This is a genomic window from Nostoc sp., assembly GCF_036917555.1.
Classification (GTDB): domain Bacteria; phylum Cyanobacteriota; class Cyanobacteriia; order Cyanobacteriales; family Nostocaceae; genus Nostoc.
The window spans coordinates 230,188-287,858 of the sequence record NZ_JBALDD010000015.1; the positions used below are offsets into that span (position 1 = coordinate 230,188).

The following is a 57,671-nucleotide window of genomic DNA, read 5'->3' on the forward strand; positions in this document are numbered from 1 at the left end:
TCAAAAAACACTGGAGCATGAGGATTTACTGCAAGCAATGCTTGAAATAATGCTTCAGCAATCTCTTCGTCATTAGCAAACAGTGGCCCAATCCGAAAACCTGTATAAGCAGACCGGATAACTCCGTAACCAACAAGATATCCATTTTTGAGAAACCCGAAAGCAGTACTTTCAGGCTGTTCAATCCAATGTCGCAGAAATACTGAACGCTTAGAAGGAAAAAGTTGGCAATCGTAAGCGACCAATTCTTCAAAAGGCACTGTTTTGAGTTCGACAATACCAGCAGGCACAACACCGCCACCCACCCCTTGATAACGAATATGGTTATAAGCGATTTGGAAGCCAGACTTTTTGTAGTTATCTTGTTGAGCTAGTACACCATCCAAACCGATGTTACGGTCAGCACCTAGATAGTCAATTGCTGTCTTCCAAATTTTCATACCCAACCCCCGCCCACGAAATTGGGGTTTCACAATGTAAAAACCTAGAATACTAAAGTGTTGATCGTAAGCAACAGCAGAAATGCACCCCATCGGCTCACCATTCAACTCGCCTAAGAAAAAACCGTTCTTGTCAGTTTGATAAAAAGATTCAGCATCATACCTTCCTGGATTCCAACCTTCGCTTGCTGCCCAAGTAATCGCCAAATCAATTTCCGACCTGTTCATTTTGCGGACGATGAAGTTGTCAGGGATCATAATATCTTCTTACTATCAGGCTGTTAACTATTTAACTTCGCCTTCGCAAACCCAGCGATAACTCTTAATATTTTTATACTCATCTTTCGTACAATTACATTCCTTCAGATATAAAATCACTCAAAGACTACTGTTCTATTCCCATATACTAATACACGATTTTGTAAGTGCGATCGCACCGCTCTTGCTAATACAACTCTCTCCAAATCTTTGCCTTTTCTCACCAAATCATCGACTTCATCACGGTGACTAACTCGCACTACATCCTGTTCAATAATTGGGCCTGCATCTAAATCAGCAGTGGCATAATGCGCCGTTGCACCAATAATTTTCACACCACGTTCAAAAGCTCGGTGATATGGATTTGCACCGATAAAAGCTGGTAAAAATGAATGATGAATATTAATAATTTGCGGAAATTGACTGATAAAATTTGCACTAACAATCTGCATATATTTCGCTAATACAACTAAATCTATTTTGTACTGGCGGAGTAATTCTAGTTGTTGGGCTTCTTGTTCTGATTTATTATCTTTATTGATAGGAATATGGTGGAAGTCGATATTAAATTGCTCTGCCACTACCTTTAAATTAGAATGGTTACTAATAATTAAAGGAATTTCAGCAATAAATTCTTTAGCGCGTTGTCGCCAAATTAAGTCAAATAGACAATGGTCTTGCCGACTTACCCAAATAGCAATGCATGGTACTGTATCAGAAAAACGTATTTCCCACTTAGCGCTTAAAGGTTGAGCAATTGCATTAAATGCAGGCGCAATAAACTCTCGCGGTAAATTGAATCCCTCCAACTGCCATTCAATGCGGGTAAGGAATAACCCAGCAGCAAAATCTGTGTGCTGATCTGCATGGATAATATTACCACCGTTAGAATAAATGAAATTGGCAAATTTCGCCACCAGTCCTCGTTGATCGGGGCAGGAAATCAGCAATGTTGCTGTAGGATTTGTCATGGTAATAGCGCCAGATTTGGAATTAATTATTTGCTGTTTGTCGGAGTTGGCTTAGGGATGGTGAGCGGAGGTAGTTTCTGACTATTATCTACAGGTTGCTTCCACTCTGATAGTTCCCGATTTACAGCATTTGCAAAATCTGTAGATACCAACAGCACATTTATATTACCATCAGGTTTCGCAGCAGGGTCAGCTTGAGCATATAATAAACGACCATTAAAGTTAGATTTACCCAAAATAAACTGATGGCTTTGTCGGTTTTTCAGGGTAATATTAATAGTTGCTTGGGGTGGATCTAAGGCAAATTCTCTAAGCTGTTTTACTGGAGTTGATAAAGTGCGCTCGCTATTACCTTTGACTAACAAATCCATTAAATAAGAAACAATAGCGTCATTTGCTGGTCCCGATATTGGAGATTTTATTAACCACTTGGGTTTACTAGAAGATTCAGGGTTACGTTTCAGATTAAGAGTGATTTTGTTTGTATTGACTGTTAAAGACTGCACATCATCTTCTCTAAAAGAGAAAATTTTCTGCTTTTGCTCCTTGATTTCTTCGCGCTGAGTTGCACCCCGAATTTCATAGAAGTAAACAAAACCACCTAAACCCAGCGTTAGCAGTATCAAAATTAAAGTCGTTCTCGGCAATTTCATTTTTTAATCATTGGGCATGGGGCATTGGGCATTGGGCATGGGGAATTAGTGAAGAGTTAATATTTATAACTCCTAACTCCTAACTCACTTCTTACCGTCGTTTCCACCAAATAATAATTGCGATCGCAAACCCAATTAAGGGTAAAAGCAACAGAGATGACAATATTAAAAGATTGGCTTGTGTGGTTGTCAGGGTTATCCGACGGTTTTTCGGTTCTTTGGGACGAATGGAAAGGGGTTGCTGATCCTGTTGACTCAGCCAAGTAACTGAGTTGAGGAATACATCTCCATTTAGTTGCTGTTGAAACAAACCATCAGTGGCGAAATCGGAATTTCCTAAAACTACTAAACGGGACTCGGTGGCTGTTTGAGATGAGGGAGTGGGCGAAGCTTTCCCTTGACTGGTTGGTGATGGTAGGGGTAACGCTTGCAGAGTCTTGGGGGAAGGGGAAGGAGTAGGGCTAGTCTTACTTTGAGTAGTTGGTGATGGTAGAGGTAACGCTTGCGGAGTGTTGGGAGAGGGGAAAGGAGTGGGGCTAGTCTTGCTTTGAGTGGTTGGTGATGGCAGGGGTGAAGGTGTCGGTGCAGCTTGGGGAGTGGAAATAGATTTGGGTGTTTGTTTTCTTGTTAAGGCAACACCCAAGGTTAAAGGCCCTTTCAGGTCTTTATCTGCATTAAACTCCAATTTTTCGCTTTGGAGGTCGCTTTCTGCCCAACTGTTGGGGTAGGGTTTGGTTCGTAGCAGTGGAGTAGCTTGAACACTAGGCACAGAGGTAATTTCCAGTGGTCGGGCAATTGGATAAAAAGAATTACCGTTACCGAAATCTTTGGTAATCGGATGTTGTCCATATTCTGTAACTAAGGGTGCGGCAGGGCCAAGTCCCACGACGCTTTCCCCAGAAATATCTACTGCTAAACGATTATCCAGACGAACACCCCACTCTTGTAGCAAGCTGTTAAGTTTGGGATCGGTATTAGGATCAATCATCAGCAGTAAGTTACCACCGCGATTAAGATATTCTTGCAAAGCTTTGACTTCACCCTCAAACAGTCCTCGTTTGGGACCAGCTACTATTACGACAGCCGCATCTTGAGGAACTTTGGAAGTTTCTCCTAAATTCAACGGTGATGTTGTAAAGTTTTTATCACCTAATCCCTGAACTGCTTGTGATATTGCACCTTTACCAGCCGAAAGTTGGCGTTCACCATGACCTTGGAGTAAGTAAACTTTGGCTGTGGTTGAATTTGTTAGTTGTTGCAGGCGACTAGTTAATCTGATTTCTGACAGGCGCTCATTTTCATTTACTGTCTGTACTAATTGCCGTTTATCACCAGATTCTAGGTAAACTTCTCCATAATCTTTGACGCCAAACTTTTCTGCAAGTCCTGGTCTAGCTTGGGGATCGATATACTCATATTTAAATTTTGAGCTTTGGCGCTGATAATTTTCTAGCAGTTCTCGGTCTTGGGGATTTTGGTTAATATCAAACACCCACACTTTAACTGGCTGTGGTAAAACCCTTACTAATTCACGTGACTGGGGTGCAAGGGTAAATAATTGAGCCTCTGTTAAGTCTGTCCGCAAGTGATAGCGAGTTCCCAAAAAGTTAATGAATCCTAAAATTGCTAATACTGCTAAAGTCGCCACTAGGGCATTAGTCCCAGCTTGGGTAGAACGACGGTTCCACCAGTTACTCTGATAGCTTTGCCATATTATGCCCAATCCACTAATAACAATTCCTGTAATTATAAATGCTAATGGAATTAATCCCCACTGTTCAGAGACTAATCCAACTGTTAAGCCGACAGTAATTAGGAATGGGCCCAACCAAAACAGATATTTCCACAGTTTCTTTTTTGCAACTATCTTCATATTATTAGACTGAAGTGAGGAGTTAGGAGTTTGGAGTTTTAACAAAACACAATTCAGGAGTCAGGAGCCATAATTCAGAATTAATTTAATTACGTATGACTGGTGGATAGCGCAGCGTCTCTCTCATAGAGAGCATCTGAATAAACGGGTTTAAGTCTCCCACTTTCTTGTTCTGAATTCTGTATTCTGTATTCTGGATTCTTCTTCAACTCCTCACTCCTAACTTTTAAAGCCTCGACTCCGCTCGGCTTTAACCCTGAGCGAAGCCGAAGGGTTAACTCATAACTTATATAACTATTGCCTTTGAAAACGCAGTGCATCAATTGATTGAGCTGTGAGAAAGATGCCCAAAAAAATGTAACTGGCAAATAAAATTAAAGCGCTAGTATCCAAAATGCCTTGGATTAAAGTGTTGTAATGTTTCAGCAACGATAGATAACCTAAAGCTTCGCCTACAGGGCCAGGGACAATTTTGGCGATTAAATCAATCAATAACAATAATAAAATTACTGCAAAGGTAAAAACGGCAGACAAAATTGTGCTGTCTGTTAATGAAGAAATAAACATTCCTACAGATAAAATTGCCGCTGCTAGTAAAATTAATCCAAAATGACCGAGCAAGGGAATTGAGGGTGTCATTGGTGGATTTGAGCCGCTGATGGCGATCGCTTCCAACACTAGCATGGGTACAACCATCGTGGTAAAAAATGTGATCACACCTAATAATTTACCTACAGCTACCGCCCAATTGGTGATTGGTGAGGTGGCTAATAGTTCTAAAGTGCCCCGCTTCCGTTCTTCGGCATAGAGTCCCATTGAGAGTATTGGTAGGATAAACAACAATAGCCATCCCATACGATCCAAAAATGCTCGGACAAATTCGTAGGGGACATCTATCGGCGGTACTGGTACTCCTAGTTGTTGACCTTGTGCATCTATTGCCGCGACTCCAACCAAAATGCCATCTGGCCCTAGCAAAATCATCACGAAGAATAACCCGGCGATGAACCAAAATATGCCTGCGATCGCATAAGCTAAAGGTGATACAAAATAACTCTGTAACTCTCGGCGATAAATGGCAATAATATTACTCAGCACTATACCCATTTACGCTGCCTCTCCTTCGTTATCTGCTGCTAAGTCTACCTCAGGATCGAAATTCTTTTCTTCTGTGGTCAGTTGCAAGAATACATCTTCTAAGGTAGCGTTAACCCGCCGCAGTTCATGTAAACCGAATCCTGCACGCACTAATGTTGTAGCAATATCGCGTCCTGGTTCTTTTCCGGGTTGCGATATCACCCGCAGATAAGCGCGATTTTCCTGGGGCTGATGACCTCCGGCTGTGGGAATTGATTCTATCAGACTCACACCCGCAACTTTTTGCAATACCTGTTTCGCTAGAGCGGCTTCTCCTTCTATTTCCAATTCATACCCGGAACCACCTGTCAACTGAGTCATCAGGTTTTCTGGTGTATTAGTTGCCACAACTTTGCCGCGATTGATGATGGCAACGCGGCTACAAGTCATACTCACTTCTGGCAGAATATGCGTGGAAAGAATAATTGTGTGAGTACCAGCGAGACTTTTAATTAAATTCCGCACCTCAATTATTTGCCGGGGATCAAGTCCAACGGTGGGTTCATCCAAAATGATCGCTGGTGGATCGTGAACGATCGCTTGAGCAATTCCTACCCTTTGGCGGTATCCTTTGGAGAGTTTGCGGATAATCACCCGCCGCTTCTCTTCTAAATTGCAGCGTTCGATGGCGGCTGTTACCTTGTTGGGGCGATCGCCTGCTGATACTCCCTTAATTCGGGCGACAAAATGCAAAAAGCTCTCCACCGTCATGTCTGGATACAACGGCGGTGTTTCCGGTAAATAACCAATCCGTTGGCGCACAGCCAGAGAATTTTCATGGACATCATAACCAGCAATCCGGGCATTACCATTGGTTGCTGGTAAATAACCAGCCAGAATCCGCATTGTTGTGGTTTTACCAGCGCCATTGGGACCCAACAACCCTAAAATTTCCCCAGGCTCGACGCTAAAGGTGACATCAGTAATCGCTGGGGTGGAGCCGTATATTTTACTCAGATGTTCAACTTCAATCATCCGTATAGTGGCGATCGCAATTTATAGAATACCCAACAATCTTAGATCACGATATTGGGTATGGGGGACTGGCACTAAGATTAGCCGACAACGGGTAAAGTTCCTGAAAATTGAGCTTCATCTCAGGAGAATAGAAATGTAATTCTTCTTGGAAGCTTCTGCTTCCGTGAGAATACTATGTTATTTGAGGGATCAACGCGAAAATATAGCGGTTCCCATTCAGATGCGGTACAACATTATATTGCAGGGTGTAGGGGCACGGCAGTGCTGTGCCCCTACGGTGTACCTCACGCAAACGAGAAGCGCTATGGGGTTAAAACTCAAAACGGAAATAGGCTATTTCGGGATGCGCGCAGCCCGCACTTCTCTACCAGACGCTGCCTTGCTTCCACGAAGTGGTACGACAAAGCTCAGTGACCACCGTAGGCATCGCACTTTGCACCAGAGGCAGGAATGCGATCGTTATTTGTATATAAAAATTTAATGCACTTGTAGCGTTTGCACTCTGTTGACCATTGTTACAAATGTGCTGACTTAGTTTAGTAGTTGCGTCAACAGGCAATTTAATAGAATATTGAAGGTAAAAATGCGCCTACTGGCTCGTTGTACAGTCCCATACTCATCAATGTCATTGGTCGAACTATGTGCAATCCTCTCTCTAAGCACCAGCGCAATAACTCAGTATTGCGCGTTGGCAAGAGAAATCCTGATTCGGAAATTGCTGTTGCAGCGCTCAGTAATGCTTTGAGGTCTTGATTACTGTATGCAACTGCGTGTCCATCCAAGCTAAGTACAGTTATATATCCTGTTATGCAACCGTTATGTTCAACTACTGTAAGCGTTTGCTGCTCAATTGCATCAAGTAATTCGATTTGGCGAACATGACCATGAACTTGAAAACAGAGTTGGTTGCAGATATCGATATCTGCTGCGGTTGCTTTACGAACCACATAGCCTAAAACTTCAAGTTGAAGTGCGGTACCTTTTAGGACTGCAAGCGGTTCTCGCACACGAAATCTGAGTTTAGTATATAAGGATAACGAACTACTATTATAAGCAGCTTGCACTAATCTGACACCTGCAAACTCTTGCTGCCGTGCGTAATCTAAGACGTATTGCATAAGATGCCTACCAATTGAACTTCCTTGTGTTATGGGGTTAACAGATAGTGGCCCAATTCCAGCAATTGCCCCATAATTCCAGAGGAAATTACTGCCCACAATATGTCCATCTAGCTCCGCTACAACCGAGTAAACATTTTGATGTTTAAGTAGAGATGAAAACCACTTAATTGTAGCTTCAGGAGAAGCCCAGCCTATGGGAAGATTATATTGGTCATGCAGGAGCTTAAACGCTTGGTAACAGATTAAACCGCACTCTTGAGCGTCTTCAACCTTTCCCTCTCGCAAAATGAAGTTTGTACTTTTCATAATAGGTAGACTAGCCGTTTCAAGATAGTAAACCACTAAAGGGAGATGCATTAAAAAAATCAGAGGCGCAATAGAAACGTAGTGCGAGATTTATTCAGATCCCGTGAAACAATGGCATTGTCAATCAAAACAATGGCATTGTCAGTCGAAACAATCACATTGTTGGCCGAAACAATCGCATTGTCAGCCGAAACAATCGCATTGTTAGCCAAAACAATCGCATTGTCAGCCGAAACAATGCCATTGCAACTCTAAAAGACTTGTGTGTACCTGACTTTTCACGTTATTTAGGAAAGCCCACGAAAAACCTAACCCCCTAACCCCCTTCCCGACGCGGGAAGGGGGAAAATTCAAAGTCTCTCTCCTTTTAGGAGAGAGATTTAGAGAGAGGTTTTTGAAATACCGTGAAAAGTCAGGTTAATAATAACTGCCAGATTTCCGATGTTCCAAAGCAGTGACACCATCATTTTCCAACACTTCACCGCCATCGATGACAGCATAAATTAACCATCTATCACCACATTCAAGTTGATTTTGCACCGTACATTCTAAATAGGCTAATGCCTCATTCAAAATCAAACAACCATTAAGAGCAGTTTTTGTGTCAAGATTTGCAAAGGGATTATCTCCTAAAGTGCTATGACGAGAAAAATAGCGTCGCACATTTCTTCCTTCTTTGAGGATATTCAGCACAAATTTATCACCAGGATGATGCATTAAATCTGCATTCTGCTCATTAGCGATCGCAATCATAATTCCTGGCGGGTTAAAAGTTGCCTGCGATACCCAAGAAGTTAACACCCCTTTGTGAGTTTCTTGATCACGAGTTGTCACAACACACAAAGAACCAATGATCCGCCCCATAGCTTGTTCAGTACGATCTACATGGGTTTCAGTCACAACCTGACGAGAAGAACGCAGTTTTTTAGTTTTCTTCAAGTTTTGGGCAAAGAAAGCACCTGCTTCTTGACACTGCTGAAGAATTTCAGGAGTTGGACTGAAACGCACCCGAATTGTTTCAAACCCTAGTTGATAATTAGCATCTTTAAGCTTGCTTTCTATTAAATCTATTGCCTCGCCACTCCAACCGTAAGAACCAAACACCCCTGCTAACTTAGTTTTAGCCGCCACCGAGAGAACTATTCCTAAAGCAGTTTGAATTTGAGTTGGTGCATGGCCCCCTAAAGTGGGTGAGCCGATAATTAAGCCATCGCAGGTTTCTACAATGCGATTAATCTCCGCAGAATCGGCTAGTTCACAGTTAATCGATTCTACATTAACTCCATTTTGGATCAAACCTTGAGCGATCGCATTCGCCAGAGTTGCTGTATTTCCATAAGCAGAAGCATAGAGCAAAGCAACGCTCAATTCTTGAGATTTTTGTCCTTGACACCATTGACGGTAATCATAAGTAAAACGACTAAGGCTGTAACGAACAACCGGGCCATGTGCTGGGGCATAACATCTGGCTCCCAAAACTGATAATTTATCTAAGGCTACTTCAACTTGTTTAGTTTGGGGCGCATGGAGACATTCAAAATAGTAACGACGTTCCGCATCTAATCCCTTCCAATCTTCATCAAACAAAATATCTTCGCAAATATGAGCGCCAAAAAGTTTGTCTGTGTAGAGAATTTTTGTAGCAGAATCATAAGTACAAAGTCCATCCGCCCACCGGGGAGTTGGTACGGTGATAAATGATAGATGATGTTCTTGTCCTAAATCTAGAGTATCCCCTGATCGCACCGCTTGAATACGTGACTCCAATTCTGGAAAGGCGGTTTTGAGAGCATTAGCGGCGGGGCGAGAACAAATTAGAGTAGCTTGAGGAACTTGAGAGAGCAATACTTGCAGAGTTGCGCTGCGGTTTGGGTTGACATGACCGAGAACAATGTAATCTAGCGTGGTGAAGTCTAAATGTTGTGCAAGTTGCTGAAGGTAAATTTCGGTAAAAGATTCGCCAGGAGGGTCAATTAAAGCCTTTTTATCAGCTTGAATCAGATAAGAATTCGCTGTAGTTCCCCGTTGGCGGGAATATTCCACCTCAAATTTTAGTCTGTCCCAAGTCCGCGATCGTAGAATCAGAGTATTTTTACCAATTTCAGCAACTTGTACATCTCTGTTATGGTTGGACGTTAATGTGGCAGTAGACATAATAACCTCTGTTAATTTGGGCATTGGGCATGGGGCATTGGGCATGGGTTATTCTCCTTTTCTTCTCTCTCCCTATTCCCCACTCCCCACTCCCTATTTTTAATGACCATTGGTTTGTGTTGATTCAGACTTGGCTCGGCTTCTATAGCGTTTAGATGCTTCTTGTTCCGGGTCGATACCTTCAAAGGTCGGGGGTAGCCAAACTCTGAGAAACAGTAGTATTCCCAGCACTAATAAAAAGGCACAAGTTGCTAAAACTTGACTCCAACTTGTTTCTAGAACACCTTTAACAATGACTTCTCGCAAGGCGGAAACAATGGAAACTTCAACAGCTACCCCAATAGATACTCGATGTTCCTGTAGGTAAATAATCAGCAGTCGGAATAACTCAACTAAGATGAGTAAAAAGAGAATATCGGCAGTAACAGCATGAAAATCTAGAGGCGGAAGTAAGGAGAGAAACATATCTCTCACCTGAAGCACCATGAAGCAAAATAAACCGATACACAAAGAAATTACAATTACATCTTGGATAAATTCCAAGGTTCGCACAACGCGCCCACGATTGATTTCGTACAAGGTAATTGGGGTATCTTCAGCAGATTTATACATAGTGGTTGGGAGTCGGGAGTGGGGAGTGAGGGGACAAGAAAAATAACTAATCACTAATGACTAATGACAAATGATTAATTAGTAATGATTGCCAATTTTGCGGTGATGGGCGGCGGTAAGTGCATCTAGCTTGGCAACTCTTCCAGTTTGGATTGTGCTATAAATTACCCAATGATCTCCACAATCCATGCGGCTAGTAATTTCACATTCCATGTAAGCTAGAGCTTCAGCTAAAACGGGCGATTCATTTTTAGCTGGATATGTTTTCACTCCAGCAAATCTATCTGCACCAGGAGCAAAACGCTTAATAAAGTGTTTCATTAATCCTTGATATTTGCCTTCTTCTAAAACATTTAAAACAAAGCGATCGCCAACGTGCATCAAAGATTCAATTGCCCGATCTTTGGATACTGCGATCGCTACTCCTAAAGGCTCAAGACTCGCTTGTGTCACCCAAGAAGCAAACATTGCACTCTGAATTTCTCCTTTTTTGGCGGTGATAATATACAATCCTGTGCTAATACGTCCTAAAGCTTTTTCTAGCTCAGTATTGATAGATTTAATTTGTTTTATGGTGCGATCGCGGGTTAACCATTGACCCATATCTGTTCCCGCTTCATCACAAAGTTGTTCCGTTGCTTGGGTAGGAATTTCTTTAACTAAGATAGGAGGAAAAGCTTCAGTTAATCCCAATTCTTGAAACTTATTACGTAATGGGTAAATTGGTTCATCTTCTCCACCTCCTGACTCTAATAAACCAATTGCCTGTTTCTTGTGAACAGCAGCTAAAATAGTGCTTAAAGCAGCTTGAATCATCACCGAAGATTGGGGTGGCATTGCAATTACTAAACCAGAAGCTTGTGCAATTAATTCTCGAACTTCTTGAGGCTCGGCACTATTGAGGTCTACTAATTCTACTGCTACACCTGTTTTCGCGCATCCATGTGCTATGGAACGAACTAAATGCTCGCTATGCCCGTAATCTTCAACATAAAATAGACCCACTAATGTCTCTGTTTTTGCTTGTTCTGAACTCCAGTTTTGATAGCGTCCGAGCCATTCCGAGATATAGTGTTGTAATAAAGGCCCATGTCCCGTAGCAACTGTTCCTATTTCTAACTTTTCAATTCGCTTTAAAGCTGCTAAGACAGATCGGGCATTGGGCCCCATGAGACAATTATAGTAATAGTGAAAATCTTCTTCTATTGAAGTAATATTTTCATCATAAGTGTGGTCATCACAGTAGTGCATCCCAAACACATCACAAGTGTAGAGAGTGCAAGTTTTGTGGTCATAAGTCAAGATTGTGTCAGGCCAGTGTAAGTTAGGTGCAGAGATAAATTCTAATTCGTGTCCGTTGCCTAAATCTAATCGCTGTCCACTTTTTACCTGCATTGATTTAAAAGGCTGGTGAACCATATTTTCTAAAAATTGAATAGCTACCTTTGCACCAACTACAGTAATGGAGGGAGCTAATTGCAAAATATTTTTTACTAATCCACTGTGGTCTGGTTCTGTGTGGCTGATAATTAAGTAATCTATTTCAGCAGGATCAATTAATCCCGCCACTACCTCAAGATATAATTCCTCAAACTTGCGGTGAGATGTATCAACTAAAGCTACTTTTTCTCCTTGAATTAAAAAAGAATTATAAGTTGTACCATTCCGTAAACCAAACTCGATATCAAAACGTTCTCTATCCCAGTCGAGACAACGTATAGCAATCGTTTGAGGAGCAATTTCAACAGTTTCAATTGTCAAACGTCCAGGATTGGAAATAACTTGAGTAAGCTGTGTGAGTGCAACCATTTCTTTTCTCCAAAAAGAATATTATCTGGAGCGAGTGTTATGTTTCTTATATTTACTTAAAATAGTCAATTAGTAAAATGTCAATTTCTAAAGGTAATCATCAGAAAGTTTTATTCGTCATTTAGCTTGATTTATCATTGAATTACTCAATGTTTATCATTACTTTTATCTTCAATAATGAACTTGAGAGAATGTAAATTCTAAGTTAGAATGTTTACGCATGTCGTTAATATTTTTTCCTCCTCCTATACAACAAATCAACAGCAAAATTGCCTGTCACGCTGGTGTCGATCTGTATGTGCTGCGCCTGGATCTCATGCACCCGTGGGTTAACGGCAACAAGTGGTTCAAGCTGAAATACAATCTTATCGAGGCCAAGGAGAAAAATTTCACCACACTGCTAACCTTTGGCGGCGCTTATTCCAATCACATCTATGCAACTGCGGCGGCTGGTAATCTTTTTGGTTTTCGCACCATTGGTGTAATTCGTGGCGAAGAGAGTTTACCGTTGAATCCTACGCTGAGTTTTGCTGTACAACAGGGTATGCAGCTTGTGTACCTGAACCGCAAGATGTATCGACAGCGCAACACACCAGCGTTAGAGGAATATCTGCGACAACGTTTCGGCGAGGTGTTTATCATTCCCGAAGGTGGGAGTAATTTAAATGGTGTGCGCGGCTGTACAGAGATAATTGATAATGCGATGCCTACAGCTGGCTACGCCTACGCATTTGATCGTGTCTGCGTAGCCTGCGGTACAGCCACTACACTCGCGGGGATTGCGCTTTCGTTAGATGAAGGACAAAGAGCGATCGCTTTTCCCGTATTGAAAAATGGCGCATTTCTTGCACAAGAAATCGAAAGTTTGTTGACAAATTACCTCACCTCTGATTTTCCTACACCATATAGTTTTCCCGCTTCCTGGGAATTGGTATGTGATTACCACTTCGGCGGCTATGCAAAGGTGAATGACAAGTTGCTAATGTTCAGCCAGCAGTTCACACAGGAACATGGCATACCCCTCGATTACGTATATACCGCCAAAATGTTTTACGGAGTGATGGATTTACTACAGCAGGGATTTTTTACTAAAGGTGATTCCTTGTTGCTGGTACACACAGGAGGCTTACAGGGCAATGTTGGAATGGAAGAAAGATTGCAGAGATTTTCTAAAATCTGAGTTGCTACTTAATTAAATATCAGTTAACTTTGTATGGAATTTTACTTATTTTAGTAAAGTTCACACCCCAATCTTGATATTTACTCAAAATTAGGTAAGGTTAATTCAATGTTTACATACGCTGATCGCATTAAACCAGATGGTCACAGTATTACTACCTATTTAGAAAATCTCCTAGCGAAAAGGTATCAAATTCCTACTTTTCAACGAGATGTGGTTTGGGAGAAAGAGAATGTTAAAAAACTCTGGGATAGTATTTATAAATTTTACCCTTTAGGAAGTATTTTAATTTGGAAAACCAGCACAAAATTAGAAAGTCATAGACAAATAGGAGGGATAAAATTTGCTGATGATTTTCACTCTAATGAATACCAATATATTTTAGATGGGCAACAAAGAACGACTGCTCTTTTAACATCAATATATGGAGGAAAGATTGAGAAAAAGGAGAACTTTGATCCAACGCTATATATAGACTTGACAGTTGACTTCACAGATACAACAGATGATATAAGTTACATAAAGCGATTTTTATTTTGGGATGAAATTGATGATAGCAATGGTCAGATTAAAGCTAATAGTGGCAGGAAAAGACGTTATGAAGAAAAGCTTATTATTAGTTTAATAGATATTATTAAAAAATCTGGAGAAATAGAAAGGAATCTTCATTAAAATAGATATGGTGACTTTGAAAATCCTTATATGCAACAATTGAGAAGGATTAGGGAAGCATTATATAATTATAAAATTTCTTTCATTGAGTTACGAGGTATTGAAGTTGCAGAAGTATGTCAAATATTTGAGCGGATTAATCAAGCTGGCAAACCTTTGGATATCTTTGATATCGTGGTAGCTAAAACTTTTCGGGTTGAGGACAAAAAAAATAATATTTCTGGGTTTTACCTTCGGGAATTAATTAATAATTTTAGAGAGTCTATTGCTAGCAGTCAATATGCGAAGGTTGATGATTGGACATTGCTCCAGATGCTAGCTGTAGTGGTAAAACTTGAATATCCCAAAGCTGGGATACAAAACATTACTAATAAATATCTTAATGAGCTAAAAACAGAGCATATTGAAGCTGTATGGTCTGATTTTAAAATAGCGATCGCTAAAACTTTTGATTTCTTTGATAATTGTTTGCATATTAAGGGTGGAAGATTAATTCCTTATCGATATTTATATCTGACTATCACAGCATACTTTTATCGTAATCATAAAGCAGATTATAGTTTTTTAGATAAGTATTTTTGGTATTATAGTTTTCATAACGCAGATTTATTAATAAACACTACTCATCTTTGGCAACATATAGAGTTTGTTAATCAACAAAAGGCTAATGGCACTTACTCATTTAATCAATTTGATATTGATAAAAATTCGATCAGAAAATCTTTCTACAGTTATAGAGGTCGCTTATCCAGAGCGATACTATCACTTTATGCAAACCATGAGCCAAAGGATTGGGCAAAACCCCATAAAGATGTTTTGTCTGATGTTTATTATCAGCTAACAGATAAGCCTAACTTGCACCATATATTTCCAGTTAATTTTATTAAACAGAGTGGTATTGCTAGTCAAATAGAATGTGACAGCTTGATGAATATTGCCTATCTGTCTCAAATAACTAATTTGAAAATTAGCGATAAAAACCCATTAGATTATCTAAAAGAATATAATGAGCCTGGTTTAGAGACGGTTCTACGCTCTCATCTTATCCCTACGCTCATTCTTGAATGGTCAAGAGCCAATGCACTTCCTGAACACGCCCTAAGCATTTTTATTGAAGAAAGAGTAAATCTTTTATTAGAGGCTTTGAGGTTGAAGTTAGACGGGATTGAATTTAATGTTTTTGATATGGGCAATCGCACAAATAATATCTCTTCCTAAATAAGCGATTGGCTTTCATGCTTACCGTTTATTTTGTAGACTTTGAATGGTAGCGATCGCATGTTTCGCTACAATATCAATTTCCTCTTCTGTATTAAACCTGCCAATACCAAACCGCACTGAGGCATAAGCTAGCTTTTCTGAATGTCCCAATGCTGTGAGAACATGGGAAGGTGCAGTAGTTGCCGATGAGCAAGCAGATCCAGAAGAAACTGCCATTACTGGCTGCAATCCTAGCAAAAGTGCGGCTCCATCCACTCCCTCAACACTGATATTCAAGTTTCCCGCCAATCGCTGTTGAGGATGTCCGTTGAAATGAATTCCTTCAACTTGCAAAAGCTGTTCCCACAATCTTTGTCTTAACTGGCAGAGGCGTTGGGTTTCTGTCTCTTGTTCAGCCAAAGCGATTTCTACAGCTTTGCCAAAGCCGACAATTTGCGGTGTATACAATGTACCAGAACGCATCCCCCGCTCGTGTCCGCCGCCATGCTGCTGAGGAGCTAGTTGCACTCTAGGATTGCGTCTGCGGACGTACAGCGCTCCAATACCTTTGGGGCCATATACTTTATGTGCTGTGAGCGATATTAAGTCAATTTTCATCGCCTGCACATCTAAAGGAATTTTACCAATAGCTTGGGCGGCGTCGGTGTGAAATAGGATTTGGTGTTCATGGCACATTTCCCCAATTTCTGCCAATGGCTGTAACACGCCAATTTCGTTATTTGCAGCCATCACCGATACTAAAATCGTCTCAGGACGGAAAGCTTTTTTTAACTCAATTAAATCAATCAATCCATCTTTTTGGACAGGGAGAATAGTAATTTCAAAACCGAGACTTTTTAAATAATTACAAGGATCAATAACTGCACTATGTTCAGTGGCAACAGTAATAATATGCTGACCTTTTTTAAAATAAGCTTCGGCAACACCTTTAATAGCTAGATTATTTGCTTCTGTTGCACCACTCGTAAACACAATTTCTTCTGGTGTAGCGTTGATTGCTGCTGCTAAAATTTCTCGCGTTTGCTTCACAGCAGCTTCTGCTTCCCAGCCGTAAACATGACTAATACTAGCTGGGTTGCCAAAGTGTTCTGTAAAATAAGGAACCATTGCTGCTAATACCCGTTCATCTACAGGTGTGGTAGCGTGACAATCAAGGTAGATAGGGCGAATAGACATAAATTAACTCAAAATTTGACTAAAATTTTTTAATATACTTAAAACCTGATAAAGTTCACTTTCTCGCTTTAAAAGTGTAAATTGGTCAGATATACCATACTTTGGCTGATTTTCTTTGGTCAGTTTCAAAAAAATAAAATCACTACCATTTGTTACTAATCCAAAACTAGGTTTGTCTTGGTTAGGATTAGCTAGCATATAAACAAGTGCTTGAGGTATGGCTTCTAAAAGAGAAAAGCTAGACCTTTTAGATTCAATTACTAACAACCAGAATTGTTCTTGAATAACTAAAATATCAATTCTACCTCTAATAATTTCTCCTTCATCTTCTGCTGAAAGTTCTATTGATTGCTCGCCTCTTATATAAAAAGGCTCATCATAAAATCCAGCTAAACCGAGTAAAGGAGATAAAACTACTAATTTTACCGTTTCTTCTGACAAAGGAGGATGCTTGACTAAACGGAGGAAATGAAGCTTTACTCTGTCTAAATCTTGCTTTTCTAAATCTGTAATTTTCGGTAAATTTTCAAACCATTCTGTGAATAACGCCTCATCTTCTACTTGCTGTAGACTAAATTTTTCCTCTAAATAGGCAAGCCCGACATTTTGAGCTTGGATAAATTTAACCATAATTCATTTAAAAGATGCAATATAACTATTATGACACTGTTACAGTATTAATTTATTGGTCTGTCAAGATAATTTTAAGTGTTTGTAGTAAGCACTTTAGTGCCTAGTAAATAATAACTGAAATTCTTACTACTAAATTGCTTATTCATCAATTTCAACTTGACACACCACTAGATAGAAAGAGCAAAGATAATTAATTTAAAATTTGACCTAATTTTTTTAGTATATTCAAAACTTGATATAATTCATTATCGCGTCTATATAAAGTGAATTTATCAGATAAAGCATACATTGGTTTATCTCGTTTTATTAACTTGATAAATTGGAAATCTTCTCCATTCATTACTAAGGAATATGCAGGATGCTCAGGCTGAAGATTTGCCAACATATAAGTCAAAGCTTGAGTAATCGCCTTTGCCAAGGAAAAACTAGACCTCTTAGATTCAATTATCAGTAACCATAGCTGCTCTTGGAGAACCAAGACATCAATTTTACCTTTAATGATTTCTTTACTCTGTTCGGCGTTTAATTCATTATCAATGATAACTTGTTCGCTAATCTCTATACTTTCTTCTGTAGCGATATAAAAAGGAGGACGATAAAAACCAGCTAAATCTAGCAATGGAGATAACACTACCAACTTTACTGCTTCTTCTAAAAGAGGAGCATTTTCAAGGATGTTGAAATAGTTATTTTTAACTCTGTCTAAATATTGCTTTTCTAATTCAGACATTTCAGGGATGTAGTCAAACCACTCTGTAAAAAATTGCTCATCTTCAGATTTGTATAGAGCAAATTTTTTCTTTAAGTAGGCAAGAGTGACATTTTGGGCTTGGATGACTTGAATCATGTTTATTTAAACTTGCAAAAAGTTTAATTCCTGACTTTAATTATCACGCTAGCAGTTTATAGCATCCAGTTGCATTAAGTGGCTGCTAATTTATGCAATTTAGTTAAAACTGCCTGAGCATGACCTTTTGTTTTTACATTAGGCCAAGCATATACAATAATTTTCTCAGGTGAAATTAAAAAAGTTGAGCGAACAACACCCATATATTCTTTGCCCATAAATTTTTTCAATTGCCAAGCGCCGTAGGCTTCGATCAAAATATGTTCTGGGTCACTTAAAAGGGTGATTGACAAGTTATGTTTGCTGATAAATTTACAATGGGATTTACCCAAATCTGGACTTACGCCTAAGATTTTCGCTCCCAGTGCACTGAAGTCTTGATACAATTCGGTGAAATCTTTCGCTTCGGTGGTACAGCCAGGAGTGTCATCTTTGGGGTAGAAGTAGAGGACAACCCACTGACTGCTGAAGTCGTCAAGAGTGACTGCATTGCCATTTTGGTCAGAGGTGGAGAAATCTGGCGCTGATTGTCCAATTTGGGGAATGTTGCTCATGATGGAGGTGTGAGAGATTGCGTAGGCGTAGCCCGTTGTAGACATCGCTTTAAAATTGTACATAGATTGAGCGATCATTCTTATTCACAAGTGTCACGAATTTATCAACATAATCCTGATTTACCTAAAGTTCGGACTGTTTTCTTGCTTCTAAGTTTTCTTGCTTCTAAATTAATGCATTCGCCAAACCTTGATTGTAGTATCGTTACCTCCACTGACCAAAATCTGCCCATCTGGGCTAAATACAAGTGCATTGACACGATCTAAATGACTATTGACAGTGTAAATTTCTTGCCCATTGCTTAAATTCCAAACTTTAATTTTTTCGTCATCACTGCCACTTACTACTGTCTGACTATCTGGACTAATTGCCGCACAATTAACAGTAGCTGAATGTCCACTAAGAGTATAAATTTGCTCCCCAGTATTCAGATTCCATACAATAATTGTTTTATCTTCACTTTAGCAAAGCCACCTTGTCCTATAGGTCGTGTTTCTCGATAACATCCTTCTAGCAGCAATTCAGAGCCACAGCTTTGACAGCGTAGTAGATTATCAGGGTTATCAGTATTTTGGCAGTTAGGATTGATGCACAGGCTCATCGTCTTGAAAAGTGACAGATTTATCTGATATCTTAGCTTTACTTACTGATAAGCTGGAGAAAATAGGCATCAATGCGATCGCACTCATTCATCTTTACTTAAGTTCTCTCATCAGGATGAGAGCGATCGCTTATATTTATTCGCGATAATAATAACTTAACCTACAAGTATTTTTGTTTATCTATTCTTACTCTTCAAAGTTCACATGCCTAAAGATATGCAACGCCAATTTACCAACCGCGATGAGTTGGTAGCCTACCTGCGCGAACAATTCCCAGGTGCAGCAGAACGCGATGACCACATTAGCGAAACTCTGGGGGGACGGAAAGCGGCACAAACAGCGCTGCAAAAAATCGACCCAGTTCGCTACGCCCAAACACGTAATTTCTTCACAGGTGCAGTCACGCGACTTTCACCTTACATCCGCTATGGCGTTTTGAGTTTGCGAGAAATTCGAGATTACATCCTTGACCAGGTACAAAACCAAGATGAAGCTACGAAACTAATTAATGAGTTAGGTTGGCGCGACTACTGGCAACGGTTGTACATGAAGCTAGGGGATGAAATCTGGAAAGACCAGGAAGAATACAAAACTGGTTACACTGTGGATGAATATGCACCCGAATTGCCGCAAGATATTAGAGAAGGAACTACAGACAGAGTTTGCATTGACAGTTTCAGTCGTGATTTGAGAGAAACTGGTTATCTACATAACCACGGACGAATGTGGCTAGCGGCTTATATTATCCATTGGCGGCGTATTTGTTGGCAAGCAGGAGCCAAATGGTTTCTTGAACATCTTTTAGATGGAGATCCTGCTAGTAATAATATGTCATGGCAGTGGGTTGCTAGTACGTTTAGCCAGAAACCATATTTTTTCAACCGTGAAAACTTAGAACGCTACACTAAAGGCATTTATTGCCAGAAATGTCCCCTTTATGGCCATTGTGATTTTGAAGGCAGCTATGAAGAATTAGAACAGCGACTTTTTCCTAAAGGTGAATTTAGCAAACAAGCCAATAGCCAAAGTTGGCAACGTGGAAAGAAAGGTAAAAAATGAATAAACCAATTGTTTGGGTACATGGAGATTGCCTCAGTCCAAATAATCCTACATTGCAAAAATACCCTGATGCCGCAGCTATCTGGGTTTGGGACGAGGCTTTGATAGAGGAATGGCAATTGAGTCTTAAACGTCTGACTTTTATCTACGAATGTTTGCTAGAGTTACCTGTTGTTATTCGTCGTGGCAATGTAGCACAAGAAATTTTAGCTTTTGCTCAAGAACATGATGCCAATTTAGTTGTCACAGCCGATAGTCCCAGCCCCCGGTTTGATGATATCTGTAATCAAATTGAGCGTTCTATAGCCGTGGAAGTGTTAGAAGTCGAACCATTTTTCGACTATGACGGCTATATTGACTTGAAACGCTTCTCACGCTATTGGAAAGTGGCTCAAAATTATGTTTATCAAAAGCCCTCACCCTAAATCCCTCTCCCAAATTCGGAGAGGGACTTTGAAATTCGCTCCCCTTCTCCCAATTTGGGAGAAGGGGTCGGGGGATGAGGGCAGTTAATCTTACTTAAAAGATTTTGATTTTTTAAGTAAGATTAACTCATAAGTTAATTACAACAAGTGCTGCAATCATTTAAACGTTTCTTATACATGAATTAGCAATTGTTGCAAAGTATTAAGCATTTGCAGCAATCGCTTATATATTTCTTGGAAATACTTAAACCTTTCTTATACATGGAGGAGGAATTGTTGCAAAGTATTAAGCATTTGCAGCAATTGCTTATATATTTCTTGGAAATACTTAAACCTTTCTTATACATGAATCAGCAATTGTTGCAAACGCTTCAATTTTGGCAACTAGTCTTGCAGGTTAATGGAGTTACGAGTGCTGAGTTGCAAGTGAGATTTTTCACTCAGCAGTATTGAATCTATTGAGGTTTGTAAATAATTTGTATCTCTAAAAGGAATATTCCTTTAGACTGAGTTTCAACTGAAAAAATGTGGGGATAAACACAAATGCATTCGTTAAATATATTTTGTCACGAATTTGTAGTTGCTGTTTCCTTTGTAGCTTGCATTATTGGACTGTTGTTACTGTGGAACAGTAAGGAGCAAACAAATGACATGGAAGAAACAGAGCGGATTCTGTTTAGAATGAGCTTTAGTTACTGGCTAGTTTACTGCGTAGCTTTTGGCATAGAAAAAATAGTTTTACCCGACTGGGAATCTGTAGTCATGACTTTGAAAATAACTACGGCTCTGTCATATTTCTTAACTTTTTCTTGCATCGTTAGTCTGCCGCTACACAAATTTGCAGTACATCGGGTTGAGGAATAGATATTGGGGATTGGGCATCCCTTCTCTGCGAGACGCTACGCGAACGACTTCGCTCAGGGCAAGTGGGCATTGGGTACGATTAACATCTCATGGCGATCGCTAATGCAGCTTCTAGTTGATCCTGGGGCAAAGTTGTTAAAATAAACACCTCTTGTACCGTTTTTCCCTGCCGTGCAATGACTTTATAGCCGCCGCGAATGGGTACTGAGACGCGTAGTTGCATTTTTGGACAGTGACCCTTTGACCGCCCAATCACTCCCGGCGTCACAGTTTGGATACCATCTTGCTGACAAAGACGTTCTAAAATGGGAATAAGACCAGAAAGGTGTGTTGAGTGATTCCAAACCAGTCTGGCAGCTTTTTGTGAAGCCGTGCGGAGGGGATCTACGGAGTGTTTGCCCATAATAATTAAGCTGCTTCTAGAGGTGCCATTGTCAAACCTGCTCGGCGCAGCTGCTGGTGATAGAGTTCCGCAGGTTCTTGGGGCCCGACCCAGACGATCGCTTGACCTTCATAGTGTACCTGATTAGTCAAATCCCACGCGCGATCGCCACTCATCCCCGGAATATATTTCATCAAACATTCAGCTACATGTTGGAATGTATTAAAATCATCATTTAATACAATCACTTTGTAATTCGGATAAGTCTTACGGATAACTTGATTAGACCGTTCAGGAGCTATAGTTGGTGCTGTGGACATCCCGTAAACGTCTGCTGAAAGTGTCATAACCATAAAACAATTGGTCAAGATAATTTTACAAAACTACACTATAAGTAATTAGTTTAGTTCATTGTTTAGGGATTGGGGAGTTAGGAGTTAGGAGTTAAGAGTTAGGAATTAGGAGTTATATCAGGTTTGATTAAACACTTGTAATATTTGTAGGTTGGGTTAAGGAACAAAACTCAACATTTAATCCCTGTTCATTTTGGGTTTCACTGCCATTCAACCCAACCTACATTGATAGATTTTATTACAAGTAATCACTCAAACTTGATATTAGGAGTTAGGTATTTTGTATTGGGAAGAATTCAATGCCCAATGCCCAATGCCCAATGCCCCATGCCCTATTTCCAATTATCCCAGTTTTCGTTAAAAATAGATGTATCTGGGAAGGCGGTAGGGTTGCCATTTTGTTGCAAAAGCCGTTTGAGTGCTTCTAGTTGTGGCTCTTGTTTGGGTAAGTCATCAACTAGTTGGTAAGGTGCGATCGCATTTTTGAGTGCAAAACTAGCAACAGTTCCTGCAGCTGCACCAGCCGACCATTCAAAGGAGTGTACTCGATAGGCAGCAGCAGCAATGTGACTAGTCGCAATACTTTTGCCACCTACGAGCAAATTATCAATTTTCTGGGGAATCATCGCCCTCAGAGCAATTTGGAAGGGATAAGCTTGACCAGCGCCACGTCTTTCGCCTGGACGTTCTGTGTTCCCAGGGGCTTCTGGGGGACTATTTACCATGCAAGGATGGAAATCTATAGCGTAGTGACCAATACCCACAGCATCGGGGAAGATGGTAGAACGAGTCCGTCGCATTGCTTTGTCTGGTGGAACTTTACCGTCAATTACTGATATTGCTTCCAAACCTGCAACTGCTGCTCGTAGCTGACGATACATATCTGCTGGCAGAGTTTTTGAGTAGTACTCGTCATTATAATCTCGGCGGGAAATATCAATTTCCCCAATACTAAAGCCTTCAGATTGTCCCCAACTGGGGCGGCCAATGATCCGCCGTCCTTCTCGCATATAGGGATATTTTGATAAACCATGCATTGTCCCCATTGGCGAATTTAAACCGGAAACAAAGCGGTTATTGGGTTGCTGCTGCTTTACACCCTCCCCTAGTTGAGAATCTGTAGTCCCAGCTACCAACCAGTAATAGAAAGATAAGGCATTTTCTTCAGCGTTGCGGAGGGTTTCTGTCCGCAGTCCTCCCATCCAACCCCCTGCCTCTAACTGTCCAGTAGCTTGTAACTGTTGGCGGGTATAAATTAGGTTATCCTGACCAGTTCCGGGGCGGTAGTCGTTACCCCAAGTCCAGTTTTGCATCGAGATATCGCCTGGTGTAGCCGCAGTAAAACTGACACCGCCGAATTTTGCTGGTTTCCCTTTGTCTGGACTCCAAATGCGACGATAAGTAAAAACTAAATCAAAGTTAGCCAGTCGCTTCAATTCATAGCTGAAATATGGCGCATATCGTGAATAAAATGCTGGCATTGTCTGCGGTTGCGGTTCCTTAGTGGCCTCCATTGCAAAGGTGTAGGTAAAGCCTTGAGGACAATAGGGATCGTTGTTGGTGCCAGAAGCAGAAGGTTCTAGGTAGGAACGGGCATCAATGCCTAATCGGTAAGGGACATCAGCAAGGGCGATAATTTCTCCAGTTTCGCTAGCGTCTACGACATACCATTTAGGAGCATCCTCTTTTGCTGACTTGGGGATGAAACGGAGAATAGTTTTAGTAAACCGAGATGAGTTTTCGTAGCGATAAGCATCTTCAATACTTTGAGATAATGTAAAAGTATTGAGAGGTGGTGCGCCTTTTGGTGGTTGATGTTGGATTGCGATCGCACTATTAATTATTTTGCCATCAGCAGCGATTTCCAAATCCTTAATTACTGTGTTGGGAAACCATTGCAACTTCCCTTTGCCCTGCTTTTCGGCATCTTTAAGCATCTGGGTCAAAATAGTGTGAGCATCGTGGGGAAGAAAACACGATTCACTTACCCAGCAGTCACCGGGGTTAAGCTTACCGTATTTACGCCCAATGCGGTTTCGTAATTCCAGGTAGCCGCGAGAATAGAATTTGAGAGATCGTTGAGTTGGGCGTTCGTCTAACGCAGATGTCCCTTGAGCAGAAATTTGCCCTCCTAGCCAATCAGTAATTTCTGTGAGACAAACTGTTCGCCCTGCTAGCAAACCCTCGTAAGCTGTGGCTACACCAGAAAGTCCACCACCCACAACTAAAATCTCGCAATTTACACTTTTGTCTGGGGTTCTTGGTGGTGTAGCGTTCGCCTCATCAAATACAACTAAGCTAGATATTAAATTGAGACCGATCAACGATGTCAAGCTAAAAGCTACTTTGTGTCTGTGCTTCATAGTAAAAAAAACCACTCCAAATCCTGTGTCACCTTGTAGACGTTAGCATTTAGGAAATGTCTAACTCAAGCAATTTTTTAGGTACCTTGTTGAATTCCTCATTTCACTCAAATCTTGAATATGAGCAGCATTCAGCTATTCAATGGTCAAAGTCTCGTTTAGTTTAAGCAGCCATTGATAACATGGCTCATCAATTGGGGCGATGTCCCTACGTCGTTGTGCTAAAGATTCTGTGTAAGCTATGAGCCAAGCAGAAGCAAGTTCTTGCTCAGTTGCGGTCTCTTGTGCCAATGTACGATCAAACTGTAGCTCTACCCATTCTTTAAAAGTAACTATTTCCAGGGATATCCCAAATATTTCTTCAATTTCATTACATCTAGGCATCAGTTCATCAATTCGTTCAGCTTCAAGACTTGTAACGAAACCAGCCTTTCTAACGGCGGGATGTATTTCCAGTTTTTCTGATAATTCCTCAATCTCATCTCGCAAGTATGACTTATCATACTTGGCATCCCAAGCTTCCACAATTTGCCTATCCTCTAAAAGTTCAATATCACCAATATTGCCATGCTTCTTATTGGCTGAACGCATTTGCGAAAGTGGTTTTAGCAAACTGTTGGGAAAAGCTTGATATTCTTGCATAGCCTGCATTAAACTATGCATGGCTATCTCCATTAAACGAGCAGCATAATCGGATTGATTAATATGACGCAGTATAAGACTTAATGAAATTCCTTTATCAAGAATTGTTGCTTCCAAAAATAAAGTCAAATTCTCAATAGTATGGAAAGCTAATCTTCTAAATTTATCTGCTTGATTAAGTAGTTGTGAAATAAGATAGCGTAGTGCTAATTCAGAAACTATTTCATCTTTCTCAATTGCCTCAACAAGACTTATCCATTCAGAAAGTGCGCCTTTCATATTGGCTTTATATACAGATGAATATGGATAATTTTCTGCTAAACTCCGTGTCATCATGAAACCATCCGCATTCAAGCTTAGTAGTTCATATTTTCGTAACACAGGTGTAATGTGTTGCTTATCAAGAAAACGCATAGAGATACCATCACACCAAGAAAAGTCCTTTGTAGCCCTACTACTGCCTTTGTGTAACCTAATACTCTGCTCTGGCTCAATTGCCTTAATACACAACTGTAGTATTGACAAAGCTAGTAATGCTTTGCCAACTTCGCTAGTGACTGACTGTACAAGTCTATCTAAAAGATGTTTATGCGCTGGAACCAGTGGTAAGAAATCAAGATTTGATGAAAAATTTTTGCAAAACAAAATCTGTCTTTCTAAGTAACCTCCAGACAATTCTGCTGCTATTTTCTTGTACCGGATCTTTGCAGCTTGATTCATTCCTCCTTCTTGAAAGTATTGAATTGTTCCATCAGGTAATACCAACTCACTTCTGTTTGTATAGACTCTCAGATGTAGCTCATTCATGATCTGTTTATAGACTTTTACGAAGTTGTACGCTTTTAGGGTTTAGTGTAGGAAAGGCGTAAGGAATCAAATACTCACCTTTGGGAATTTGTGAGTTTGTGTTGTGATTTCTAACTTCGTAGCCCATAGCTCGCAGAGACTGAAGATAGGAGAAGACATCTTCTGCTTTCACACCCCATCGGTCTGCAAGCTCTGTGGTTGAAAGTTGAGCCGCAGTACCAATGCACCTCGTCACACATTGGATTACACGCCAAAGTGGTTTAACTTTCAACTGAGGATGAAAAGTTATTATTCCACTAATTCGAGCATTGTATTGATAATATCCAGATAACTGAACTAAATCCGCTTTTCCTGTCGCTTCAGTTAACTTTTCTTCAAAAGCTTTCCAAAGAGATGTATATAACTGTGTATCAAGAGCCTTAGCACAAAGCTTAACTGAACACGTTCCCAGAACCCATTCATCATGACCACAAGACGGATTAACATCTATCACAAATTGATATTCTTCTTCGCAATTATCATTGATATCTGCTGTAAACAGCCAGCATGAATCATTCAAATCGTAGGATATATAAATCTTTACACTTTCAGAAGTTTGTTTTGTTGTCCAAGAAAAATCAGCAGATAAAAATCTGATCATTTTTCCTTTGTCTTCATATTTAAAATGAGGTATAGATAAAATTTTTCCTGCTTGATATAAATCTGTAATTGCAGATTTAGCCTTTTGAGAATAAATTTCGGTTAACTTTCTTTTACGCTGCCGAAAACCTAGCTTTTTATTTTCAGGTAAGTAAATTATAGGGAAAGGTAATTTAAATTTAATTACTTGTTCTAAAATACTAAGAGCCAATATCCGCCCAAGTTGAGGAGGCACTGAATTTCCAATTTGTTGAATAGAAATCTGCCTATTCCCAATAAGTTCATAGTCATCAGGAATAGTTTGTAATCTCTTTAACTCTGCAATCGAAAACTTACGATTTTCCCAACTGAAAGGTCCGGTGTATTGTCCTCCTTTTGCTTTAATTGTTCGTACTGGATTTGTTGGATCTGCTTTATAAAGAAAATCTGAAAACTTTGATCTCCAGCTAAATATTGGGTTAGGATAACCCATCTCTTTTGTATAAAAACTATAGTTCAGTCCAGGTGGAATGTGTTCGAGTAGATGTCCAAAACGTCCGCCTAGACCTGTTTCTATTTCTGAAATGTCAGCGCCTTCTACAGCTTCTCTTGCTGAATAATAAGAATTTTGATTTAGAGAATCTGGGCCATGAGTAGGATGAGGAAATAAATATTCGCCTTCTTTTAATCCAACAATAAATAAACGTTCTCGATGTTGAGGTACTCCATAATCAGCGGCATCAAGAATCCGAAAATAAATGTTATAGCCAACTTCTCTAAAAGCTTTTTGAATTTCTTGCCAAGCTTTTCCTCCATTGGCACCAGTTATTCCATATACATTTTCAAATAAGAATCCTTTTGGCTTAAGTACATTGAGAATACGAACATATTCTTGAAATAGTGTACCTCTAGCATCAGTTGTTCCAGACACTCCAGCAGCTCTACGTCCAGCAGCAGAGAAAGTTTGACAAGGGGGGCCTCCAATAATAAAGTCTACCGTCAGATGAGATTCAGGTAAATAATCTCTAATATCAATGCAGACAGCTTCAGAGCCTTCTAGCCATTTCTCTGGTAAAGAATTCCTTTGTAAAGTCTGAACATATTTAGCTTCAAGCTCTACCATTTGAATGATTTCAAAGCCAGCATCATGAAATGCAATGTCTAATCCACCACCACCAGAAAATAAACTGAGTGTTTTAATGGGATTCAGTCCCTGTTGTATCAGCCATTGGCGGAGAGATTTACCAAAATTGTCAGTCCATGCTGCTTCTTGGCTGACTCTAAGAATGGCTAAAATATCTTGGAACCAAGTTGTATTAATTGGCTCGGAGCTAGACAAATTGAAAGAAAGAGACAACTGTCGCATTGCGTAACCTAAATATAACGCTTGTCAGTTGTGTAAAATACACTTTGGTAAAAGAAAGGGACTAAGGAATTAAGGACTAGAGTAGTGTATTCTATCCATCTGAAAACCGCTATATATAATAAAATCCCCTCTGACCACACTTACCTCAAAGGGGAAACTGTGTAGGGTAAGAGGGGATAACTCAGGGTAATGTTAGCTTTCGGAAGTTTCCTGCGAGAACTTCTTATGGATAGTTCTTGGGGATTCCCCATCAGCAGCTACGGTTATGAGATAGTCCATTAAACCATCTGAAAAGGGGAGACGTAGGTGGAAAGTACCATCGGGTTTGATTTTGATGGCATGACCACCAATGTTTATGCTGGTATTCGGTTGAGTTGCTCCGTGAATAATCAACTCAGCATCAGCGACAAACCAGAAATCTCCGTAGGGACGACTGAAAACCCGAACGTTAGCAGAACGGGCGATGAGTAACCAATGATCACCATCAGCAATATAGCCAATTTCAACCATGTAATCATGATCGCTCACAGGAATCGCCACAAAGCGATCGCGTGCTACTTCTTCAGATTCATACTGCTGGACAAGCTGGGGACTTTGATAACTCAAGTCAATCCCGGTGACATCATAGAGCCGCAGTACAAATTGAGAGCCGCCTTGTTGTCGCAGTGCTTCAGATTTAGCTTTGGAAATGTGCCAAGAGACATAAGCCCACTTGGGGGTCCGGGGTGTGAGGAAAATACTGCTCTCTTCTGGGGCAGTTTCTTCTTCTACATCTGCCAAACCAATAGCGGTTTCGCTTGCTAAAGCTACATTTTCAACGGTAGAATCTGTTGTCGAATCTGTAGGCACTGGACTAAAGACACGAACGATCGCAGAACGGGCAATGAATAACCAGCGTAGTTTACCGCCGTAGGCATCGCCATCAGCGACATAGCCAATTTCAGCTATGTAATCGCGATCGCTGATGGGAATTTCTACAAAGCGATCGTGTGCTGTCTCTTCACATTCATACTGCTGGACAAACTGAGGATTTTGATAACTCAGGTCTATTCCAGTCACATCATACAGCCGCACTACCAATTGAGAGCCGCCCTGTTGTTGCAGTGCTGCTTTCTTAGCTTCGGAAATCTCCCAAGAGACATCAGCCCATTGGTAAGTGCGGGGTGTGAGGACAATACTGCTCTCTTGTTGGACATCTACCAAATCAACATCTGTTTTATCGGCGATTGCGACATCATCAACTACGGGATCTGGATTTACAGGACTGAAGACATGAACGATCGCAGAACGGGCGATGAATAACCAGCGTAGTTTACCGCCGTAGGCATCGCCATCAGCGATATAGCCAATTTCAGCCATGTAGTCGCGATCGCCCAGGGGAATGTCCACCAATCCGTCGTTTGCTGTTTCCTCAGATTCATACAGCTTTACAAGCTGCGGAGTTTGATAACTCAAGTCAATGCCAGTCACATCATACAGCCGCACTACCAATTGAGAGCCGCCTTGTTGCTGCAGTGCTGCTTTTTTGGCTGCAGAAATCTCCCAAGAGACATGAGCCGATGTATCAGTATCTGGTGTAAGCACAATACTGCTTTCTTCATCTGCATCTACCAAACCAATAGCTGTTTCGGCTGCGATTGCCACATTATCAACTACAGGATCTGGATTCACAGGACTGAAAACACGAACAATTGGGGAACGAGCGATGAATAACCAGTGTTCGCCATAAGCAATATAACCAATTTCAGCTATGTAGTCGCGATCCCCCTGGGGAATCTCTACAAAGCGATCGTCTGCTGTCTCTGCACATTCATACTGCTGTACCAGTTGTGGACTTTGATAGCTCAAATCAATACCAGTCACATCATACAGCCGCACTACCAATAGAGTACCGCCTTGTTGCCACAGTTCTGCTTTCTTGGCTGTGGAAATCTCCCAAGAGACATGAGCCGATGTATAAGTATGTGGTGTGAGCCCAATACTGCTTTCTTCATCTGCATCTACCAAACCATTAGCTGTTTCGGCTGTGATTGCCTCATTTTGAGCATCTGATCCGAAAGTGCTAGCCCAAGCACCAACTCCCGCACCTGCTGCTAAAGCCGCCGTAGCGGCCAAATCTGTGGAGTTAGCTTCAGCAACACCTTCCCCAACAGTCGGCTCAGCGGGAAGTTCTGACTCTGGCAAATTTAAAGTGGGTTCAGCTGCGTCCGCTACCACATTTAATGCATCTTTACTCAATAAATCTTCGGGAAATTCAGGTAAATCGAGCAGTGAGGATGTTTCTTCTGTCGCTGATGCTTCCACATCGGCTGTCACTTCCTCAGACTCTGCTAAGGGCAATTCATCTATTGAGGCTGTATCTTCAGTTGAGGTGATACTCTCTAGCCAGTTCAATTCTGCCTGAAGTTCCTCATCTACCTCATCTTCACTAATTGCTGTATCCCAATATCCAAAATCAGATGTTATTTCTGGCACATCTGGTAATTCTGGAAGTGGGGTTGTTACTTCAGATGAAGACAGTTCCACATCAGATACCTCTTCTGGAATATTACCCAGGTGAGGATATGAAGTATTGACTACAGCCGCCGGAGCTTCTATATCCCATGCAATTTCATCAGAATCAGGAGTGTTTCTCTCCGTATAATTATTTAGCTCGACTGTCTCATCAATTGCGTTTGTTTCTGTTTCTTTGTTGCTAAAGGTAGACCAGGTAGCCGCTCCGATGCCTGTTGCTATAGCCGCACCACCTAAAGCTGCGGCTCCTAAGTTGTTATTTTCCGAGCCATTAGCTACACCTGATGTCGCACCTTCATAGAGGTTAGAAGTACCATTACTTGTCTCTTGTACTAAATTTGCTGTCCCCTGAGTAGCATTTTGGTTCAGATCAGATTGTGTTTGAGCGTAGATGTTGAAAGAAGTGCGATCGGGGGATTCTTGCTCTTGGAAATGCGGTACTGCCTGCTCCTCCAGCGTCGCTCCATTAAGGGAGGAACCTGTGCTGGACTCGACGAGCGCCGCCGTTTCTCCATTGGGTGGATGAGGATTTGATTCTGGTAAATTGTCTGTTTTCTCAGCCGGCAATGGGCGTTTTTTCAGAATCCACCATAGTACAGATCCACCTACAGTCAGAAAAAAGACAGGTAGCAGCAACCACAATGGTGTTTCTTTATTTACAATTGGAGTGCTTTGTGCAGGAGCAGCCACAAAGGGCTGTTCGCCAAATACAGAATTAGTAGCATTAGGGGAAGGCGTAGGCGCTGGTGTCGTTTGGACACCTGGAGAAGTCGCAACAGCAGGTTGTAATACGCTGGCTGCGATCGCCTCAGCTTCCACAGTTCTACCTTTTTCTATAGCCTGCTGTCCTGGGGGTGCTAGGGTAAAACCAAGAAAATCTACTGTGGTTAAACTCTGATTTTTTTTGTAAACGTAAACTAAAGGTTGCGAGAAGGGATATTTAGCATCATCTGGTAAGGCTTGATGTAATTGCAAAACTCGCACCCCTTTCAACTTCGACACCTGATTAGCTAACACATAGCTGATGCCGTCTTTGCCTAGTTGTTTGATGATTTCTGCGGTATTATCGTCAGTTACTTGGGTAGCATTAGCCCCTGTAGCAAATTCAGCATTTTTGAAGGCTGGATAAGTACGAAAAGTATTGCGAGTTTCACTCGCGATCGGGCGATCGATGAACCGAATCTTTCCTGAAGGCCCTCCCAGTTGCGACCAATTTGTAATTTGTCCCCGGAAAATCCGGGCGAATTGCTTACTAGTTAAGCTTCCTTTAAAAGGATTGTCTGCACCAACTACGATCGCAATCTTCTCACGCTGCAAACGAATTTGCTCTAGTCCTTGAGCTTTTTCTGCTGGCGTTAACCCGCGCCCCATTGCGACTATATCGATTTTGCCATCTAGCAAATTTTTCAGCGCCGTCTCAGTGCCGTTAGCAGCAACTTCAACCTTTTTACCAGCAAACTGTTTTTCAAAACTTTCTTTCAGGCTTTGGTTGATTGCACTCAAGCTACTGGAACCGTCAATCCGCACTATCGATTCATTTTGCCCTGTTTGTGGCAGTGGCGAAGAGGTAGCTTCAGGTGTAGATTGTGCCAGCATCGGTGCTGATACCACCAGAGATGCTGCCATCGGGGTTGTAGCTAAGGCAACCCATAATACCAGCCTGACTATCGAAGTATCTTTTTTTTCTTGTTGCCACATAAGCCCCTTAATTAAAGTAAAAAATAGAAAGCCTGCCAGTCCTAAATCGCGATCTTTATAAAGATAATGGAGGAGACGGGCTAATTATACATCTGAGTTATCTTTAGTTCTAATTACTTTAAATTACTTATGCTGATTTATACTTCGCCGTAGTTTGGATAGCATGATAATTTATACTCTAATTGCCAAAGTCTGTTTACTATAAATTTTTCTAAGTTAGATTGCAACTTATACCAAGTTGGTAGTTTATGGCCACAATTATGAATTATTGAATTACTAAAACTGGTAAAGTGTAGCAAATTCAATATTATTTAACAATATTATTTTCAGTAGTGCTGAGTTTTGAGTGCTGAGTGCTGTTAGCGGATAGCTAAGGTTTAGCCCGTGCTGAGTAAAAATTCCAGTTCCTAGAACATTTTCATGCAAGGCTTTTGAAACTCGCTTCATTGAGACTGTCTTAAATGAATACTTATTGTTCAGCACTCATTTGAGATAACAATGACAATCTGGCTTATCAATCAGTGACTCCACCAAAGCATTTAAGGCAGTTGCAGCTAAAGCACCACCTGCCAAAGTCCCTTCAACTGTAATATAAGGTATCCCTTGTTGCATCAGTTGTCGCTTGGCTGCGGGAGCATGACTAAAGCCAATGGGCATTCCAATTACTAATGCAGGCTGAATTTTTTGGTTAGCGATCGCTTCACAAGTTTCCAGAAGTACTGAGGGAGCATAACCAACTACCAGCACACAACCCTTACTTACTTGTAGCAATTCTGTTCGCCATTCTTGATGTTGCCAAAAGGCGAGTTCTGCTTCAGTGGCGGTGGTAATATGGGGGTTATTAATTAAGGTTTCGGTGCGGCATCCCAAGTGAAGTAATCGGGTTTGATCTAAAGCAGCAGCAACCGTTTGAGTATCGACAACAATTTGACAACTTGAAGATAAAGCTTCTCGACTAGCTGCGATCGCATCTCGACTCAATTTAACAAAGGATACTAAACTGACATCGCCACAAGCCAAAACCAACTGAGAAATTAAATGCTGTTCAATTTCCGAACGGTGAGACAAATCAGGAAGTAAGCGTTGTAGCGATTCTGTAAAAGCTTCCGAATGGGTATGAATTTCGGCATCCAAGCCACTCCAGAGATTTTCCAATCCCCCCAATCCAGCTTGGGTTTCAACATCAAGTAACTTGAGTTGTGCCAAAACTTCCGCTTGGATAATTTGACAATGGCGATCGCGCCCCAATAATCCTTCTAATGCTGATGCAGTTTGTCGCAGTTGGGAAATTTGTTGCATCACCGCGCGATATTGCTGTTGGAGTTGTCCCATTAGGTTAACCGTTGTATCGGCTTCTGGTTCGACTTCCAAAATATTGCGGATATGGTTTAGCTGAAACCCCTGCTGCTTCAGTGCGACAATCCGTTGCAACCGGAGGACATCTTTTTCGGTGTAGAGGCGGTAATTGCTGCGCGATCGCACTGGTTGCGGTAACAGTCCCAATTGATGGTAATGGCGCACCATCCGCGGAGTTAAACCGCCGCCAACTGCATCAGTGAGTTCTTTAATAGTTAAGCTACCAGCGTTCATGATTTACTCCAACAACGGCAAAATTCTTTGTAACTCTTCACAAGCCGCCTGAAGAGATGGCGGTGCATTTTCATCTAAACTCCCTTGAGAACACTGGCTTACTAATTGTTCAACACCAGGTTTACAAATTGCCTCATTTTTAGGGAATTTTGGATATTTGGATTTTTCTGCTTCTTCTTCAACAACTTCTCTCGTTAACAAATAATGTATCCAAGTTTCGATATTTCTTTTTGGCACGAAGATTGCTATTTTTTCATCAGGCTTACGAAGTTCCTGTGAATTTTCTATCAGTGCATTATCTAATTCTTTCAGTATTGCCTTTACTGTCGCAGTATCTGCATCAATCAATACTACTAGCATTCCTGAACGATAGTTTTTTCTCCGGTATTCTTTAACCTCTGCTGCATAATGCTTTCTAACAAACTGCTCTCCTGCACCTTTACCTGTTGGGGAAGTTCTAATTGTGATGTTTTTTGGATTTATATTAAAGCCTCGCTTTTTCAAAAAATGATATGCAAAAACTTGCTGTTGTAGATCCTCACACAAGATTACTATCTGTACTCTATTCTGGGTCATACAGCCAGCCCCGTGCAATTAGTTCTGAAATTGGTAATCCCGAATTTTCAGCTTCTTGATTACTAATTGGTTTTACTCGTACAGGTGCATTGCTTCGACGCTCAAACCAATAACCTATGGGTGAAGCTAGAAGATAATTAATTAATACAGGATGATGGGAGATTAGTAAAGCTTGTATTTTTCCGTCAATACAGAAATCATAAAGTTGAATTAGCCAAGGTTGAATTTCTGGCAAAGCTAAAAAACTTTCTGGCTCATCAATGCAAAGTGTATAATCTTCAGATTCAGTGCTATAAAGAATGGTGTACAGAGCAATTACCACCTTTTGACCATCGGATAATTCACTAAAGCGATAATCGATAGTATTTTTCCTATCTTGATTTGTTGAAAATTTTAATTTTAGAGTTCGATAATTTTCACTAAAATGTTCAAAATTAAAACTTACAAATCCATCTAATACATTTTTTAAAACGTTAATAATTTCAGCAACTTTACCTTGATCTTTGGAAATGTAGCGATACCAAGAAACAAAATTTTCCATTCTTGAAGTTAAATAATTTTCTTCCTTTTCACTACCATCAAGCATAATACTAGGAATAATTTGTACAATAATGAATCGCTGCATACGTTTTATGAACCAGGCCAACTTTGTGCTGTCACTATCTACCGTAAATAACCATAGTAAAGATCCTAATGGTGAAGGGAAAGGAGCTTTTGCAACCTCTTGATAATCATCGCTAAAAAGTTGAACTTCGCCCACCTCAGACTTTAGCAAAACTTGATTATTAAACCAGAGACGCTCATATTCAACATGACTTTTACCTTGATTATGTATAATAGCAAATTCATATTTATAATTACCACTATTTCCAGCAATTTCTAGCTCAAAACGCTGAATTCGTAAAGTCTGCCAGCGAGTACAGTCAGTAGATTTAAAAATTCCTTCTGCTTTTTCGTCACCACTTATAAAAATTTGAATTTTCCGTAAAACTTCAAAAACTGTTGATTTCCCTGCTCCGTTACCACCAAGAAACAGGTTAATCGAGTCAAAACTCATCTCGAAATTTACCAAGCCACGAAAATTATCAATATATATTCGCTTTAGCATAGATTTTTTCCTACTAGTACAATTTTAAACGTAACAGTTAAATCGTTGCATTTACCCACATTCCGCTTTTTAAAAACGCTTCAACAAGACAGATAAAGATTTAACTTTGCGTACCTCTGCGCTTCCCTCAGCGCCCCTTTGCGTTTCAAAATATTTATAAACCTTGACATTAACATTAATGTCAAGGTTTAGCCTGAGAGAGTCCCTGTTAATTCACCTCTCATGCTCTACCCCCAACGTTTGAACCAATTCACCAGAGAACACGGAGATACCGTAGCCGCCCTTTTGTGTGGCTTACTGCTATTTCTCGGATGGTTCGCCTTGCATCTCGGTTGGTTGGGATTGGCATTCTTGCTACTACCCGCTGCTTATGTAATTGGTGGTTACGAAAGTGCGCGGGAAGGATTGACTACTCTCTTCAAAGAAAAAGAACTTGATGTAGATTTGCTGATGATTGTCGCCGCCATTGGTGCTGCTAGTCTCGGCTTATGGCGAAGAGAATATCATCTAATTATTGATGGGGCAATTCTGATTCTGATCTTTGCCATCAGTGGTGCATTAGAAGGCTATGCTATGCAGCGAACTGAGCGGAGTATCCGTAGTTTGATGAGTTTAACACCAGATACAGCAAGGGTTTTACTTCAGGGAAGAGAAGAAGAAATTCCTATCACTCAGCTAAAGGTGGGTGATGAGCTTGTTGTCAAACCTGGAGAGTTAATTCCTACTGATGGAATAATTTTATCTGGTTACAGCACCCTCAATCAAGCTGCAATTACAGGCGAGTCTTTACCTGTAGAGAAAACGGTGGGCGAAGAAGTATTTGCCGGTACACTTAACGGCTATGGTGCATTGCAAATTAAAGTACACAAATCAGCCCAAAGCAGTTTGATTCAGCGGGTGATTCGTTTGGTAGAACAAGCAAAGACTCAAGCACCACCTTCCCAAGAGTTTATTGATCGCTTTGAAAAAGGATATGCCAAAGTCATTGTAGTAGCCGGAATATTACTGGCAACTTTACCGCCATTTCTTTGGGGATGGGATTGGGAAACAACAATTTATCGCGCTCTTACCTTCCTTGTGGTGGCTTCTCCCTGTGCGTTGATGGCTGCAATTATGCCCACCCTGCTTTCAGGAATTGCCAATGGTGCAAGACAGGGGATTTTGTTTAAAAATGGGGCGCAGTTGGAGAAAATTGGCAAAGTCCGAGCGATCGCATTTGATAAAACTGGTACTCTTACAACAGGACAGTTGCAGGTATTTCAGGTAATTACAAATAGTAAATACACTCTTCATGATGTATTAAAAGCCGCTGTTAGTATAGAATCATCTTCCGAACATCCCATCGGTAAGGCAATTGTACAAGCTGCTGGTGATTTAAATTGGGTTGGTGCAATCCAAGTGCAAGCTATACCAGGACAGGGAATTGTCGGAATTGCTCAAGAACAACAAATAATTGTCGGGAATGCCATTTTTGTGCAGCAATATGTAACAAATTTACCTGAAGAATTGCAAGAAATAGTTCAATCTTGGGAGCAAGACGGTAAAACTGTGGTTTGGGTAGCACGGGGAACAGAGGTGATGGGTGTAATTGCGATCGCAGATGAGGTGAGAGTCGAAGCAGCCGCAACCATCAGCCGATTAAAGAAACTAGGAGTTGAACAAATTGTCATGTTAACTGGGGATAATCAAAAAACTGCTCATAGTGTCGCCAAAGCAGTAGGAATTGATCGGGTATATGCCCAACTTCTACCAGAAGATAAGCTGAATGTTATCCGCCGTTTACAGCAACAATATCAAACTGTGGCAATGGTAGGCGATGGCATTAATGATGCACCAGCTTTAGCGCAAGCATCTGTGGGTATAGCGATGGGAGTATCTGGTAGTGATGTGGCATTGGAAACCGCAGATATCGTACTGATGGCAGACAGGTTAGAAAAAATTGCTGTAGCGATGCATTTAGGCAGGCGATGCCTACGGCGGCAAGCTACGCAACTCATAGTAAAACAAAATATAGTTGTAGCGTTGAGTTTCATTATGTTGCTTTTAGTCGGCAACTTTCTCGGAAATATTAACTTACCCATCGGCGTCATTGGCCATGAAGGTTCCACAGTGTTAGTTACTCTCAGTGGACTAAGATTATTGAAATAAGATAAAACGCAATACAGTTCAGAATGAGCAACAAAACCCAGATGTAGAGACGCGATTTATCGCGTTTTAAAATACCCGAAATTACTGAAATTGATGAATTAGAAACTTTCGTCGGGTCAAAAAACAAAATTTGGGTATGGAATGTAATCAGTACTCAATTTGCATTAGACGTAAATTATTATTTTAAACTCCTAACTCTTAACTCTTAACTCTTAACTCTTGCTCATGCAAACCGATCCAAAACCAGGAACACTTTACGTTGTCGGCACACCAATTGGCAATCTGGAAGATATCACCTTTCGGGCGGTACGAATTTTGCAAACTGTGGATATCATTGCTGCAGAAGACACGCGTCATACTGGGAAACTGCTACAGCATTTTCAAGTTAAAACGCCCCAGGTGAGTTACCACGAACACAATCGTACCAGCCGTATTCCAGAATTATTAGAGCATTTAGTTAATAATAAAGCGATCGCTCTTGTGAGTGATGCTGGGATGCCAGGTATTTCCGATCCTGGATATGAACTGGTGAAAGCCTGTATTGAGGCGGGAATTCCAGTAGTTCCGATTCCTGGCGCTAGTGCAGCAATTACCGCTTTGAGTGCATCTGGACTACCAATAGATCGATTTGTCTTTGAAGGCTTTCTCCCGGCGAAAACTCAACACAGACAAGAACATTTAGAATCTCTGCAAACAGAATCTCGCACATTGATCTTCTATGAATCGCCACACCGTTTGCGAGATACTTTGCAAGACTTAGCAGAGGTTTGGGGAAGCGATCGCCAAATTGTGCTAGGACGGGAGTTAACTAAATTGTATGAGGAATTTTGGCGGGGGACAATTGCTGAAGCGATCGCTTACTACACTCAACGAGAACCCCAAGGTGAATATACATTAGTAGTAGCCGGAATTCCAGCCAGTCAGCCCCAACTGACAGAAGAAGAATTGAAAGCCGAATTGAAACAGTTAATTAGTCAAGGAATATCGCGATCTCAAGCTAGCCGTCAGTTAGCAAAATTTACCTCCCTTCCCCGTCGCCAACTTTATCAACTAGCTCTTTCTATAGTCTTCAGTTCTGAGCCTTAAACAGCTAATATCGCTTTTTTTAAAATTAAAAATCCAGATATGAAAAGTATATACTTCTTTATTCTTTCTTCCCTTTGTGTCTTTCTCTACGAGATACTACGCTTACTGATACAGGCAAGCAAGCTACACGTCGTATCTCATCTAGAAGGCAATTAGCTTCTTTATCTACATCTTGTATGATGTCAAATAAGACTGCTATACAAATACTTGAATGTACAGAATGTTACTAATTTGTATATTCATCCTCAAAGATGACCTGGTGAATATTCAAATGATGTCTAAAGATTTTTGATAATAGTTCTCTAGATAGATCAGAAATTTTGGAGACAAACTTTAATATGAAAGAGTCAAATGCAAACAAAGCAGATTTCCAGTGAAGGAGAAATTCGATGACTAACATTATTGCTTGGTTGGTTTTGGGTTTAATTGCAGGTGCGTTAGCTAAGTTATTTTATCCTGGAACCCAAGGTGGCGGTATTATCTCTACCATTATATTAGGAATCCTTGGAGCCGTATTGGGTGGTTATTTGGGTCAAGTATTGTTAGGAAGTAGTTCGGCAGCGGCTGCATCTGTAGGAGCTTTATCTCTGGGAAGCATTTTATTTGCTGTGATTGGTGCAATGATACTAATTTTCCTTTGGGGTTTACTGACTCGTCGAGCTGTGTAATTACTTCAAATTTAGGTAACAATCTTGGGAATCACTTCTAACTGCAATAAACCGATAAAATGACATTAGAAAAAGAGCGAAGAACCATAGGAGTTTTCGCTGGGTATTCCGATGCACAATTGGTATTAAAGGAACTGAAAGCTTCTAATTTTCCAATGGACAAAGTTTCTGTTATTGCACGGAATACAGAAGAAAAAACTGATATTGCTAGTGTTGAAATTATAGAAAACACTGGCAATACATCCTCAGAAGATGCTGCTGGAGCCGTTGCTAGTGATGCTTTCGGGGGTATTACTGAATTATCAGTCAGTGTAGCCCTCTTAGTAATTCCTGGTATAGGCTCAGTCATCTTAGCCGGATCGGAAGTAACTGCGATCGCTACCACTTTAGCAGGTGGTTTGCCTACTTTGTTCCTAAGTTTAGGAATTTCTGAAAAGCAAGCACAGGGTTATAGCGATCTTGTCTATAAAGGTTACTATTTGGTGATAGTAACTGGTATAGACATAGAAATTCGTCTTGCCAAGAGGATTTTTAATCGCCGTGATATTCAACAATGGGGGGTTTATGAGCCATACTCAACCCCAAATAATCGTTATAGACACGCACTTGGTGTTTTTTATCAGCATCAAGACGCAGAAAGAGCGCTTACTGAACTGAAAACCGCTGGCTTTCCGATGAGTCAAATATCAGTAGTTGCTAAAAACACAAGTGGAATAAGTGATATTATTGAGGCAAATATCAGCAGTTCCCAAGATAACTACACTAATTTAGGAATTTCTGATGATCTAGCCAGAGATTATGAGCATCATCTGACGCTTGGGCATTACTTGTTAGTACTAAAAGGTACTGATATCTATGTAGCAGGTGCAAGAGCTATTTTAGAAAGTAACAAGATTCAACATTTTAGTATCTATAGCCAATCTGAACTTGATGCGGCTAGAAATGATCGCCAGGTTATTACGAACTTCTGATTAAACGTCAAGTTAATATCAAGAGGTTTTACAACACACCATAATTATATTCCTGAAACTTATTATATAGTACAAGAGTATTGCTTGTATTATATAATAAGTTTAATACTTCTATGGGTATAGGTTGGCTTTTGAAACCTTAACTTTTTAGTAGAATGAATACTGCTTGCGATAACTAAGGTTACGGTTGCTGTGTAGAGTAATGTACAATGGCATAGATATTATCATATTCAACTGTAAAAGCCACTATATTTAGCGTTCATACTAAATTGTGTTTTAATAAGTTTAATTTTCACTATCCGGCTGCTTAATTTTACTATCCAGCCGTTTTTTCAAACCCAAAGTTATTTAACCATCACAAGAGTATATTAAATGAGTATTGAATTATTTAATATTCCTCAAGGTTTTTTGAGAAAAAGGTGATGTCAATATTAAACCTAAGCAACAAGAGGGTAGTCTTTAAGTAAAATAGTAGTTTTATAACCAATCCTCCCATATCCGGTTCTAAACCCATTTCCATTTCTACAAGATAAAACCAGTGACCAGAGTTACGATAGCATTGTATTATAGTTCCCAATCCACCGATAAATTCTACATTTTGGCCTTTGCAAAATTTAGGTCTTGCTAGGTTAATTACTGTACTCATAAGAGCCACCATTTTTTATTAAAATCTAATGTTAAATTTCTAATCCAAAAATAAGTGTTTAATTATCCACTGCAAGATTCAATTACAAAATAAGGTAAATGCTCCTTTGGAAAGAAGTTATACTATTTAATGATTTATTTTTAATAAAAGGAGCAAAATATTAGATAAAATATTATTTATATAAATATAATTAAATAATTATTTAAAATAACGTTACATATATAAAAATTCTGAGGATAAAAATGATAGCAGTTAGTGCGCAAACAACTAGCCATATCCCAGATGAAGGAAAGATTCTACATTTATTTTGGATAGCAAAATACAATCATAATAGTCTCCAAAACAGAAATAATTTGAATACCTGCCTGGAATAATGTTGAACCGTTTGAAGATTGGAACCAAGATTGGAGTAAGTTTTGCTTTGAGTTTGGCAACTCTGACCACCATTGGTCTAATCTCCTACCAAAGCACGAATCAGCTAGTTGAAACTTCGCGCAAAGAAAGCCATACTTACCAGGTGTTAAGTCAGCTTGAAGACCTCAACTTGCAACTGACAAATGCTGAAACTGGGCAACGTGGTTACGTTCTGACTGGAGAACAGCGCTATTTAGAACCTTATAATGCAGCCATTCAAGTACTGGATCAAAAAGTTAAGGATCTTCATAATTTAACAACAGATAATCCCAAGCAGCAACAGCAGCTGGATATTTTACAGCCATTAATCACTCAGAAGCTGGACGAACTTAAAGAAACTATCGATTTGCGCCAAAACCTTGGTTTTGAAGCTTCTCAGAAGGTGGTTCTGACAGACCGAGGCAAGCAGCTAATGAGTGAAATCCGTAAAGTTATCCAGACGATGGAATATGAGGAGAATACACTGCTAAAACAGCGCTCTGAGAAGGCACAAGCAGCTGCTCGGCAAACACTCGCCACTATTATTTATAGTATTCCCTTATTTTCTTTGCTCTTAGCTTTGATCGGATTCGCCCTGACCAGACATATCTCAGCACCGCTAAAGCGAGTTTCTGATTTGGCTCAAAAGTTGGCAGATGGGGATTTATCTGTAAGTTTACCAGATAGCGATCGCCAAGATGAAATTGGTGTGTTGACGCGCACCTTTAACCAGATGATCGTTAATCTGCGAAACACAACTCAAAAAAATGACGAGCAAAACTGGCTAAAATCTAACTTAGCTGAATTTACCCAGATGCTCCAAGGGCAGCGAAATCTGGAAATTGTGTCTAGTCTGATCTTGTCGAATTTAGCACCACTGGTTGGAGCATCGCAGGGCGTTTTTTATGTAATGGACTCTATGGACGACCAGCCTGTGCTGAAGTTGTTGAGTGGTTATGCTTACAAAGAGCGGAAAAACCTAGCAAATCAGTTTCGCTTGGGTGAGGGATTGGTGGGACAATCAGCCCTAGAAAAACAAAGAATCCTCCTCACGGAAGTTCCCAATGACTATATCCGTATCAATTCCGGCTTGGGAGAAGCACCACCGCTAAATATTATTGTGTTACCCATACTATTTGAGGGGCAGGTAAATGCTGTAATTGAACTTGCCTCTTTTGGGCCTTTTAGTGAGTTACATCTGACATTTTTAGAGCAATTGAGTGAAAATCTGGGTGTATTTTTAAATAACATCGCCTCACAAGTGCAAACCCAGCAACTACTTGAAGAATCTGTTACTTTAACAGAGGAACTGCAAACCCAGCAAGAAGAACTACAGCAAAGCAATCAACGCCTGGAAGAACAGACACAAGAACTGGAGGAATCACAATTTCTTGTCAAGCAATCTAACGAAGAATTACAACAATTAAATGAGGAGCTAGAAGAAAAGGCAAAATTGTTAGAAGTTCAAAATCGGGAAGTGGCCCGCAAGAACCAGGAAGTTGAGCGAGCGAGGAAGTCTTTTGAAGAAAAAGCTGAACAACTGGCCTTGTCTTCCAAATATAAATCTGAATTTCTGGCGAACATGTCCCACGAGCTGCGGACACCGTTAAATAGCCTATTAATTTTAGCAAGGCTGCTAGCAGATAACTCTCTTAACAACTTGACCGACAAACAAGTAGAATACAGCCGGACTATTTACTCGGCTGGGACTGATTTGCTAGAATTGATCAATGATATTCTAGATTTGGCAAAAATTGAGTCGGGTACTATGTCGCTCGATATTGAGCAAATTGCTCTTGCAGATTTGGAGACATCTCTAGAGCAGACTTTTCGGCAAGTTGCCCACAAGAAAGAACTCAGTTTTACTATTGAACGGGATGAGAAGTTACCACCGACAATTTATAACGACTCCAAACGTCTGCAACAAGTGCTGAAAAATCTCCTAGCTAACGCCTTTAAATTTACACAACAGGGAGGTGTGAAGTTACAAATATTCCAAGTTGATAATTCCATGATTGCTTTTGCTGTCAGCGACACGGGCATAGGTATTCCAGCGGAAAAGCAGAAGATTATTTTCGAGGCATTTCAACAAGCAGATGGTACTACCAGTCGCAAGTACGGCGGAACTGGCTTGGGTTTGTCTATCAGCCGTGAATTAGCTCAACTGTTGGGAGGGAGAATTGAACTACTTAGCCAACCAGGACGGGGAAGCACCTTCACCCTTTACTTGCCCAGACGACAGGAAAAAAATGGTCAAAATATTACTACACCATCCCTTGAGCCAACCACCTCTATCCGCACAGCATCGACCATCAAAGAAGTGTCAATGGTGGAAAACAGACCGACAACCGTGGACATCTCTCCATCAGTAAAAGTACTTCCCAGCTTACCCAACGATATTCCAGATGACCGGGAAATAATTCAACTAGGCGATCGCATTTTGCTAATTATCGAGGATGACGATAAATTCGCCCGCATCTTACTAGATATGGCACGTCAGCAAGGCTTTAAAACCATCGTTGCTTTACAGAGTAAACAAGGTTTAGCACTCGCGCAACAGTTTAAACCGAATGCGATTATGCTAGATATCCACATGCCAGAGATGGATGGTTGGACGGTGCTGGATCGTCTGAAGCATAAACCAGATACCAGACATATACCAGTACACATACTTTCTGTTGATGAAAGACAACAACGGGGATTACATCTGGGAGCGATTACTTATTTACAAAAACCCGTGTCTCCAGAAGCGCTAACTCAGGTATTGACTGAGATTAAAGGCTTTATTGAACGTCAGGTAAAAAATCTCCTGATCGTAGAAGATGACGCAGTACAAGCCCAAAGTATTATCGAACTGATTGGTAATAGTGATGTCCAGAGTACAGCAGTGGGTACGGGGGCAGAAGCCCTCTCGATTTTGCGATCGCATCACTTTGATTGTATGGTACTGGATCTCGGTCTGCCCGATATGAGCGGGTTTGCCCTAATTGAGCAGATAAAACTTGAACCCAGGCTTTTGAAACTGCCGATAATTGTTTACACTGGCAAAGAACTCAGCCGACAAGAAGAAACCCAGCTGCGGGGACTTGCAGAGACAATTATTATTAAAAATGTGCGATCGCCAGAGCGGTTGTTAGACGAAACTGCCCTATTTTTGCATCGGGTGCAAGCAAATTTGCCCACACCAAAGCGGCAAATGCTAGAGCAACTACATCAAACTGACCCGGTACTGGCTAATCGGAAAATTTTGATTGTAGATGATGACCTCCGAAATATTTTTGCCCTGACCAGCTTTTTAGAAAGCTATCAAATGCAAGTGCTGTTTGCCGAAAACGGTAGAGATGGCATAGAGAGGCTGCAAACTAATCCTGAAATTAATATAGTTTTAATGGATATCATGATGCCGGAAATGGATGGTTACGAAACCACCCGCGCCATCCGCCAACTACAACAGTTTCGTTCACTACCAATCATTGCTTTAACTGCCAAAGCTATGCCAGGTGATAAGGAAAAGTGCATCGAAGCAGGAGCCTCTGACTACATCACCAAACCTGTAGATACTGAGCAACTGCTTTCACTACTCCGGGTTTGGCTGTATCGTTAAGGAGTCACGTCGCTTTGCTCCGAATTCAAAATTTAAAACTTGTACTGAGCAGCGTCGAAGTATTCAAAATTCTTGCATTATTGATCCCCATAAATAAATTCAGGGGCTTGTATCTTTACTTTATGTATATATAGGAATCCTATTTGATTTTTGAAAAAACTCAGTACATATCTATTACCTATTTTCGTTATTTTCATTCAACTTTTGCATAAATTCTTGATGTTCAATGGCAGCTAAACCTGCTTGTAACACAGATAACACCGTTGCCATTTCTCCTGACAGCAAAGCAGATATTGCTAACCACAACCCCGGAAACACCTGACTGCGAATAATTCCCTGCTCATCGGTTGGTAGCAAAACATACTCGTCTGCTTGCAGCCTAAACCAATCCAACTGATTATCTAATGTTCGCCAGACAATATACTCCTGTACTCCATTCCGTCGATAGGTGCGTTTTTTATCATGTAAGTCGATGGCTGCACTGCTTGCTGCCACTTCTATCACTAGTTCGGGTGCGCCTTGGATATAATCATCCTCACTAATCAATGCCTGTTTGCCCGGAATGAACAGTACCGCGTCAGGCTGTGGTTCATTATCCGGATCTAAACGCACTGTGGGTTCAATTCCCAGAACAAGGCCAGGCGTTGCCGTTTTATAGTTCCACAACCACCCGATCAGGTTTCCATGTGGTTCCCCATGACTTTTAATTCTCAGTGGCGATGCCATAATATACACAACTCCTTCAACCAGTTCAGCTTTTCTTAGATGCGGCATTGCCTGATAACGACGCTCAAATTCGTAGCGAGATAAGCGATCGCCATTTTCCAGAGGTAAAACTGAAATCATTTTTTTAGGAGTTGCAACCATCCCTTTGTCCTCTTTACCCAAATTGTCCAAACTGAATCAAAGTATTCTAATTTGGCAGTGCTGCATCCATTTTACTACCGCATATCAAAAAGCTCTTGTGCAGCGATTAGAGGTTTCGTCCACAAGGGACGTTAGTGTTGGCGTAATAACTAAAAGCAAAAACCCACACTGCACCCGATCAAGGAGTCAATGTGGGTAATTTATCCCTGTAACGGGAATGCAGTTAGCGGAACATACTACTAACTGAAGTATCTTCATGAATTCGCCAGATAGTTTCTCCCAACAGATTAGCTACTGACAACACTACTAGTTGTGGAAAACGATTGTTTTCTGGTATGGGAATGGTATTGGTGACAATGACTTCCTCAAACAAGCCACTAGACAACCGCTCCATCGCTGGTGGAGAGAACACCGCATGAGTTGCACAAGCGTATACCTGACGTGCTCCTTCTTCACGCAGTAATCGCGCTCCTTCTGCGATCGTTCCCCCAGTGTCGATCATGTCATCCACCAACACTGCCGTTTTGCCTTTAACATCGCCGATGACATTTAATACTTCTGCAACATTATGGGCCTGACGACGTTTGTCAATAATCGCCAGTGGAGCATCACCCAGTTTTTTCGCAAATGCCCTAGCTCGTGCTACACCACCAACGTCGGGAGAAACAACTACCAAGTCGGGCAGTTGTTTGCTGGCTAGATAATCTAGCAATACTGGTGAACCGTAAACATGATCAAAGGGTATATCGAAATAGCCTTGAATCTGAGCCGAGTGTAAATCCATTGCTAGTACGCGATTGGCACCTGCTTCGGTGATCAAGTTAGCAACTAGCTTGGCGGTTATTGACTCTCGTCCTGCTGTTTTGCGATCGGCACGAGCATAGCCATAGTAAGGAATTACTGCCGTTACCTGTCGCGCAGAAGCTCGACGACAGGCGTCAACCATAATCAATAATTCCATCAAATTATCGTTTACAGGTTGACAACATGGCTGGATTAAATAAACATCACAACCCCGAATCGATTCTTGGATTTGAACGTAAAGTTCTCCATCCGCAAATCTTTTGCGAATCATTGGCCCCAAGTCCATGCCCAGATAACGAGCGACTTCTTGAGACAGTTGTAAATTGGCAGAGCCAGAAAACAGCCGCAGGCGATGATTATCGTTCAGTCCTGTTGCAGATGGTTGCACTTTGAAAGTTGCAGAACTGAGCACAGCAGATCCTCTATGTGCATTCATAGCAATATTATCATTAGAGATTTAATAGATTTAAGCAAGAAGTAGCCTAAAAAAACATCTGTAAGTTTTATTGAAGCTTCCATACACGATTTAAACATTTTTGCATAAAATTATTATTCGCTAATTATCTAGTTTTCTTGGCAAACAAGCTATTGATAGCTTAACTGACATCAAGTCCATGCACTAGTACGCCAGGGCGTAAATAGAGCAACCATTTAAAATCCCTAAAAAGAGCATTCCATAATACTTAGGACTTTTGATTTTTGACTTTTGCCTTGCAGTACTAGGTCTATAGTTCAATTTTTTGGTTGAGGTAAATAACCTTAATCGCTTAAACATTATTGGTGTGGTAGGTTCTTCTAATTACCTCATTGATAGCTGACAGTAAAGCATTGACAACTTTAGTAATATTAAAGAGTTTGTCCTCACACAGTATAGCACCTATTGCTAAGTAGTTAGATGTATTTTATTACTCTATAAATTACGGATTGACAAAAACGACAATCATACCTGCCCAGAAGAGGCTAGCAGTGGACAAAATTACTCCACGTACAAGCACGTTTTTAGATAAAGTTTGAATAAATATTAAATAAATATTAAATAAAGATATTTTTTTGGTACTAAAACATTACTCAATAAAAATAATCTCATCTAAGTAAACACATGTAAATATTTTTACTTTTGATTTTGGAATTAAATCTAGAAAAGTTGTTCAATATCAATAACATTGTAAATTTTGAATCTGAACCTGAGCATCCTGTCAAGTATAAGCTACCAATTGCCGCTGAATTAGTTAACATCCGTATTGCTGCAGGGATAAAATTAGTACTGTTGGGTGTGCTGTAATCTTTGGGTGGTTGCGATCGCTCCAGTTGGGTGCAGCGATAACTGCCTCTGCCCTGCGACTCAAACGAATGATAATTTTGGATGTTGGGGCGATCGCTGCTCGAATAAATTTGGTAAATAGCCCAAATTTAGGCTCAAAGAGAAACGCCATCTAGCTCAAATAACAATTGACAAAATTAAGATTTGTAGTACTAAAGAAATCATTCCTAATTGAGATAACACTATTCTTTATAAAGACGCTCGCTACATATTTTATTGTGCTGAAGATTGGCTTATACAAGCACAGTTAGTCAAATTACAATTTTTATTTTCCCCAAGGATTGATTGAAAAACGGAAGAGTGATTTGTATAACCTGGATTCTCAAGTTAATTTTGCATATTTCAAAATCTATAGTTTTTCTAGCAAGAGAAATTGAATGGAAGATTGGAGACTCTTAATTTGTGGAGTAGGAAATAACCTTGCTCTGGTGGAGTGTACTTGTTGAGTATAGTAGAATATTGCCGCAGGTAACTGTCCGTCGCCTCTTGGACTTAATCTTTGTAGGTGACTTTCTCCTCAGTTAGCTACTACACTCAATCAACCGATCATGCAACCACCGATTACAGTTGGCACTGTCTTGCAAAACCGTTACCGCATAATTCAAATTCTCGGACAAGGAGGATTTGGTAGAACCTATCTGGCAGAAGACCAGAGGCGCTTTAACGAACTTTGCGCGATCAAAGAATTGAATTCAACAGCAAGGTCGGCTTTAGATTGGGAGAGGGCACAAGAGCTTTTTCACCGAGAAGCTGCCATTTTATATCAAATCGAACACCCACAAGTGCCGAAATTCCGGGAAAGATTTGAGCAAGACCAACGCTTATTTTTGGTGGAGGACTACGTTGCAGGTCAGACATACCGAACTCTGCTGGCTGAACGTCAAGCTGTTGGTCAAACTTTCACAGAGGTTGAAGTATTGCAGCTGATACAGATGTTGTTGCCTGTTTTAGAGCATATTCACAGTCGAGGGATTATTCACCGAGATATCTCGCCAGAAAATATTATTTTGCGAGATAGTGACGCTAAACCTGTGTTGATTGACTTTGGGGTGGTAAAGGAATTGGCAACGCGTTTACGATCGCCAGACAATCCGTTACCAGAAACTACCGTGGGAAAATTAGGCTACTCTCCCAGCGAACAAATGCAAACAGGGGGAGCTTATCCTAGTAGTGATTTGTATGCATTAGCGGTAAGCGCGATTGTTTTGCTGACTGGTAAAGAACCAAAGGATCTATTTGATCAAAACCAACTAACTTGGAATTGGCAGCGGTGGGTAAAAGTCAATCCGCGATTTGCCCAGGTTTTGAATCGAATGTTGAATCATATACCGAGCGATCGCTATCAAAGTGCTGCTAGTGTATCTCAAGCACTACAACCTTTACAAGAAGTCAGTCTTCCGAATGTAAATGTGTCTAACTTGCAGACAATGGCAGTTGGCCGCCGTCCTGACTTAGTAGCACCAGCAGCTTCACCCAAAAAACCCAATCCAGTGATTCCACCAAGTCCCAGTAGCTCAATTTTGGATAATCCGTTAGCGATCGCGGCAATTGCTATTGCTGTCGTGATCGTAGCAGGATTTGGTTCTTGGGCACTAGTCAGTTCCATCCGCAGTCAGTCAAAAACATCAGATGAGACGCTTCCACAAAATTTCCCTTCACCAGTAATTTCTGGTGGTACTACATTCACACCGACACCGACACCAACACCGACGCCCACACCCACACCTACTAATGATCGCCCTGTTGTATCTACTAAGCGCCTCAAGCTTACAACATCTAACCCAACCACGGTTGAAGGTACTCTCAAAGCAAATCAAATCATCCAGTACAGCTTTTTTGGGCGAGAAGGTGCTAAATTAAACACGTTTATTGACCCAGGAAGCAGCATTCTGCTAACAGTCTTAAGTCCCAATGGACAAGCAATTGAGAATACTGACCAACAAGTCACATTTTATCAAGGCACATTGTTGGTTACTGGTAGATATACTATTGAGTTAACTCTGCTTTCAGGAGTTGCCGAAAGCAATTACAATCTCAATGTTGCATTAGAAAAACCAGTCAAACCAACACCGACAGAAACACCTTTGCCAATTCCCACAGAAACACCTTTGCCAATTCCCACAGAGACACCCTTGCCAATTCCCACGGAGACACCTTTGCCAATTCCCACAGAAACACCCTTGCCAATTCCGAACACTACTGAAGCGCCGACTTTGCCGCCGACTGATGGAACACAACCATTTTCTGGCCAAAGAAATTAATGTTAAACACACTACTGATTACTGGAACTGATACGGAAGCGGGTAAAACTGTTTTAACAACAGCGTTAGCAGCTTATTGGCAAAAATATTACCCGCAGCATCGCTGGGGAATCATGAAACCGATTCAATCGGGGGTTGGCGATCGCGAGTGGTATCAAAAATTATTTGCACTAGAACAATCTTCTGAAGAAATTACACCTTTGTATTTTCAAGCACCTCTTGCTCCTCCTATAGCAGCAGCACGGGAAAATCGCCGAGTAGATTTAGCACTTGTGTGGCAAGCTTTGTTTAAGTTGCGATCGCAGCGTGATTTTGTGCTTATAGAAGCCTTGGGAGGGTTAGGTTCGCCAATAACTGAGGAATTAACGGTAGCTGATTTGGCAGGAGAATGGCGTTTACCAACGGTATTGGTAGTACCAGTGAGATTGGGTGCGATCGCTCAAGCAGTGGCGAATGTAGCATTAGCTAGACAATCGCGCGTCAATCTCAAAGGCATTGTTCTCAACTGCGTACAACCCCGAACTGATGCAGAAATAGCCGACTGGACACCATATCAATTGATTCAATCACTCACTAATACACCAGTTTTAGGCTGCTTACCCTATTTAGATAACCTGACTGATTTAGATAAACTTGCTCAAATAGCATCAGATTTAGATTGGGAAACACTAACACTTGAGAATGATTTAAATTGACATTACCGAAGGAAGGCAGGGGGCAGTGTTTCGACTACGCTCAACAACCAGGCAGGGGGCAGGAGGAAGGAGTAAAACTTTTTATGTCTGATTTTAAGTCCTGCACTTTGTACCTGATCTACTTGAAAACTGCTGGATATTGCACTAACTCAATTACGATACAGCAACATTTTTGAGAATAGTCATTGGCCCTTGGGTTTTGAGAATCTCCATTTCTGCTGCATTTCGCACCAGCAGCGCACCAGCAAATCCTAATGAATTCACAGAGATAGATTGGAAATGCTCCTGCGATCGCGGTACGATTAACATCCATTCTCGTGTCGCTAGCAGATTGTAAGCACCAGATTGCTTTGCATCTAAACCTATAGCGTGACGCAAAGTGTGATAAATTTCCAGTGTTGCTTGGCCCCCTACGAATGGCGATCGCACCCAATTGGAATTTAGTGATGCAAAAGCGTGTACAAAAGGAAGTTTTGCTGAAGTTGCGTTCGAGTTCTGAAATTGTGCTGATGTTAGCAAAGCTTCAATCGGTATTTGCAACCCTGAAGGGACAAGTGGTAGGGGTACTAATTGTAAGTGCTTATGTCGCTGACTAGCACCTGCGGTTTTGCTACTGTTGTAAAATGCAAAACCATCGAAATCAGCCAAACACGCCCACATAGCCGTAAAATCTTCTAGGGTAAGTAAGCTTTCTTGTTCCTCGAAACCACGGGTGATAATTAGCAGATGATAATCTACAACATTGAATTTATTTAAAATACATACATGGGTATCGGAGATATCTGCCACAAATAAATCCTTTTCGTAAGGCAAAAAAGGATTAAACTCTTCACCAGAAGTAGCAGATTGTTTTTCCTGTTTATCCTTGGCTGCTTTTTTGCGATTCAGGTTAGACAAAATCCGTACCAAAAAGCGCACACCATCCTGTTCAACAAATTCAAATTCTGTTGGAATCGACAGTAGGGCACCGCATTGTAAAGCATATTCAGTCCGTTCTTTAACACTTGTCCATAAAGTGCCAGGTTTAAGTAAGATTTTCCCCTGTGCCATTTTTATTCCTTTAGGCATGGTAAAGAGTACGCAGCGATGTACGTCTCTACGAATGACTATATTCCAATACGGTTCAATAAAATACCAAAGCTTTCACAACAATGCAATACCTTTGCAACAAAACTGTCACAAATCATATCTACATTAGTAATACATCTAAATATCGTTCCAGACAGCAATGCAAAACGAATCTCGTGACAGAGAACACCCATCAAATAGCATTTTACATAACACTGCTGATGCCAAATATCATAAACCCTGGAGAAAGGCTGCCGCCTCTCTATCACTGGTGCTGCTGGGATCAGGTATGACATTGGCAGGCGGCTATATGGCTGGACACTCTCAGCAGGTGTCTGAAAATGCATCTAATTTGGCAGTAAGTCGAGTAAATGCTGCTCCTCCATTACCAGCAGGCACAGATCCTAACTTTGTTACTCAGGTGGTGCAAAAGGTAGGGCCTGCTGTAGTGCGAATTGACTCTTCCCGAACTGTAAAAACCCAGATACCAGATGAATTTAACGATCCACTTTTCCAACGCTTTTTTGGTTCTCAAATACCAGAACAACAGGATCGCGTAGAACGGGGTACTGGTTCAGGTTTTATTATTAGTGCTGATGGTCGTATTCTTACCAACGCCCACGTAGTTGATGGTGCTGATACCGTAACAGTAACACTCAAAGATGGGCGTAGCTTTAAAGGTAAAGTGTTAGGAAAAGACGAGTTGACCGATGTTGCTGTTGTGAAGATTCAGGCAGATAATCTCCCGTTAGTAGCCTTGGGTAACTCAGATCAATTACAACCCGGAGAATGGGCGATCGCGATCGGCAACCCCCTTGGATTAGATAATACAGTAACTACCGGAATCATCAGTGCCACTGGACGCAGTAGCAAGCTAATCGGCGCTCCCGATAAGCGAGTAGAGTATATTCAAACTGATGCAGCAATTAATCCTGGTAACTCTGGCGGCCCCCTGCTAAATTCTCGTGGCGAGGTAATTGCCATGAATACAGCCATTATTCAAGGGGCACAAGGATTAGGCTTTGCTATTCCTATCAACACAGCACAACACATTTCCAGTCAACTAATAGCTACAGGTAAAGTAGAACATCCTTATCTGGGAATTCAGATGGTAGGGTTAACACCTGAACTAAAACAAAATATCAACTCAGATCCCAATAGCGGTTTGAGTGTGAATGAAGATAAAGGTGTATTAGTTATAAAAGTTGTACCAAATTCACCAGCTGCTAAAGCCGGGATACGTGCTGGTGATGTAATTCAAAAGCTTGGCAATCAAGCAGTCACAGATGCCAGCAGTGTCCAAAAGGCAGTAGAAAATAGCCAAGTCGGGAGCGATTTACGTATGGAATTACGTCGCAATGGGCAGAATCTTAACATAGCTGTGCAACCTGGTGCTTTCCCCACCCAAGTGCAATAAAAGTTTTGCTAGTCAATTGAGTAAAAGTGAATTTTCTGGCATGGGTATTTTGCCTGTCCTTCTTTTTCAGGTGGCAAAATTGAGTTGCAGTAACCGTATTGCCGATACAAAAAAATCCTAGTTTGTAGTTAGCGATTTACCGCTTCTTCAGATTTATCAGGACTTTAGTCTTGACCCAACGGGAAAGTTAGTCGCTCATGGGGGAAACCCCCAGACGCTCGATGACTCGCTCTAAGCGAAGCCATACCGAATGCTTTACACTGCACTATCGCCCTTGGCGTCTCCCCTTCTCCCAAAGGGAGAGGCTAACGCCAAGGGAGAAGACCGCGCTAACTCACTACAAACTTTAATTTATTTATGCCTAGCAATAAGTTGCAACTGAATTTTAAGCTAGAGCCACAGCTGGTTGCTGCCAGCGTCCCAGCGCCTTACCAATCACTGCTAATTCTTGCATCAAGTTATCGAAACGGTCTGGTGTCAGAGATTGGGGCCCGTCGGATAAAGCTTTGGCAGGATTAGGGTGAACCTCTATCATCAGGGAATCTGTGCCAGCTGCGATCGCAGCCATTGCCATTGAAGGCACAAACTCAGACCAACCGACGCCGTGGCTGGGGTCAATCATAATTGGCAGGTGAGTCAGTTTTCGCAACACTGGCACTACTGATAAATCCAGTGTATTTCGCGTATATTGACGGTCAAAGGTGCGTATTCCTCTTTCACACAAAATTACATTTGGATTGCCAGATGCCAGAATATACTCTGCTGCCATCAACCAATCTTCAATAGTAGCTGCCATTCCCCGCTTCAAGAGAACTGGTTTCGGCTGCGCTCCCACTTTTTTAAGCAAGGAGAAATTCTGCATATTCCTTGCCCCCACCTGAATCACGTCAGCAACTTCGGCAATTTTATCCAGGTCTGAGGCATCCATTACTTCTGTAATAATACCTAGTCCACTAATTTCCCGCGCTCTCGCCAACAAATCCAAAGCACTCTCGCCGTGTCCTTGGAAGGCATAAGGTGAAGTCCGGGGTTTGTATGCCCCTCCGCGCAAAAATGCGGCTCCAGCCACCTTGACGCGCCGCGCCGTCTCCACAATCATTTCTTCATTTTCTACGGAGCAGGGGCCGGCAACAACTACCAAAGGCTGGTGTTCGCCAAATACCACTGCTCCATTGGGAGTATTAACCACCACATCTGAAGCTTCGCCATGGCGGTACTGACGACTAGCTCGTTTATAAGGCTGTTCTACGCGCAACACCTGCTCAATCCAGGGGCTAAGTTCCTGAATTTGTAGTGGATCTAAGTTGGCGGTTTCACCTACTAGACCAATAACTACTTTGTGTTGACCAACAATTTTTTCTGGAGTTAGCCCCCAGCTAGTTAATTCCTCATCAATGCGGTTTATTTCCGCCTCTGGGGAACCACTTTTCATTACTATAATCATCTGAAAGTTCCTGATTAATTAGTTGAGTAAAATTTTCTGTAAATAGGCTAACTTTATTGTTGCCTATTGGCCTAATTACAAATAGTTAAAAAGAAAATTTGTTTACAAAATAACTAGACAAAATGTAGCGCTCAGTCAGTAGTTTTACTGCTAAATAACTAGACATGGGGTATAAAAACGATTATATAATTTTAATTAGCAATGTTGAAGTTATAAAATTTCAACTTCAACATTCACGGGTTCGGCACTTCCTTTAAGTCGGGAAACCCGCCCAACGGAGTGCCTCACTTTTTCATTTACCCAATATCACAGTTACTTAATACCTGAGCGCCGTTCATTATAAGTTTTTTTGCCGAGTTTCGCGCCAAGCTGTCACCATTCGTCCCCAATTGGTGTTGAACTCACCCAAACCCAGCAAACTTCCGACTTTTTCTTCATCCCAAGAGGCAGAGAGAACCCCATAAGTTATCCCTAAAACCCCCAAACCAAATAATCCCATGTTCACCAATAACACGGCGATGGGAGGTAGTCGGATGTCGGAGTAGATAGCAAGCAGATAGCTCACAATCAAGGCGCTAATGCCCAAAGCTGTTGGTACACCAGAGAACCCAGCTACCCGTCGGATCATCCGTTGGCTGACTACTTGGGGAATTGCCATCTCTTGTTTGGTGTAAACCACTTTTTTATCAGCCTGTTTGACAGATTCTTGGGGTTGTGCTGCTGGTTTACTTGGAGTTTTTGCAGGTTTTTGGCGCTTTTTGTTTGGTTCAAAGGGCAAACGACTGCGTTCAGATTGTTCAGCAGACATAAGCAGTAGTCCTATCCACGAATACCGAGACGAGCAATCAAAGCTTGATATTTTTCCCGGCTTTCTTGCGATATATAGGCTAGAAGACGCTTGCGCTGACCGATTAGCTTCAACAGTCCCCGCCGGGAAGAATGGTCTTTTTTATTTGCCTGGAGATGTTCGCTGAGGCGGTTAATGCGCTCAGTTAGCATAGCAACTTGGACATCAGCCGAGCCAGTGTCAGTTTCGTGAACTTGGTAGTTGGAAATTATTTCTTGTTTCCGCAGTTGCGTCAGGGCCATGGTCGATTCGGTTTCTAGTTTTTCTAAAGTGTATGCAGCAGTCTCCTATAATATCACAGCCCTCAAGCTGGATGTGGAATGACCTTTAAAGTAATATTTGTATATTTTAATACTAGTTTTTAAATGCTAATTATCAATACACTTTTCTAATCCCTGATAGGGATTTTAATTGATTGCAATCGTATTGCACCATCGGGCGATCGCACCAAAATAGTAGAAGATAAGTTTCAATCCCTAATAGGGATTTTAGTTGATTGCGATGAATGCTATATTTTTAAAATCAACCGACCTTTAGTTTGAATCCCTAATAGGGATTTTAGTTGATTGCGATCACACGCGTCTGAAAGCCTTGTGTTATCTGGTTTTCAAGGTTCAATAGCGCGAATGCAAAAATCATAACATAAGGAGTGGCAATTGTGCCAACTGTAAATAGCTGAAAGTCAGTCTACATAAGGTGCGCGGATGGTTTCAAGATGTTACAGTCCTCAAATCCTTGCATATACGGCAATTCAGGCATTTTTTTATCGTAAATTCAAGGGTTTAAGACCCCTACATCTATATGTAGCAACAGTTTCAGTCGGGGTTTAAATCCCCCGGATCTGAAGGGGTGACAAAGGAGCTATAAAGCAGACTGGATAAGAGTCATAGCACGTAGACCCTTCTGAAAATAGAGTAGTTTACTGGGCTTTAAGCGCATCAAATCATGAGCTAAATCAGTCCAAAACTCCATTGCATCTACCCATAACTGCCCATACAAACCGACCCAAAAGACACTATGTCTGTGCTGTGATGCCTACGGCGAGCTTTGCTAACGCTGTAATTCCTTGAGACGACCAACATATTTTTGTAGTCCCATTTGACGGGAGTTACGACCAGCTAAAATAGCACAAGTATAAGCAATAGCAATCAATGAAATTAGTGCTATCAGGCGTTGACCATCAGCATAAGTAGATTCCAGATTATAGCCACCAGTCTTGCAATCTTTAAACATTGCTTCAATGCCACTCCGTAACTTAAATGCTTTAATAGCATCTGCAAGACTATCCAGGTTAGTCAGTAAAAACCAGCCAGCAGGCTCAACTTGTCCACGATATTTACGCTTGTAGTATCCGGCTAAATTAAAATGAGCAAAACCTTTCTGCTTAGTCGCTTGAATACTCGTCATGAAGAACGAGATACCAGGAATTAATTCCAAAGATTGTAACCGTTGATATGATTGATTTGCTTGTCGAATATAAGTGCCAAGATTCGCCGCAACACAAAACCAATTCCCTTGTTATGTAACCAATTTGCCAGTTTGATGCTATTAAATTCTCTATCGCCTAGCACCAACATTTGATATCCCTTAAACAACCGCAATAATGGTCGAATTAACTTTTTCTGCTCTCCCAAATTGCTACATCCTCTTTTGGGTAACAATAGCCAGTACACAGGTATTGCTCTTTTTTGTTCAATTAAACTAATTACAAATATATTCTGTGAACGCCATTGTGTTTTATCAATGGCGAATATCAATTGTTTCTCTCTTGTGCCGTGGCTATTTTTTATCCATCGTTTGATGAGGGGAAACCACAGATATTGAATTGACAATTGGGGCAGTAGTAAAAACCTTTGGATGCTGCATCA

52 protein-coding genes and 2 pseudogenes (1 of these 54 running past the window's edge) are annotated in these 57,671 nt (G+C 41.0%); 19 read left to right on the forward strand and 35 right to left on the reverse strand.

Annotation, left to right across the window (positions count from 1 at the left end):
• The 6 genes from V7K60_RS06170 to V7K60_RS06195 form a co-directional block, all read right to left on the reverse strand.
• Window positions 1-698, reverse strand: the 5' portion of a protein-coding gene (locus V7K60_RS06170; protein ID WP_334923810.1) for a GNAT family N-acetyltransferase. Its footprint begins 148 nt before the window's first position; 698 of the gene's 846 nt are visible here — the first part of the coding sequence; its start codon is at window positions 696-698; its stop codon lies beyond the left edge, outside the window.
• A 116-nt stretch (window positions 699-814) separates the two neighbouring features.
• Window positions 815-1,669, reverse strand: a complete 855-nt coding sequence (gene purU / locus V7K60_RS06175) for a formyltetrahydrofolate deformylase (RefSeq protein WP_334923812.1) — start codon at window positions 1,667-1,669, stop codon at window positions 815-817.
• Window positions 1,670-1,695: 26 nt separating this feature from the next.
• The gene (locus V7K60_RS06180; protein WP_334923814.1) at window positions 1,696-2,322 is read right to left on the reverse strand and encodes a DUF4340 domain-containing protein; all 627 of its coding nucleotides are present in this window, start codon (window positions 2,320-2,322) and stop codon (window positions 1,696-1,698) included.
• Window positions 2,323-2,413: 91 nt separating this feature from the next.
• Window positions 2,414-4,195, reverse strand: a complete 1,782-nt coding sequence (locus tag V7K60_RS06185; RefSeq protein WP_334923815.1) for a GldG family protein — start codon at window positions 4,193-4,195, stop codon at window positions 2,414-2,416.
• Between the two features lie 294 nt (window positions 4,196-4,489).
• Window positions 4,490-5,302 (reverse strand): ABC transporter permease, encoded by an 813-nt coding sequence (locus V7K60_RS06190; protein ID WP_334923817.1) that lies wholly within the window; start codon window positions 5,300-5,302, stop codon window positions 4,490-4,492.
• Window positions 5,303-6,307 (reverse strand): ABC transporter ATP-binding protein, encoded by a 1,005-nt coding sequence (locus V7K60_RS06195; RefSeq protein ID WP_334923819.1) that lies wholly within the window; start codon window positions 6,305-6,307, stop codon window positions 5,303-5,305. It lies immediately after the preceding gene.
• A 307-nt stretch (window positions 6,308-6,614) separates the two neighbouring features.
• On the opposite strand from V7K60_RS06195, the gene V7K60_RS06200 reads away from it, so the two are divergent.
• Both V7K60_RS06200 and V7K60_RS35125 read left to right on the forward strand, forming a co-directional pair.
• On the forward strand, window positions 6,615-6,791 hold the full coding sequence (locus V7K60_RS06200) for a hypothetical protein (RefSeq protein ID WP_334923821.1): 177 nt from the start codon (window positions 6,615-6,617) through the stop codon (window positions 6,789-6,791).
• Between the two features lie 141 nt (window positions 6,792-6,932).
• Entirely contained in the window at window positions 6,933-7,055 is a 123-nt protein-coding gene (locus V7K60_RS35125) for a hypothetical protein (protein ID WP_442944346.1), read from the forward strand.
• Window positions 7,056-7,329: 274 nt separating this feature from the next.
• Here V7K60_RS35125 and V7K60_RS35130 read toward each other — a convergent pair.
• Window positions 7,330-7,788, reverse strand: a pseudogene (locus V7K60_RS35130) (GNAT family N-acetyltransferase); the annotation flags it as partial.
• A 60-nt stretch (window positions 7,789-7,848) separates the two neighbouring features.
• Here V7K60_RS35130 and V7K60_RS06210 point away from each other — a divergent pair.
• Window positions 7,849-7,992, forward strand: coding sequence for a hypothetical protein (locus tag V7K60_RS06210; RefSeq protein ID WP_334923824.1), 144 nt, complete (start codon window positions 7,849-7,851; stop codon window positions 7,990-7,992).
• Window positions 7,993-8,154: 162 nt separating this feature from the next.
• On the opposite strand, the gene V7K60_RS06215 is transcribed toward V7K60_RS06210, so the two are convergent.
• The 3 genes from V7K60_RS06215 to V7K60_RS06225 form a co-directional block, all read right to left on the reverse strand.
• On the reverse strand, window positions 8,155-9,891 hold the full coding sequence (locus V7K60_RS06215; protein ID WP_334923935.1) for a diflavin flavoprotein: 1,737 nt from the start codon (window positions 9,889-9,891) through the stop codon (window positions 8,155-8,157).
• A gap of 99 nt (window positions 9,892-9,990) precedes the next feature.
• Window positions 9,991-10,503 (reverse strand): phosphate-starvation-inducible PsiE family protein, encoded by a 513-nt coding sequence (locus V7K60_RS06220; protein WP_334923826.1) that lies wholly within the window; start codon window positions 10,501-10,503, stop codon window positions 9,991-9,993.
• Window positions 10,504-10,581: 78 nt separating this feature from the next.
• Window positions 10,582-12,312, reverse strand: a complete 1,731-nt coding sequence (locus V7K60_RS06225) for a diflavin flavoprotein (protein ID WP_334923828.1) — start codon at window positions 12,310-12,312, stop codon at window positions 10,582-10,584.
• A gap of 220 nt (window positions 12,313-12,532) precedes the next feature.
• On the opposite strand from V7K60_RS06225, the gene V7K60_RS06230 reads away from it, so the two are divergent.
• From V7K60_RS06230 to V7K60_RS06240, 3 genes are all read left to right on the forward strand, one after another.
• Window positions 12,533-13,492: a 1-aminocyclopropane-1-carboxylate deaminase/D-cysteine desulfhydrase gene (locus V7K60_RS06230; protein ID WP_334923830.1), complete on the forward strand. Its 960-nt coding sequence runs from the start codon at window positions 12,533-12,535 to the stop codon at window positions 13,490-13,492.
• Window positions 13,493-13,600: 108 nt separating this feature from the next.
• Window positions 13,601-14,164 carry a DUF262 domain-containing protein gene (locus tag V7K60_RS06235; protein ID WP_334923832.1) on the forward strand — a complete coding sequence of 188 codons (564 nt, stop codon included), beginning with the start codon at window positions 13,601-13,603 and terminating at the stop codon, window positions 14,162-14,164.
• A gap of 30 nt (window positions 14,165-14,194) precedes the next feature.
• Window positions 14,195-15,382 carry a hypothetical protein gene (locus tag V7K60_RS06240; protein ID WP_334923834.1) on the forward strand — a complete coding sequence of 396 codons (1,188 nt, stop codon included), beginning with the start codon at window positions 14,195-14,197 and terminating at the stop codon, window positions 15,380-15,382.
• A gap of 21 nt (window positions 15,383-15,403) precedes the next feature.
• On the opposite strand, the gene V7K60_RS06245 is transcribed toward V7K60_RS06240, so the two are convergent.
• The 6 genes from V7K60_RS06245 to V7K60_RS06270 all read right to left on the reverse strand — a co-directional run bounded on the left by V7K60_RS06245 (window position 15,404) and on the right by V7K60_RS06270 (window position 19,197).
• A complete protein-coding gene (locus tag V7K60_RS06245) occupies window positions 15,404-16,561 on the reverse strand; it encodes a cysteine desulfurase family protein (protein WP_334923836.1) in 1,158 nt (385 codons plus the stop codon).
• A gap of 3 nt (window positions 16,562-16,564) precedes the next feature.
• Window positions 16,565-17,191: a type I restriction endonuclease gene (locus tag V7K60_RS06250; protein WP_334923838.1), complete on the reverse strand. Its 627-nt coding sequence runs from the start codon at window positions 17,189-17,191 to the stop codon at window positions 16,565-16,567.
• A gap of 193 nt (window positions 17,192-17,384) precedes the next feature.
• Complete coding sequence (locus V7K60_RS06255) at window positions 17,385-18,041, reverse strand: type I restriction endonuclease (RefSeq protein ID WP_334923840.1); 657 nt, start codon at window positions 18,039-18,041, stop codon at window positions 17,385-17,387.
• Window positions 18,042-18,115: 74 nt separating this feature from the next.
• Window positions 18,116-18,595 carry a thioredoxin-dependent thiol peroxidase gene (gene bcp / locus V7K60_RS06260; protein WP_334923937.1) on the reverse strand — a complete coding sequence of 160 codons (480 nt, stop codon included), beginning with the start codon at window positions 18,593-18,595 and terminating at the stop codon, window positions 18,116-18,118.
• Between the two features lie 171 nt (window positions 18,596-18,766).
• Window positions 18,767-19,042 (reverse strand): WD40 repeat domain-containing protein, encoded by a 276-nt coding sequence (locus V7K60_RS06265; protein ID WP_334923939.1) that lies wholly within the window; start codon window positions 19,040-19,042, stop codon window positions 18,767-18,769.
• Entirely contained in the window at window positions 19,024-19,197 is a 174-nt protein-coding gene (locus tag V7K60_RS06270; RefSeq protein WP_334923842.1) for a 4-Cys prefix domain-containing protein, read from the reverse strand. The genes V7K60_RS06265 and V7K60_RS06270 overlap by 19 nt, the downstream gene beginning before the upstream one ends.
• An 11-nt stretch (window positions 19,198-19,208) precedes the next feature.
• Here V7K60_RS06270 and V7K60_RS06275 point away from each other — a divergent pair, with 11 nt between their 5' ends.
• From V7K60_RS06275 to V7K60_RS06290, 4 genes are all read left to right on the forward strand, one after another.
• The gene (locus V7K60_RS06275; RefSeq protein WP_334923843.1) at window positions 19,209-19,346 is read left to right on the forward strand and encodes a hypothetical protein; all 138 of its coding nucleotides are present in this window, start codon (window positions 19,209-19,211) and stop codon (window positions 19,344-19,346) included.
• 56 nt (window positions 19,347-19,402) lie between these two features.
• A complete protein-coding gene (locus tag V7K60_RS06280; RefSeq protein ID WP_334923845.1) occupies window positions 19,403-20,257 on the forward strand; it encodes an FAD-binding domain-containing protein in 855 nt (284 codons plus the stop codon).
• Window positions 20,254-20,682 carry a hypothetical protein gene (locus V7K60_RS06285; protein WP_334923847.1) on the forward strand — a complete coding sequence of 143 codons (429 nt, stop codon included), beginning with the start codon at window positions 20,254-20,256 and terminating at the stop codon, window positions 20,680-20,682. Before V7K60_RS06280 ends, V7K60_RS06285 begins: the two co-directional genes overlap by 4 nt.
• Before the next feature lie 543 nt (window positions 20,683-21,225).
• On the forward strand, window positions 21,226-21,546 hold the full coding sequence (locus V7K60_RS06290; RefSeq protein WP_334824079.1) for a hypothetical protein: 321 nt from the start codon (window positions 21,226-21,228) through the stop codon (window positions 21,544-21,546).
• Window positions 21,547-21,625: 79 nt separating this feature from the next.
• Here V7K60_RS06290 and V7K60_RS06295 read toward each other — a convergent pair whose 3' ends face one another.
• From V7K60_RS06295 to V7K60_RS06335, 9 genes are all read right to left on the reverse strand, one after another.
• Complete coding sequence (locus V7K60_RS06295) at window positions 21,626-21,949, reverse strand: DUF2103 domain-containing protein (protein ID WP_334923849.1); 324 nt, start codon at window positions 21,947-21,949, stop codon at window positions 21,626-21,628.
• A 5-nt stretch (window positions 21,950-21,954) separates the two neighbouring features.
• Window positions 21,955-22,281, reverse strand: a complete 327-nt coding sequence (gene clpS / locus V7K60_RS06300; protein WP_322726798.1) for an ATP-dependent Clp protease adapter ClpS — start codon at window positions 22,279-22,281, stop codon at window positions 21,955-21,957.
• 332 nt (window positions 22,282-22,613) lie between these two features.
• Window positions 22,614-24,644 (reverse strand): FAD-dependent oxidoreductase, encoded by a 2,031-nt coding sequence (locus V7K60_RS06305; protein WP_334923854.1) that lies wholly within the window; start codon window positions 24,642-24,644, stop codon window positions 22,614-22,616.
• 135 nt (window positions 24,645-24,779) lie between these two features.
• Window positions 24,780-26,093: a hypothetical protein gene (locus tag V7K60_RS06310; protein ID WP_334923856.1), complete on the reverse strand. Its 1,314-nt coding sequence runs from the start codon at window positions 26,091-26,093 to the stop codon at window positions 24,780-24,782.
• A 7-nt stretch (window positions 26,094-26,100) separates the two neighbouring features.
• Window positions 26,101-28,077 (reverse strand): DNA cytosine methyltransferase, encoded by a 1,977-nt coding sequence (locus V7K60_RS06315; RefSeq protein ID WP_334923858.1) that lies wholly within the window; start codon window positions 28,075-28,077, stop codon window positions 26,101-26,103.
• 192 nt (window positions 28,078-28,269) lie between these two features.
• Window positions 28,270-32,289, reverse strand: a complete 4,020-nt coding sequence (locus V7K60_RS06320; RefSeq protein ID WP_334923860.1) for a DUF4912 domain-containing protein — start codon at window positions 32,287-32,289, stop codon at window positions 28,270-28,272.
• Between the two features lie 483 nt (window positions 32,290-32,772).
• Window positions 32,773-33,879 carry a precorrin-8X methylmutase gene (locus tag V7K60_RS06325; RefSeq protein ID WP_334923862.1) on the reverse strand — a complete coding sequence of 369 codons (1,107 nt, stop codon included), beginning with the start codon at window positions 33,877-33,879 and terminating at the stop codon, window positions 32,773-32,775.
• A 3-nt stretch (window positions 33,880-33,882) separates the two neighbouring features.
• On the reverse strand, window positions 33,883-34,455 hold the full coding sequence (locus V7K60_RS06330) for a hypothetical protein (RefSeq protein ID WP_334923864.1): 573 nt from the start codon (window positions 34,453-34,455) through the stop codon (window positions 33,883-33,885).
• Window positions 34,442-35,563: an AAA family ATPase gene (locus V7K60_RS06335; RefSeq protein ID WP_334923866.1), complete on the reverse strand. Its 1,122-nt coding sequence runs from the start codon at window positions 35,561-35,563 to the stop codon at window positions 34,442-34,444. The genes V7K60_RS06330 and V7K60_RS06335 overlap by 14 nt, the downstream gene beginning before the upstream one ends.
• A 222-nt stretch (window positions 35,564-35,785) precedes the next feature.
• On the opposite strand from V7K60_RS06335, the gene V7K60_RS06340 reads away from it, so the two are divergent.
• From V7K60_RS06340 to V7K60_RS06360, 5 genes and pseudogenes are all read left to right on the forward strand, one after another.
• Entirely contained in the window at window positions 35,786-37,711 is a 1,926-nt protein-coding gene (locus V7K60_RS06340) for a heavy metal translocating P-type ATPase (protein WP_334923868.1), read from the forward strand.
• 68 nt (window positions 37,712-37,779) lie between these two features.
• Window positions 37,780-37,869, forward strand: a pseudogene (locus tag V7K60_RS06345) (IS1 family transposase); the annotation flags it as partial.
• Between the two features lie 67 nt (window positions 37,870-37,936).
• The gene (gene rsmI / locus V7K60_RS06350) at window positions 37,937-38,797 is read left to right on the forward strand and encodes a 16S rRNA (cytidine(1402)-2'-O)-methyltransferase (protein ID WP_334923870.1); all 861 of its coding nucleotides are present in this window, start codon (window positions 37,937-37,939) and stop codon (window positions 38,795-38,797) included.
• A 389-nt stretch (window positions 38,798-39,186) separates the two neighbouring features.
• On the forward strand, window positions 39,187-39,465 hold the full coding sequence (locus V7K60_RS06355) for a GlsB/YeaQ/YmgE family stress response membrane protein (protein ID WP_292738193.1): 279 nt from the start codon (window positions 39,187-39,189) through the stop codon (window positions 39,463-39,465).
• Window positions 39,466-39,524: 59 nt separating this feature from the next.
• Window positions 39,525-40,436, forward strand: coding sequence for a hypothetical protein (locus tag V7K60_RS06360; protein WP_334923872.1), 912 nt, complete (start codon window positions 39,525-39,527; stop codon window positions 40,434-40,436).
• A 388-nt stretch (window positions 40,437-40,824) separates the two neighbouring features.
• Here the strand turns inward: V7K60_RS06360 and V7K60_RS06365 are convergent, their stop codons facing one another.
• Window positions 40,825-41,082 (reverse strand): hypothetical protein, encoded by a 258-nt coding sequence (locus V7K60_RS06365; RefSeq protein ID WP_334923874.1) that lies wholly within the window; start codon window positions 41,080-41,082, stop codon window positions 40,825-40,827.
• 373 nt (window positions 41,083-41,455) lie between these two features.
• Here V7K60_RS06365 and V7K60_RS06370 point away from each other — a divergent pair, with 373 nt between their 5' ends.
• Window positions 41,456-45,079, forward strand: coding sequence for a response regulator (locus tag V7K60_RS06370; protein ID WP_334923876.1), 3,624 nt, complete (start codon window positions 41,456-41,458; stop codon window positions 45,077-45,079).
• Between the two features lie 174 nt (window positions 45,080-45,253).
• Here V7K60_RS06370 and V7K60_RS06375 read toward each other — a convergent pair whose 3' ends face one another.
• From V7K60_RS06375 to V7K60_RS06385, 3 genes are all read right to left on the reverse strand, one after another.
• Window positions 45,254-45,946 carry a Uma2 family endonuclease gene (locus V7K60_RS06375; protein ID WP_334923878.1) on the reverse strand — a complete coding sequence of 231 codons (693 nt, stop codon included), beginning with the start codon at window positions 45,944-45,946 and terminating at the stop codon, window positions 45,254-45,256.
• Between the two features lie 223 nt (window positions 45,947-46,169).
• Window positions 46,170-47,186, reverse strand: a complete 1,017-nt coding sequence (locus V7K60_RS06380) for a ribose-phosphate pyrophosphokinase (protein ID WP_334923880.1) — start codon at window positions 47,184-47,186, stop codon at window positions 46,170-46,172.
• Window positions 47,187-47,979: 793 nt separating this feature from the next.
• Window positions 47,980-48,183, reverse strand: a complete 204-nt coding sequence (locus V7K60_RS06385) for a hypothetical protein (RefSeq protein ID WP_334923882.1) — start codon at window positions 48,181-48,183, stop codon at window positions 47,980-47,982.
• A 436-nt stretch (window positions 48,184-48,619) separates the two neighbouring features.
• Here V7K60_RS06385 and V7K60_RS06390 point away from each other — a divergent pair, with 436 nt between their 5' ends.
• Together V7K60_RS06390 and bioD are read left to right on the forward strand one after the other, a co-directional pair.
• Complete coding sequence (locus V7K60_RS06390; protein WP_334923884.1) at window positions 48,620-50,332, forward strand: protein kinase domain-containing protein; 1,713 nt, start codon at window positions 48,620-48,622, stop codon at window positions 50,330-50,332.
• Window positions 50,332-51,027, forward strand: a complete 696-nt coding sequence (gene bioD, locus V7K60_RS06395; protein ID WP_334923886.1) for a dethiobiotin synthase — start codon at window positions 50,332-50,334, stop codon at window positions 51,025-51,027. The genes V7K60_RS06390 and bioD overlap by 1 nt, the downstream gene beginning before the upstream one ends.
• Before the next feature lie 153 nt (window positions 51,028-51,180).
• Here the strand turns inward: bioD and V7K60_RS06400 are convergent, their stop codons facing one another.
• Entirely contained in the window at window positions 51,181-52,077 is an 897-nt protein-coding gene (locus V7K60_RS06400) for an ATP adenylyltransferase family protein (RefSeq protein WP_334923941.1), read from the reverse strand.
• A gap of 178 nt (window positions 52,078-52,255) precedes the next feature.
• Here V7K60_RS06400 and V7K60_RS06405 point away from each other — a divergent pair, with 178 nt between their 5' ends.
• A complete protein-coding gene (locus V7K60_RS06405) occupies window positions 52,256-53,512 on the forward strand; it encodes an HhoA/HhoB/HtrA family serine endopeptidase (RefSeq protein ID WP_334923888.1) in 1,257 nt (418 codons plus the stop codon).
• Between the two features lie 385 nt (window positions 53,513-53,897).
• Here V7K60_RS06405 and aroF read toward each other — a convergent pair whose 3' ends face one another.
• From aroF to V7K60_RS06430, 5 genes are all read right to left on the reverse strand, one after another.
• Window positions 53,898-54,956: a 3-deoxy-7-phosphoheptulonate synthase gene (gene aroF / locus V7K60_RS06410; protein ID WP_334923890.1), complete on the reverse strand. Its 1,059-nt coding sequence runs from the start codon at window positions 54,954-54,956 to the stop codon at window positions 53,898-53,900.
• Window positions 54,957-55,293: 337 nt separating this feature from the next.
• Complete coding sequence (locus V7K60_RS06415; RefSeq protein ID WP_334923892.1) at window positions 55,294-55,764, reverse strand: PAM68 family protein; 471 nt, start codon at window positions 55,762-55,764, stop codon at window positions 55,294-55,296.
• Between the two features lie 11 nt (window positions 55,765-55,775).
• Window positions 55,776-56,045, reverse strand: a complete 270-nt coding sequence (gene rpsO, locus V7K60_RS06420; protein ID WP_041565894.1) for a 30S ribosomal protein S15 — start codon at window positions 56,043-56,045, stop codon at window positions 55,776-55,778.
• A gap of 808 nt (window positions 56,046-56,853) precedes the next feature.
• On the reverse strand, window positions 56,854-57,240 hold the full coding sequence (locus V7K60_RS06425; protein ID WP_334923894.1) for a hypothetical protein: 387 nt from the start codon (window positions 57,238-57,240) through the stop codon (window positions 56,854-56,856).
• Window positions 57,231-57,635 carry a hypothetical protein gene (locus V7K60_RS06430; protein WP_334923896.1) on the reverse strand — a complete coding sequence of 135 codons (405 nt, stop codon included), beginning with the start codon at window positions 57,633-57,635 and terminating at the stop codon, window positions 57,231-57,233. Before V7K60_RS06430 ends, V7K60_RS06425 begins: the two co-directional genes overlap by 10 nt.
• Window positions 57,636-57,671 lie beyond the last annotated feature (36 nt).

What these genes read in the sequence shown, in the direction of transcription:
- purU (WP_334923812.1), bottom strand. Translation starts at nt 1,669, where the DNA reads ATGACAAATCCTACAGCAACATTGCTGATTTCCTGCCCCGATCAACGA.
- V7K60_RS06180 (WP_334923814.1), bottom strand. Translation starts at nt 2,322, where the DNA reads ATGAAATTGCCGAGAACGACTTTAATTTTGATACTGCTAACGCTGGGT.
- V7K60_RS06185 (WP_334923815.1), bottom strand. Translation starts at nt 4,195, where the DNA reads ATGAAGATAGTTGCAAAAAAGAAACTGTGGAAATATCTGTTTTGGTTG.
- V7K60_RS06190 (WP_334923817.1), bottom strand. Translation starts at nt 5,302, where the DNA reads ATGGGTATAGTGCTGAGTAATATTATTGCCATTTATCGCCGAGAGTTA.
- V7K60_RS06195 (WP_334923819.1), bottom strand. Translation starts at nt 6,307, where the DNA reads ATGATTGAAGTTGAACATCTGAGTAAAATATACGGCTCCACCCCAGCG.
- V7K60_RS06200 (WP_334923821.1), top strand. Translation starts at nt 6,615, where the DNA reads ATGGGGTTAAAACTCAAAACGGAAATAGGCTATTTCGGGATGCGCGCA.
- V7K60_RS35125 (WP_442944346.1), top strand. Translation starts at nt 6,933, where the DNA reads ATGTCATTGGTCGAACTATGTGCAATCCTCTCTCTAAGCACCAGCGCA.
- V7K60_RS06210 (WP_334923824.1), top strand. Translation starts at nt 7,849, where the DNA reads ATGGCATTGTCAATCAAAACAATGGCATTGTCAGTCGAAACAATCACA.
- V7K60_RS06215 (WP_334923935.1), bottom strand. Translation starts at nt 9,891, where the DNA reads ATGTCTACTGCCACATTAACGTCCAACCATAACAGAGATGTACAAGTT.
- V7K60_RS06220 (WP_334923826.1), bottom strand. Translation starts at nt 10,503, where the DNA reads ATGTATAAATCTGCTGAAGATACCCCAATTACCTTGTACGAAATCAAT.
- V7K60_RS06225 (WP_334923828.1), bottom strand. Translation starts at nt 12,312, where the DNA reads ATGGTTGCACTCACACAGCTTACTCAAGTTATTTCCAATCCTGGACGT.
- V7K60_RS06230 (WP_334923830.1), top strand. Translation starts at nt 12,533, where the DNA reads ATGTCGTTAATATTTTTTCCTCCTCCTATACAACAAATCAACAGCAAA.
- V7K60_RS06235 (WP_334923832.1), top strand. Translation starts at nt 13,601, where the DNA reads ATGTTTACATACGCTGATCGCATTAAACCAGATGGTCACAGTATTACT.
- V7K60_RS06240 (WP_334923834.1), top strand. Translation starts at nt 14,195, where the DNA reads ATGCAACAATTGAGAAGGATTAGGGAAGCATTATATAATTATAAAATT.
- V7K60_RS06245 (WP_334923836.1), bottom strand. Translation starts at nt 16,561, where the DNA reads ATGTCTATTCGCCCTATCTACCTTGATTGTCACGCTACCACACCTGTA.
- V7K60_RS06250 (WP_334923838.1), bottom strand. Translation starts at nt 17,191, where the DNA reads ATGGTTAAATTTATCCAAGCTCAAAATGTCGGGCTTGCCTATTTAGAG.
- V7K60_RS06255 (WP_334923840.1), bottom strand. Translation starts at nt 18,041, where the DNA reads ATGATTCAAGTCATCCAAGCCCAAAATGTCACTCTTGCCTACTTAAAG.
- bcp (WP_334923937.1), bottom strand. Translation starts at nt 18,595, where the DNA reads ATGAGCAACATTCCCCAAATTGGACAATCAGCGCCAGATTTCTCCACC.
- V7K60_RS06270 (WP_334923842.1), bottom strand. Translation starts at nt 19,197, where the DNA reads ATGAGCCTGTGCATCAATCCTAACTGCCAAAATACTGATAACCCTGAT.
- V7K60_RS06280 (WP_334923845.1), top strand. Translation starts at nt 19,403, where the DNA reads ATGCCTAAAGATATGCAACGCCAATTTACCAACCGCGATGAGTTGGTA.
- V7K60_RS06285 (WP_334923847.1), top strand. Translation starts at nt 20,254, where the DNA reads ATGAATAAACCAATTGTTTGGGTACATGGAGATTGCCTCAGTCCAAAT.
- V7K60_RS06290 (WP_334824079.1), top strand. Translation starts at nt 21,226, where the DNA reads ATGCATTCGTTAAATATATTTTGTCACGAATTTGTAGTTGCTGTTTCC.
- V7K60_RS06295 (WP_334923849.1), bottom strand. Translation starts at nt 21,949, where the DNA reads ATGGGCAAACACTCCGTAGATCCCCTCCGCACGGCTTCACAAAAAGCT.
- clpS (WP_322726798.1), bottom strand. Translation starts at nt 22,281, where the DNA reads ATGGTTATGACACTTTCAGCAGACGTTTACGGGATGTCCACAGCACCA.
- V7K60_RS06305 (WP_334923854.1), bottom strand. Translation starts at nt 24,644, where the DNA reads ATGAAGCACAGACACAAAGTAGCTTTTAGCTTGACATCGTTGATCGGT.
- V7K60_RS06310 (WP_334923856.1), bottom strand. Translation starts at nt 26,093, where the DNA reads ATGAATGAGCTACATCTGAGAGTCTATACAAACAGAAGTGAGTTGGTA.
- V7K60_RS06315 (WP_334923858.1), bottom strand. Translation starts at nt 28,077, where the DNA reads ATGCGACAGTTGTCTCTTTCTTTCAATTTGTCTAGCTCCGAGCCAATT.
- V7K60_RS06320 (WP_334923860.1), bottom strand. Translation starts at nt 32,289, where the DNA reads ATGTGGCAACAAGAAAAAAAAGATACTTCGATAGTCAGGCTGGTATTA.
- V7K60_RS06325 (WP_334923862.1), bottom strand. Translation starts at nt 33,879, where the DNA reads ATGAACGCTGGTAGCTTAACTATTAAAGAACTCACTGATGCAGTTGGC.
- V7K60_RS06330 (WP_334923864.1), bottom strand. Translation starts at nt 34,455, where the DNA reads ATGACCCAGAATAGAGTACAGATAGTAATCTTGTGTGAGGATCTACAA.
- V7K60_RS06335 (WP_334923866.1), bottom strand. Translation starts at nt 35,563, where the DNA reads ATGCTAAAGCGAATATATATTGATAATTTTCGTGGCTTGGTAAATTTC.
- V7K60_RS06340 (WP_334923868.1), top strand. Translation starts at nt 35,786, where the DNA reads ATGCTCTACCCCCAACGTTTGAACCAATTCACCAGAGAACACGGAGAT.
- rsmI (WP_334923870.1), top strand. Translation starts at nt 37,937, where the DNA reads ATGCAAACCGATCCAAAACCAGGAACACTTTACGTTGTCGGCACACCA.
- V7K60_RS06355 (WP_292738193.1), top strand. Translation starts at nt 39,187, where the DNA reads ATGACTAACATTATTGCTTGGTTGGTTTTGGGTTTAATTGCAGGTGCG.
- V7K60_RS06360 (WP_334923872.1), top strand. Translation starts at nt 39,525, where the DNA reads ATGACATTAGAAAAAGAGCGAAGAACCATAGGAGTTTTCGCTGGGTAT.
- V7K60_RS06365 (WP_334923874.1), bottom strand. Translation starts at nt 41,082, where the DNA reads ATGAGTACAGTAATTAACCTAGCAAGACCTAAATTTTGCAAAGGCCAA.
- V7K60_RS06370 (WP_334923876.1), top strand. Translation starts at nt 41,456, where the DNA reads ATGTTGAACCGTTTGAAGATTGGAACCAAGATTGGAGTAAGTTTTGCT.
- V7K60_RS06375 (WP_334923878.1), bottom strand. Translation starts at nt 45,946, where the DNA reads ATGGTTGCAACTCCTAAAAAAATGATTTCAGTTTTACCTCTGGAAAAT.
- V7K60_RS06380 (WP_334923880.1), bottom strand. Translation starts at nt 47,186, where the DNA reads ATGAATGCACATAGAGGATCTGCTGTGCTCAGTTCTGCAACTTTCAAA.
- V7K60_RS06385 (WP_334923882.1), bottom strand. Translation starts at nt 48,183, where the DNA reads ATGGCGTTTCTCTTTGAGCCTAAATTTGGGCTATTTACCAAATTTATT.
- V7K60_RS06390 (WP_334923884.1), top strand. Translation starts at nt 48,620, where the DNA reads ATGCAACCACCGATTACAGTTGGCACTGTCTTGCAAAACCGTTACCGC.
- bioD (WP_334923886.1), top strand. Translation starts at nt 50,332, where the DNA reads ATGTTAAACACACTACTGATTACTGGAACTGATACGGAAGCGGGTAAA.
- V7K60_RS06400 (WP_334923941.1), bottom strand. Translation starts at nt 52,077, where the DNA reads ATGGCACAGGGGAAAATCTTACTTAAACCTGGCACTTTATGGACAAGT.
- V7K60_RS06405 (WP_334923888.1), top strand. Translation starts at nt 52,256, where the DNA reads ATGCAAAACGAATCTCGTGACAGAGAACACCCATCAAATAGCATTTTA.
- aroF (WP_334923890.1), bottom strand. Translation starts at nt 54,956, where the DNA reads ATGATTATAGTAATGAAAAGTGGTTCCCCAGAGGCGGAAATAAACCGC.
- V7K60_RS06415 (WP_334923892.1), bottom strand. Translation starts at nt 55,764, where the DNA reads ATGTCTGCTGAACAATCTGAACGCAGTCGTTTGCCCTTTGAACCAAAC.
- rpsO (WP_041565894.1), bottom strand. Translation starts at nt 56,045, where the DNA reads ATGGCCCTGACGCAACTGCGGAAACAAGAAATAATTTCCAACTACCAA.